The following is a 57,151-nucleotide window of genomic DNA, read 5'->3' as shown; positions in this document are numbered from 1 at the left end:
ATGCCGATCGTGCGAGAGGTAAAAAGCAACTTCGTAATACAAACACACAAAGCCGGCGCACCCATGCCCCTCGATCACCTGGATTGAAGTGTCTTGGTCGCTCACGATAATTGGCTGAGGCTTTGCCCCTTTCGGCTTTTCTCTTAACCGCGAATGCCACAAGGCAACGGAGACGACCGCTATTCAGCTTGGATGTTGGCGTCCTTGATGATCTGCTTGTACTTCACCATTTCTTCCTGGATGTATTTCGCGAAGTGATCGGGAGTAGAACCGATCGGCTCAAACCCGAGTGACGCGAACTGCTCCTTGACGTCTGGACGCTCGACGAGCTTGGCGACTTCAGTTTGAATCTTCGTCACGAGTTCGACGGGCAATCCCTTCGGCGCCCATATCCCGTACCAGGACGCAAAATCGAGATCCTTCATGCCGGACTCGGCAACCGTCGGAATTTCGGGCGCGATCGCGATGCGCTTCAAGCTGGTAATGGCGAGCGCTTTGATATTTCCCGCCTTCGCCAGCGGCAACGAAGACACCATGGGGTCCGCAATAAGCTGCACCGTGCCGCTCATGAGATCGGTCAACGCGGGGCCTCCGCCCTTGTAGGCGACGACCAGCGTGTTCACTCCGGCATCGCGCTTGAGCAATTCGATCGCCAGATGACCGGCTGAACCGAAACTCGACGTCGCAAAGGTATATTTTCCTGGATTCTTGCGTACTAGGTCGAAGAATTCTGCCAGCGTGTTGGCCGGCGCCGTCGGTGTCGTGCTGACGAGAAGCGGTCCGGAGGCGACGAGCGTGATCGGCGTAAAATCCGCAACGACATCGTAGGGAATGGTCTTACGCAAAAACGGCGTCACGACGTGGATCGAAGCGGTCAGCATCAGGGTATAACCGTCGGGATTGGCTCTGGCCACGTAGCTCGCACCGACGATGCCGCCGACGCCACCCGCACGATTTTCAACGATGAAACTTTGACCCAGGGCCTCCGTGAGTTTCTGCGCAATAATGCGCGCCACCCCGTCGACCGAACCACCGGCAGGATACGGCACCACAATCGTAACCGCCCGGCTTGGATAGGTGTCGGACATGACGGGCGCCGATCCAGATCCGAAAAGGACGACAGCCATCACCGCCAGGACACGCAAATATCTCATTGAAGGATCCTCTCAGCTCTCGCGTTAGAAGGTCCCCGGATAGCTTCCCCCGTCGATTAAGATATTTTGGCCGGTGATCAAACCGGCATGCGCGGAACAGAGAAACGGGAAATAGGCCCCGAGTTCTGCCGGGCGACCAAAGCGTTTAGCCGGATTGGCGGCCGCGCGTTCGCGCCATATCTGATCGAAGGACTTGCCGCCCGGCTCACGCATGCCCTTGATGTGCCGGACCTGCGCATCGCTGTCAAAAATACTGGGGAGCAGATTGTTGATGGTGACGTTTCGCGCGACCGTCTGCCGTGACAGCCCGGCGACAAAGCCGACCAGGCCGGAGCGAGCGCCGTTCGAAAGGCCGAGTTCGGACTGCGGGATTTTCACGCTGCGCGAGACGATGTTGACAATGCGGCCAAAGCCACGTGCCATCAAGCCGTCGACCGTCGACCGCATCATTTCGATTGGGCTCAGCATCATTGAATCGAGCGCCGCGATCCCGTCCTCCCGCGTCCAGTGTCGGAAGTCGCCGGGAAGCAGACCGTCGGCATTATTGAGCAAAATGTCCGGCTCTGGACAGGCGGCGAGCGCATCAACGCGGCCGTCTACGGTGGTGATGTCGCCCAGCACCGGCGTCACATTGACGCCCGTGGCGGCGCGAATTTCTTCGCAGGTGGTCCGCAAGACATCACGGGTCCGCGCGACGATCGTAACGTCGACACCTTCCCGGGCAAGCGCCATTGCGCATGCCTTGCCTAGACCACGGCTGGCGCCGCTCAGGAGAGCCTTCCGGCCGCGGATTTCGAGGTCCATATCTGGCTTTGAGCGCGTGGTTAAGGCTGGGATGGTCGATGCGATTTGAGCTTTTAGCCGTATCGCTTGTCAAGGCCGCGTTGCTGACGACAGGGACGACGTGGTGATAGCTCTTGAGCCGACTTATCCCAGATTTCGGAACGGCGGCGCGGCCGAAAACTACCGCGGTTCGATCATCTAATCCGTGCAAAGCGTGGGCGGAGTCCATGCAGCGATGGGTGGCAGCGGAGCGTTCCAGCGCTCAATGTCTACCAGCGCGCTGAGGGCGCTTGGGCCTTGGGTCAATCGGGATGTGCCTATATCGAGCGTCAGCACATTCGGATTGCCATGCCGCTCAGGATCGCCTGCAGCCTTTGCCGGGTCATACCAGGCGCCGGTCGCCATCATCACGACGTGTGGCGAGAGTGCGGGATCAACACGGGCCGCCGCAAGGCAGGCTCCGCGATCGTTAAACACGCGAACAACATCGCCGGTTTTGATGTTGCGTTGTTGGGCGTCCTCTGGGTGGATTCGGATCTGCTCACGTCCGTGCACTTTGCGGCCGCGCGACACCGACGCCGGGTCCATCTGGCTATGCAAACGATCGCCCGGCTGGTGCGTGACCAGATGCAGCGGCCAGCGCGCCGCCGAAGCGTCCCCGAGCCACTCCGTCGGAGCAAGCCATGCGGGGTGCGACGGGCAGTCGGCATAGCCGAAACTCGCGATCGTTTCAGAAGCGATCTCAATCCTGCCGGAGGGCGTCCCAAGTCGATGAAGCTGCGGATCGCGCCGAAACTCGTCGAACAATACGAAGTCATCGGCAGGTAACGGCAGGTCGGCAAAGCCTTCCGTCCAGAACGAATCAAAATCCGGAAGCGCTACGTTCTTTTTGATAGCCGCGGAGTGCATGCGTTGATAGATCCAACGGCACCACGCCATCTCGTCGCGGCCTTCGGTGAACGCTTCCTCATAACCGAGCCGGGAAGCGAGATCGCTAAAGATATCGAAGTCGTTGCGGGATAGGCCAACGGGCGCGATCGCGCGATGCATCGCGAATACGAAGGTATCGCGCGACGATCCGCCGACGTCATTACGTTCAAGCGAGGTCGTCGCTGGCAGCACGATATCCGCATGTCGCGCGGTCGGCGTCCACCAGCTGTCGTGGACGATGATTGTTTCCGGTTTCTGCCACGCTCGCCGCAGACGATTGAGATCCTGATGGTGATGGAACGGGTTGCCGCCGGCCCAGTAAACCAACCGAATGTCCGGATAGATCGAGGTGCGACCATTGAATTCATAGGAGCCGCCAGCCTCCAGCAGCATGTCGGCTACGCGGGCAACCGGGATAGAACAGTTTGCCGGATTGGGCGGTGTGGAGATTTCCGGGCCGGGCAAATCCATCCGCGGTACACCGACGCCGTTCAGAGAACCGTGGCCGAACGCAAATCCACCCCCTGGCAAACCGATGCCCCCAAGCATGGCCGAAAGCGCGATCGCCGCCCAATAAGGCTGCTCACCGTGATGTGCGCGCTGCAAAGACCAGCTACAGGTAATCAGACTGCGCGTTTCCGAGGCGCGTCGCGCCAGATCGCGGATTGTGCCGGCATCGATACTGCAAATGGCGGCAGCCCAGTCCGCATCCTTTGCCGTTCCGTCTTCCTGGCCCATAAGATAACGCCGCAGCACGTCAAAGCCGGTGCAATAGCGGTCCAGGAACACAGTATCGTGCCGTCGTTCGACGATAAGCGTATGCGCCATTGCGAGCATCAACGCGGTATCGGTATTCGGACGAATTGAAAGCCACTGGGCGCCGAGAAAGCCGGGTGCGTCGGAACGGGTCGGGCTAATGACGACAAATTCCACTCCCGCCGCCTTCGCCCGACCGAGCCACGCTTCCAGAACGTGTGAACCGGTCCCTCCCGACGTGACCTGGCTGTTTTCAAGGCGCAGCCCACCGAATGCGAGGACCAGGCGAGTATGTTTGACGACCGAGTTCCAATCGGTCACCCGGCCCGTCACTGGCTGAAACGTACCGATGACATGCGGCAGCAAAAACTGCGCTGCACCCCAGCTATAGTTTCCGACCTGATCGACACAGCCGCCGCCGTGAAAAAGAAAACGACGAACCAGCGTTCGGGCGTGATGTAGTCTGCCTGCAGACGACCATCCGTAAGAGCCACCGAAAATGGCCGTATTGCCAAAGGTGCCACGTACCCGCGTCAATTCGCTGGCGACAAGGTCGAGCGCCTCGTCCCAGTCCACTTCATAAAAACGATCCGCGCCGCTGCGCGGCCTCCCCTCCCGCCAGCCTTCGCGGATCGCCGGACGGGCAATCCGCAAGGGCGAGTGCAACATCTCTGGAATCGCGGCAAGCATAGGCGATGGCAAAGCATCCCGCGCGAAAGGTTCGCACCCGATAACGCGGCCGTTCTCCACCAAGGCAGTGAACGCGCCCCAATGTGCCAAGGAAGGAAAGCGGCCGATGGTCATCGGCTGGAGTTCCGCCGAATGCAAAGTCGAAAGACGCCGCAGATCAAAGGTGCCAACTCACGAAAATGCCGCCTTGACCCGTTCGGGCGAGAATGGCACGCGCCGGATACGCACCCCGGTGGCATCGAAGATGGCATTGGCAATCGCCGCTGCTACGGGGCGTATCGACGGTTCGCCGGCGCCGGATGGCGGAATCTCCGGATAGTTAATCAGCACCACGTTGACTTCGCCTGGCGTCTCGGTGATGTCGAGGATCGGATAAGTGATCCAATCGACGCTGGTCACGGCGTTGCGGTCGAAGGTTACTTCCTCCCATAGCGCGCGGCTGACGCCCTGCACGATATTGCCTTCGACGCATTTCACCAGTCCGTCCGGATTGATGATCTGCCCGCAATCGTGCGCCACTGTGAATTTGCGCGCCCGGATCTTGCCGGTACTACGGTCGACATCGACTTCGGCTATCACGGCGACGCGGGTGCCGTTGCGCTGGGCATAAGCAATCCCTCGGCCGGATACTTTGTTGCCTGTCTGGTCACGGCGCGGCGACGGCCGCGTGTCCCAGTTGGCTTTCTCCGCAGCCGCTTTGATAATGGCGATATCGCGGGGCTCCTTGATATGACGAAGGCGGAATTCGATCGGATCAACGTTCACTGCCGCCGCCACCTCATCGATAAAGGACTCGCTGGCGAAGTGGATCTGCGGTCCGACCGGATCGCGCAAATGCGAGGTGCGAAGCGGCGATGCGCGGTCAAGCAGCGGAGGAATGGTCTCCCAGGCCAATCGTTTGTTCGCAATAGCGTAAGATTCAGCCGGCACACCGAACCCGTCACCGGATTTCAGAGCCACACCCAGGGTCTGCCCGGTCAGCGTGTCCTGCGGCTTGCCGCCGTTGGTATCGACGTCCACCCGAGAAAACGCCTTGCTTGTGAACTCGTAGGCGATGACCTCGCCGGCGGCGTTGAGACCAGCCTTCGCGATGTGGATCGAGGCCGGCCCCTTCGGATCCCAGCCGGTACCCTGGTTGCGCATATATTGCAGCCGCACCGGACGTCCCACGGACTTGGCGAGCACAGCAGCGTCCATCGCGCAGTCGTCGGCGTCGTTGCGGCCGTAGGAGCCCGGACCAGGTTTGAAGATGACGTGCACCTTCTCGACGGGCACTTGCAATATGTCAGCCAGTCCATTCTGCACGAAATGGGATTTTTGCGTGCCGCTCCAACACGTGACGTCACCGTCCTTGATCTCAACCAGTGAGCAGGCCGGCCCCATACTGGCATGCGACTGGAATGGCCATTCATATTCGGCTTCGATCACCCTGGCCGCCGATTTGAAAGCCGCGTCGACGTCGCCATTCTGCTGTTCCACCACGCGTTTGCGCACGGGCGCTTTACGAATGTGGTCGTGGAGCGAAGCCTGGTCCGGAAACGGTGGCGTCTGCGCCGACCATTCGACTTTCAGTGCTTCGGCGGCCTGAATTGCATCCCATTCCCTGTCGGCAACCACGCCGAGGAAACCCTGATTCCAGATCACTTTGACACCCGGAATGCTCTTGATCGTGCTGTCGTCGACCTTCACCGGCACCGCGCCGGCCACCGGAGGCCGGATCATCCGGCCGTGAACCATATCCGGGACCTTGATGTCGGTCACGAAGTCTTCCTGACAGAACACCTTCGGCGCGATGTCCTCGCGTTTGATTGGCTGGCCGACGATTTTGTGTTCGCTCGGCTTCTTGGGCTGTGCCTTGCCGGGCGCGTACAGCGCGTTGCCAACCTCCTTGTTCCAGGCGAGCTGAACGTTAAAATACTGTCCGCCGATCAACTGCGCATAGGAAACGCGCTTCGATGGATCGTCGGCAACGCTGACGACGCCGTCGTTGACAACGAGCCGTTCGACCGGTGCCGATAAGGACGCAGCGGCCATCTTGAACAGCACGCGCCGCGCTTCCGCCGCCGCCACGCGCATCTGTTTGCCGCCGAGTTGAATGCCGGTCGAGCCCGAGGCGCCACCTTGGTTCACCGATGTCGCGGTATCGGCCATGTAGACCCTGACGCTCTTGAACGAAACGTCGAGCTCTTCCGCGACGATCTGGCCAATCGCGACATGCAGCCCATGGCCCATATCCATTTTGCCGAAATACGCCGCGATGCGGCCGTCGGCGTTCACGGCGATGTAAGATGAAAGCTGGTCGGGCGTCAGCGGCGGCTTGGCGCCTTGCGCATAGGCCTGACCGATCGACAGCACGGTTTCGAGCGTGACGCCGGCGCCGATCGATACCACCAGCGCGCCGCCACCGAGCAGAACCGAGCGGCGGGCGAGTGAAGAGATTTGTTCGAATTTTGTCATGGCGGCCCCCTTAGCCCATCATCGCAGCGGCACGCTTGACCGCCTTGAGGATGCTGATGTGGGTCCCGCACCGACACTTCAGTCCGGACAGTGCCTCCTGAATCTCGGCCCCGGTCGGTTTCTTCTTGTCACGCAAGAAGGCGGCTGCGGTCATCAGCCAGCCATTGATGCAGTAGCCACATTGCGGCACCTGCTCCTCAACGTAAGCTGTCTGCAGCGGATGCGGCTTCTCCGGCGTGCCCAGGCCGGCGAGAGTCACAACCTTGGCTTCACCGACCGCGGACAACGGTGTCACGCAGGATCGCGTCGGCTGCCCGTCGAGGTGCACGGTACAGGCGCCGCATTGCGCCAGTCCGCAGCCGAAATGGGGATTGTTGAGACCGACATCGTTGCGCAAGGCATAGAGCAACGGCATATCCGGATCGGCATCTATCGTATGAATCTGGCCGTTGACGTTCAGTTTGAAGGGTTGGTTCATAGCGGGCAGCTCCCTTGATCTCGGGGCGGTGGATTACGTCCTACCGTTCCGTCGCGGTATTCCGCGAATGCGTCGTTACCCGACGCTTACGGGCCTGATGCTATCCCTGTAACCGGAATTTGAAAATGGCCCAAAAAGGGAAACGGTCCGAGCAGAATCGTTTTTTCATAACAGGGGTAGCGTCGATATCGTAGCTGCGAGGCATGCCCGATGTAGACGGCCACACTGCAAGCAGCTAGCTTTGCAGTGGGCTACAGGAACGATCGATGGCGATCGGTAACGTTCCTGGCTCAAGGGAGGTTGGCATGACCAAGAACCGCGATATGCGTGGTGAAGGTTTGGAGCCCGCTGCCGGCAACGGCTTGATCAACCGCCGCGCGCTACTCGGGCGCGGCATGATGATCGCGGGAGCAGTGGGGACGGGCCTTGGCGGAGCGTCGGCGTCCGCCGGCGCCGAACCGCTGACGGAAGAACCATGGAGCCTTGAATTCGGGGACCGCACGCCACCTTATCAGGTGCCGTCCAAGTTCGAGGCAAAGGTTATTCGCACGCTGTCGAATCCCAAGCACGAACTGCGCAATTCTCATTCACGCACGCCACATCATCTTCTCGAGGGAATAACCACCCCGAATGGGCTGCATTTCACCATCAATCATGGTGGAATACCCGCAATCGATCCAGACAAACATAAGCTCGTGATTCATGGGCTTGTTAAACGACCACTTGAATTCTCGGTCGAAACACTTTCCCGCTATCCCATGATTTCACGCACGACGTTCGTCGAATGCGGGGGCAACAGTGCCCCGATGTTCTCTCCGGAACCACTCCAGGAAACCGTGCAGGCGCTGCACGGGCTCGCTTCCTGTGCGGAGTGGACCGGCGTCAAGCTATCGACCTTGCTTGAGGAAACCGGCATAGACCCCCGCGCAAAGTGGCTTATCGCCGAGGGCGCGGACTCGCCCCGTCTGAGCCGCAGCGTGCCGATGAAGAAGGCGTTGGATGACGCGATGATCGCGCTTTACCAAAACGGCGAGCGCCTGATGCCCGGCAACGGCTACCCCGTGCGGCTCTTGCTGCCCGGTTACGAGGGCAACATGAACGTCAAGTTCCTGCGCCGCCTCAAGCTGGTCGAGCAACCTGCGTTCAGCATGTACGAGTCGCGGACCTATGCGCCGATCCTGCCTAACGGCAAAGCCTATCGATTTTATTTTCTGCAGGAGGTCAAATCCTTCATCACCTTCCCTTCGCACGGCCATGTATTGAAGGAGCCAGGCCTCTACGAGATTTCCGGCATTGCTTACTCCGGAACCGGCCGGATCGAGAAGGTCATGGTGTCCGCGGACAGCGGCCAAAGCTGGGCTCAGGCTGCCCTTCAGGAGCCGGTGCTGAGCAAGGCCTTTACCCGTTTCCGCCTGCCATGGCGTTGGAACGGAGGCCCGGCCACGTTGCAAAGCAGAGCATGGGATGAATCAGGTGAGGTTCAGCCGACCCGGGGTGAATTCATCGTCGCACGCGGCGAGTTGGCGAAACCACCGCCTGTTCTGGGCTTCAACAATCAGCACTACAACTCGATCACCAGTTGGGGCGTTGGAAGCAACGGCGAGGTCAAGCATGTTTACGTTTAAGCACGTGATCTTCGTTGCCTCAGTATGCATGGTTTCGATGGGGAGTGCCTTGCTGGCCGAAACACCCAATCGTGGCAAGCCAGTCGATGAGGCCACCATCGCTCCGTGGGACATCAGCATTTTGCCCGATGGCACCGGATTGCCGAAAGGCAGCGGCACGCCCGCGCAAGGCGCTCCGATTTTCGCCGAGAAATGCTCAGGCTGCCATGGCGAAAACGGCAAAGGCGGCGAAGCGAACGCGCTGATCAGCGATCGTGAGTTGATCGGCATTAGTGCCGCACAGAAAACCATCAAGAATTTCTGGCCGTATTCGACGACGGTGTTTGACTTCATCCGTCGCGCCATGCCGTTTCAAATGCCGCATTCGCTCACGGACGACGAGGTTTATGCGCTCACGGCCTACATTCTGGCAGGCAACAAGTTGATCGGCCCGGACGATGCGATGGATGCACAAACACTGCCGAAGGTGAAGATGCCCTATCGCGATAACTTCATCTTGCGATTTCCGGACCGCATCTAGGTTCAGGAAAGTCAAAACTCAATCGTGAGCCAATCGTTCGGCATTTGGTCGAACATTGTTGCCCTCAGCCAGGCACGAGGTCACTAGTCGAGAATTGCAGGAGGACATATGGTCCAAAAGCGCGACGTTCCCGGCATCAAACGCTACGACGCCCCGGCGGGCGGATGGGGGGCCCTCAAAGCTACCGCGATCGCCATTCGTGACCAGATGGACGTGGTCGAGGCGCCGCTGACGCTGCTGCACATGAACAAACCTGACGGCTTTGATTGCCCGGGCTGCGCATGGCCAGACAAGGAGCATACCTCCACTTTCCAGTTCTGTGAGAACGGCGCGAAAGCCGTAACCTGGGAAGCGACCAGCAAGCGCGTCACCCCGGAGTTCTTCGCCGGCCACACCGTCACCGAGCTATTGACCTGGAGCGACTTCCACCTGGAGAACGAGGGGCGCCTTACCGATCCCATGGTCTATGACCCAGGGACCGATACTTACCAGCCCATCGAATGGAATGAGGCCTTCGCGCTGATCGGCGAGAAGCTGCGCGGCCTTCCAGACCCCAATATGGCCGAGTTCTATACCTCGGGCCGCGCTTCCAACGAGGCCGCTTTTCTCTTCCAGATCTTCGCGCGCGAGTATGGCAGCAACAATTTCCCCGACTGCTCGAACATGTGCCATGAGGCGACGAGCGTCGGTCTGCCGCACTCCATCGGTATCGGCAAGGGTACGGTGTCACTGGAGGATTTCGACCATGGCGAGTTGATCATCGCCATGGGCCACAATCCGGGCACCAATCATCCGCGTATGATGGGCACTTTGCACGAGGTCTCGCGCCGTGGCGTACCGATCATCGTGTTCAATCCGCTCCGGGAGCGCGCGCTCGAGCGATTCACGGATCCGCAGAACCCGATCGAAATGGGCACCTTCGGCTCAACGCCCATTGCGTCCACCTACTACCAACCAAAGGTCGGTGCTGAAGGGCATCATGAAAGCGCTGATCGCGAAAGATGACGTCGCGGGCGACGTGCTCGATCATGCCTTTATCGCCGAGCACACCAACGGTTTTACTGCGTTCGCGGCCGATCTGCGCGCCACGCCGTGGGAACAGATCGAGGCCATCTCCGGCTTCACCCGCGCGCAGCTTGGCGAGGTCGCCGCCGCCTATGCCCGGTCCAACGCCACCATCATCACCTACGGCATGGGCATCACCCAGCACAGCCGCGGCACCGGCACTGTGCAGCAGATCGCAAACCTGCTGCTACTACGAGGCAACTTCGGCAAGCCTGGCGCCGGCATCTGCCCGTTGCGCGGTCACTCCAATGTGCAGGGTAATCGAACCGTCGGCATCACCGAAAAGCCCAACATTCCGATGTTTGAGGGTATCGAACGCACTTTTGGCTTCAAGCCGCCGCCGCATCACGGCCATGACTCGGTGGCTGCGATGGAGGCGATCGACGATGGCCGATCGAAGGTCTTGATCTGTCTCGGAGGCAATTTTGCCGTGGCGCTGCCCGACCCGCAGCGTTGCCAAGCGGGCATGCGCAAGCTCGATCTCGCCGTGCACCTGGGTACCAAGCTCAACCGCTCGCATCTCCTGATCGGCAAGCAATCGATCATCCTGCCGGTGCTGGGGCGCACCGAGCGCGACGTCCAGGCGAGCGGGCCGCAGGCCATCACGGTGGAAGATTCCATGTCGATGGTGCACGCTTCGCGCGGCAGGCTCAGCCCGGCCTCCGAGCACCTTCGTTCGGAATCCGCCATTGTCGCCGGCATGGCGATAGCGACCTTGCCGGCGAGCAAGGTGCCTTGGGCCGAGCTGATCGCCGATTACGACCGCATCCGCGACGCCATCGAGGGCGTATTTCCCGATTTCAAGGATTACAACCAGCGCATTCGACATCCCGGCGGCTTTCGCCTGCCGCTGCCGCCCACCGAGCGCAAGTGGACGACGGCTTCCGGCAAGGCCGAATTCTTCATCTTTAATGGCCTGGAGGAGGACCCGGCTGTGACCGACAAGACTATCCTCAAGCTCACCACCATCCGCAGCCACGACCAGTACAACACCACGATCTATGGGCTGAACGATCGCGATCGCGGCGTATTCGGGCGGCGTGACGTGCTCTTCATGAATGAGGCGGACCTCGCCGGACTTGGTTTTGCGCACGGTGATCTCGCGGAGATCCGGACCGCCCTGCCCTCGGGTGAACCGCGGCGTCTCAGCCTCACGGCCGTCGCCCATGACATCGCGCGCGGGTCAGTCGCCGCCTATATCCGGAAGCAAACGGGCTCGTACCACTCGACTATTACGACAAGGAAAGCGGCACGCCATCGTACAAATCAGTGCCGGTGCGCATCCACCGAGCCGCCTAAGACCGCGCAACTCCTAAATCCAAGGGTTGTAGAGGCGCTGGTCGAGTACGAGGAAGCCGCCAACTAGCGCCGTCGGAAATGACGGAACCAGAAACAGAAGATTGCGGGCAGTAAACCTGTCTGTACTAAACCGAGGACCCCGCGTGTTGGTCACGCCGTGCCGATCGCGGGCTGCAGGCGTTGCCGCTTGTCCTTCACGGCACGGGATTCTTGCTGTTGAAGAAAGCGTCCGATTGCAAGCATCCGTTCCTCAGCCGAGTCATCGCGACGTATGATTGCGATCACTCCGTCCAAAAACTCTATGGCGGTGGCACTGTCGCCTCCTGCCCGGTAGATCTCAAGGAGATGAAATTCCGTCTTCTCGAGCGCAAGCATGGCGAGGTGGTGGTGCTTCTCGCAATGCGCCCGAACGTTGACGTTTGAAATTGGGTCTATTTCCGGTAAATGGTCAGGCCACTCGAAGGGCGTGCGAAGCTCGTCGAAGAAGCCATTGATTTCATCAAGCATCGAAATGTTCGCCGCCGAGCATGGAGTCAGGGACACACGACATGCAACCATGCCTTCACATGGTTAACGCTTGGTTATTCCGGTCTGAACGAAAACTGCAGCCGCTGCCGGTTACGCGTCCGTTGTGATCGGCGCCGGCAATTGATCGTAGGTTTCGCCATCTGGCGATAAGGGCGGTCCAACTCAACGCTTAGCAATTCGGCTATTTCTTGCGCACCAACAAGCGATCCGGACGCAACAACTCGGAGAGGCGTTCCAACTCGAAGGGCCGGCATCAATTACCTCGTGCGGTAGTCCCCCTTTGTGGTTCGCCCGTACTGTCGGTTGCGGCAAGTTAACGTTCGGCAAGTTCGGAAACATCTGGAAGAAAACGCGGGCCGAAACCGACAAGGGCTCCCCAGCCTAGAAGTCCCCACGAAACAACCGCGAAACCTTTTTAAATTGGCCAGAAACAAATCATGGCCATGGTCGCCGTTGTGAGCCATCTCACATCTGCTCGGCATCACGCCTGCTAGAACTGCCGAGTGCGATCGAAGGGGAGTTACCACGCTAGTACCGAAGCGACGCCTCCGGCGGTCAGCAGAATATCGCAGAAGTTTTTGGAAATTGGCTATTTTACCGCGATTACGGTCGCGACCGTTGGATGGGTATCCGCGTTCGGTCGGATTACGGTCAGGGTATTGGAGTGGCTGTTACGATAGAAACCCTAAGCATGTAACCTCCCGTCGAGACGGTTGAACTTGACAGACCGGGTCGATGAAGCCGCAATGACGAACATCGTTGCATCGAAGCTGCGATCAAGGGCGGTATTGTGACGAGCATCCATCTATCGAGCCGGCAATCCGCTCGAAATTCGATTGCATCCTTGTTCAGAACACTGCAGACACACGCAGCAACACTCGGCAGACATCGCCTCATTTTCGTGTTTTTTGACGGCGATCCGATATGACCAGAAGCGGTGGTCGCCTGGAACACGGACACGATTGGAAATGTTCATCACGGCGCCTCGCTGCACGATCCTGCTGGCGTCGTTGCTAAGCGCATGCTCCAGCGTTCACACGACAGAGCAAGCCTACGTACCACCGTCTCCGCCGAGGGAAAAGGCGATCGGCGCTGCCGTTGCGGAACTGGCCAAAGAAGCCAAGCTCGTCACTCCTCTGGAACTTTCTGCGCTTCGTCCAAGCGACCATGGGCCTGGCAGCTTTTTCGTTTGCGTCAGAGAAGTAAATCCGCCTCCGGATAAGACCCGCCGCACCTACTCGGCTTTCCTCGATAACGATGCCTATAAAGGCTCGCGATTATCCGTCATCATCGAGCAATGTGAATTGCAGACCTACAGTCCCGCGCCTGTCGCTGCGCCCGCGCCGCCACCCCAGACGCCAGCTGCCACGCCTGCCAAGCACAAGCGCCACTCCAAGCCGACTTAGCCGCAGTTGGCAAAACCTCTCGAGAGGCAGCCCACACTTGGCCGCTATTCCTGGATGCGGCTGGTTAACGATTCACTTCCTGCGTTTGAGAAATATGTCGGCATTGACTTTACGCACGCTTCACTACGCAGCAAGGGACATCGTCCGGCTTAATCCCTTGCACATTGGCGATAGCTCACGGTCTGGTAAGACGGAGACGGGATATGCCAGATCAAAGCCCTTGCACCTGCAGCGACGTGCACACTCGCGCCATTTGCGACGAGGTTGGTGACCGTCTTCGATTCCTGCTTGACCGGTCACAGACGCCACCGGCGCCGAGAATACTCGCGTTGCTATTGCAACTTCAGCTCAGCGAACTCAAGGCGCCAGCCGCAGAACCCGGCAGCGATCTGGCAATTGCCAGTTAACGTCCACGATGTGCGGTAGTTCGTCTGCTCCGGTGCTCGACCGGCAAAGGTTGGTCCTGCCGATTCGGTGAACCGGTCTACTGCCCAACCCACCCATGGATGCTCCTTCGCTTGATTTGCCGGTTTGACAATTTCCCCGCGATGGAGAAATCCTTGTCTATTGGACAGACGCCGAAGGCACGATTGTGATGAGAATACTGTTCGCTCTGGCTGTTATCACCGCCTTGGCATGCCCCGCTTACGGTCAACAAAAGCAGACGCCCCAGCCGGCGCCGGGTCCACCGCCCAAGACCCAAAAGCAAATTGAAGAGGATAAGGCCGCCGATCGCGCCTATCAGAAGTCGCTGCAAAATATCCCCGATCAGCCAGCGGCAGATCCCTGGGGTAATGCCCGCAGCACAGACGCTCCCAAGACGCCAGCCAAGACGAAGTCGTCAAAAGCGCCCGCAAATTAGACCGCCGGAGAAATCGTCCCCGTTGGTCAAATCTATCATTCACAATGTCGCAGAGCTTGCGCACGCCGGAACTCCGGCGGCGCGGCTTTCGGCGCAAGTCGCTCTGTTATGCCGCGAGGATCGCTATCCCCCAGCCGACGACGGCAAGTGCGATAATGATACAGGTGGCAGTCAAGGCGTTTTCCAAGGCAGATGAAGCCATCGCAATGCTCTCATTTGCCTACCCCGGCGAAATGTCTATGTGATTCACCGGGGTCGGGCAACGCCACGAATCTAGATGTAAACAACTTGCACGTAGACGCGCTCGCAAAAGAGCCGATTTATGGCGCGAAGTTCCACTATTCCGCGGAACAGTGGACCTATGGAATAGCAATCTTACGGCCGGTGAAACACCAGCGTACGCAGCTCGATGCTCTCGCGCGGCGGCGCATCCTCCGGCGTCGTGGGATCGGCGAAGGCGGTGTGCGGGGCAAACCGGGCGCGGCCGTCGGTCTCGGAGTCATAACATTTCAAAAGCAGGGCTTCGTCCGCCGTCATCTCCGGGAAATAGAACCAGCGATGGTCCGGATTGAATTTCACCGAATAGGTTTCGCCGTTGCGGTTTGGATAGATCAGGTCGGAGGCTATAAGATCGCCCGCAGCCACGCTGGCTGCATCGCAAACCGCCAGTGGCGTGTCGAGCAAGGGCCCGCGAATAGGACGCCACAGGTTGATCACCTGCACGCGGCCTTTCAGGAGCTCATCCGCTTCGGCAGGCAGATGTTCGCGCACGCGGTTGGCACCGGACGTATGGGTTTGATCGACATGGACCCGTGTCGCCGGCTGCCGGGGCCCGCCGCCGCGGATATCGGCCGCACCTTCCACCCGCCGGCGCACCGTATGATCGAAGATCACGACGCGATCGGCGCGCAGTGTCGCCTTGATGAAGGCTTCCGCCGCGGGATAATAGACCTGCCGTATCTCCTTATCGTCATAGAAATCCCGCACCGAGGTCGGATGCCGGACAAGCGCAAAACCTTCTCGATCGAGCGAAAAACTGTTCGAGACCGGGCGGCCGTCGAACACGGGCACCTGATGCGGCTCGGGCAACGCCGTTGATTTGGGCTCGCCGACCGGTGGATCGAGTGCGTAGGTCCGCGGCTTTCCGTCTGTTGGTGCGAGGTAATTCAGTTCTGCGAGGACGAAAGGCAGCGATTCGATTTTTCTCTCGATCAGGCTCATACGGATCTCCCGGGATTTGCATCTCGAGGTAAATCTGGTCCGAGCCTGACGATGGAACAAGCGCGCCTTCGAAATAGCAATGTATCCACTCTTAACGGGACGGCGAAGAGTAAATCTTTTTGCAAGACCGCTTGCCGATAGGCTTGTTCTGCAAGGATCACGACGTTGTTACGCGAAACGGTCTCGGGATTAGCAGTCCCGAGACCGTTGGCGTTTGAAGAACCATGACGACGTTAGCTGGGAGGGTTCAGCGACGGTGACTCTCCACCCACCCGTGACGGGTCTCGCCCGGTAAAACCGAAGTTCTGGAGGTTGCGATATTCGTTATTGTTCTGCGGGGGCAGAAAATCCGAATTCATCTGGTTGTAAGATCGATAGAAGGTTTGGGAATGACGCGCCGGGCCAGCGTACGGGGCTGCACCATATGTACCGGCATCCTGAGCCAGGACTGGCGTCGCAACGGTCGCCGAAAGAATAACCGCAGCGCCGATCATTTTCATCTTGTTCATTTGATTTCTCCTTGTCTGCGCCGGACCAATCCCGGGTCCGCGAGGACGTTCCGGAATCTCAACCCATCGTGATGCGAGGTTCCGTGGGGCGGACTGCCGCACTTTTATGCAACGCAGCTTCGTTACCTCAGGTTCGGAGCTGCCGCACTTGTATCGTTAATATTTTGAGAACGCGGCGTTGATAGCCTTGCGTGCCAGGAGAATCACCATGGCCGCCATCAGCAGTTCAACGACGCCGACCACGCTGCCGCAGGCATTGGCGAAGCTAGCCGCCGACGAAGCCGCCAAGGCTTCCGCTAAGGCACGACCGACCAGAGCGACGTAACCCAGCTCGAGAAATCCCAGACCTCGTCCCAGAGCACGTCCACTCAAAGCACGGGCGTCAACGTCGTCGCCTAAGGGGACGCGGCATCGAAATGCCGCACCCCACCCGGCCGGGTTTCAGCTAACCGCCAAATCCGTAAGCTACGCGCTCTGTACTTTGGATGCGGCCATCCGAGGCATCGGACTTGGAACGGCCGCATAGGGACCATCGCCGAGCAGCACCTGCAAGACCAGCATAAGCCCCCACGTGAGCGACATCTCCGCGCCGCCGATCGTGAAGTAGAATCCTTTTCGGACAGCCCAGTACTGAGCGGCGCCCAGGATCAACGGCAGCGCGTACAAGGCGACCCAGCGGGTCCAGATACCGGGGATCAACAATAGCGCGCCGGCGAATTCCGCTGAAATGCAATACCAGGGCGTGATCGACGGATACCCGTTGGCGGCAAAATTGGCCCACCATTTGTCCAGGCCGCCGTCGAGGATCACAAACTTCCAGTAGAGATGCGCAATGAAAAGCAGGCCAAGGCTTACACGAAGCAGCAGGGTCGCCCACGGCGCCAAGCGTTGATCGATCATCTTTCCCCTCCCAAGATTGTTTTTTCCAAGACTATTTTTTGAAAAACCCGGATCGGGCCGAAGCCACCCAGCCCGACCAACCATTGTTCCGCAGAAACCGATCCGGAAATCAACACGGAAATAAGCGGCGAGCAAAAATCTCGACGCGCTTGGCGGCTACCGGATTTTGGATCCTTTGCCACATGGTGAAACCAGCCTATGGTGCCACCATAAAAAGAAACGCTAGGAGGCTGATGTGACGAGGCATTGGGTGGTGGCGGCTGCTCTTCTGATAACAGCCGGAATGAACGGCGCTCAGGCCGAGGATTATCCCACCCGAACGATTACCATGATCATTCCATTCGCCGTGGGTGGGCCGGCCGATATTACCGGGCGAATTGTTGCCGACGTTTTGGCGCGGCATCTCGGCCGAAGCGTTATAGTGGAAAACATCAACGGCGCTGGCGGCACGATTGGCGCGCTTCGCGCCGCCCGCGCCACGCCGGACGGCTACACGATCCTGTTCGGCCACATGTCCACGAATGCGCTGGCGCCGGCCTTTTATCCTAATTTGGGCTACGATCCGATGAAGGACTTTGAACCGATCGGGCTCGCCGCCGAATATCCCGAACTGCTCGTGGTTCGCAAAGATTTCCCGGCCAACAACCTCGGTGAGTTTGTTACCTACGCCAAGACCCATGCAAACAAGCTCAATGTCGGGCACGCAGGCGTCGGTTCGATCTCTTACATCGGATGCCTCCTGATTGATGCGGCGATCGGCATCAAGCCTGCCCTGATCCCGTTCACGGGGACGGCGCCGGTCCTGAATGCCATGCTCGGCGGCGAAATCGACTACGAATGCGATCCCGTGCTGGGAACGCTGGCCCAGGTGCGCGAGGGCACGGTCAGAGCGCTCGCCATCGCCGCGAAACAGCGCAGCCCGATGTTACCGGATGTGCCGACCTCTTACGAACAGGGGCTGCCAGAGTTCGATTGCGCCGTCATGTACGCTTTATTCGCAGTCGCCGGAACGCCCAAGCCAGTCATTGCGAAGCTTGCGGCAGGCTTGGACAAAGGCCTCGACGAAGAACAGGTCAGGAAAAGATTAGCCGATCTTGGCGCCAATATCGCCGAGCCGGGCCGTCGCGGACCGAAGCCGTTGGCCGATCTGGTGCGAAGCGAATCCGCGCGGCTGCTTCCGATCCTGAATGCTGTGGCCCTGACCGACAAATAGCCGAGACGTTTAGTCCGTGCGCATCACCTGCGCCGGGTCGGCACGCGGATCGCGCGGCGCCCACCGGCCCGCCTCAACCTGCGCGATGAACTCCGCGACGTGGCGATTGAACAGTTCCGGCTCCTCGAGATTGAGGGTGTGGCCGGTTTTCGGAAACACCGCGAGGCCCGACCTTGAAATCGTGCGCTTGAGAAACAGGCCGGGCTGAAGACAGTGGTCGTCCTCGTCGCCGACCATCACCAGAACCGGCGGCTGCATGGCGCGAAACTCGGTTTCGAGATCGTAGAGCGAGGGCCGTTGCATCTGCACGCCACGCATGGTGTTGGCGGCGCCTCGCGCATCGTGCTGGGCCAGCCGATCGGCAAACAGGCGCCAGCCCCGCGGGTCTTTTTCCTGAAACTGCACGCGTGAAGCGCCTTCTGCATAGACCGGTGCGAATTCTTTCGCGCCGCGCTTCTCGAAATTCTCCGCAACCTGCGCCGAAACACCCTTGAAATAGTTTTCGTGGACTTTCTCCGCGCCATAGCCAGCCCCGGCCGCGACCACCGACAACACCCGCTTGGGATGACGAAGCGCGACATGAAGGCTGGCGAAGCCTCCCATGGAGAGGCCGACAACGTGCGCCTTGTCGATTTCAGCCGCATCGAGCACGTCGACGATATCGTCGGCCGCGCGCGCCTGCGAATAGGCCTCGACGGATTCCGGGATATCCGACGGCGGATATCCGCGCGCGGCGAAGGTGATGCAGCTATGCCGGCGCGCGAAGAAATTGAGCTGCGGCTCCCAGCTCCAATGGCTGCCGCCGAACTCATGGACGAAAATAATCGGCGTGCCTGAGCCCGCGCTTTCGTAAAACAGATTGATCCCGTCGCTGGTCCTGGCAAAACTCATCTCGGACTCCTCAAATCACGGAGCGGCGGGACGCAATGCCGCCATCGACGGTGAAGATTGTGCCCGAGGTGTAGCCGGAGCGATAGGACGCGAGAAACACGATGAGGTCGGTGACCTCGTGAACATGCGCAGGCCGCTTGAGCGGGTAGCGGTCCTGCAATTCCTTGTAACGGTCCTCGGTGCCGAACCATTCCTTTGAGCGCTTCTTCAGCATGTTGTAGATGCGGTCGGTATCGACGGGACCGGGATTGACCCCGACCACACGGATATTGTCATCCAGCGAATGGCCGCCCATCGCGCGCGTAAAGGCCATCAAGCTGGCATTGCCCGTCGTCCCGGCCACATAGTTCGGGTCGAACACTTCGCCGCCGTTGCCGATATTGTTGATGATCACCCCGCCGCCGCGGGCCTTTAGTTTTGGATAGATGGCGCGGGTGAAGTTGATATAGCCGAACACCTTCAGCTCCCAGCCCGCCCGCCATTTGGCCTCATCAACGTCCCAAAGGCTTCCACTCGGGATCACACCAGCATTGTTGACGAGAATGTCGATATCGCCGACGGCCTCGACCAGCGGATCGATCACGCCGGGAACCGTCAGGTCGAGGGCATGCACCACCACCCTCACCCCGTGCGACTTCTCGATTTCCGCCTTGATGGCTTTCAGACGGTCGGCAGACCGGGCGACGAGATGGAGATGGCAGCCTTCGGCAGCGAAGGCGCGCGCGACCCCTTCGCCGATTCCTTGCGACGCGCCGGTCACCAGAACCGTTTTGCCTTTTAGCCCCAAATCCATGGTCTTCGTCTCCGTTCTTCGTTCTTCCGAGACCGGGGCAAGAGAAATGCCGCCGGTTCTGCCAAATTGGCATACAATATCAGTCGCAGTCTGGCCAAATAATATGCAAGATTTGATTTTTGGCATAATCAAGCTTGCCTGAAGCTGATTTCAAGATGATGCTGCCGAAGATGCGCAAGCACTGCGCGGCGATCGCCAGAGCTTGTTAGGAGACACTTGTTGGGAGAGGGTTGATGATCTCACGTCGGGGTGTGTTGAAGGGCATGGGTGTCGCGGGCCTTGGCGCCGCCGGTCTTTCGTTGGCCGCGCCTGCCATTTCGCAAGGCGCCACGAAAGTCACGTTCACCACGTCGTGGATCCCGGAAGGCCCCAACCTCTTTGCCTATGTCGCGCGCGACAAGGGTTTCTGGAAAAAGGCCGGGCTCGACGTCAGCGTGGCGCGCGGATCGGGCTCGGGCGCCGCCGCACAAGCCGTCAGCGCCGGCACTTTCCATTTCGGCATGGCCGCAACGCCGACCGTCATCGTCCAGGCCACCAAGAAATTGCCGATCACCGGCATCGGCCAGATCAATTACGACGCGCTGATGGGTATCGGCCTGTTGGCGGATTCACCGATCAGGAAGCCAAAGGACCTCGAAGGCAAGAAACTCGGCGCCAGCGTAACCTCGGGCGAATACCCGTTCCTGCCGCTCTATGCGGAGAAAGCCGGTTTCGACCTGGCCAGGGTGCAGATGGTGCAGCTCGACGGCAAGGTTCGCGAGCGCTCGCTGATGGAAAAGCAGGTCGACGCCGCATCCGCCTTTGCCACCAGCACGATCCCCTCGCTGGCTCCGCTCGGCACCGACGTTCGCTTCATGCTCTTTCGTGACGCTGGGATCGAATTTTACGGTCAGTCACTTACTACGCAGCCGCAACGGCTGGAAAAGGATCCCAATCTCTGCGCCGCCCTCGTTGAAGGTGCCATGGAAGCCATTCGCTTCACCATGACTGACTTCGATGAGGCGATCGACATCTTTCTGAAAGCCAACAGCGAAGTTGCGATATCGTCGACCGGCAAGGAGTACGCGCGGATCGGCCTCGGCCTGACCAACCTGACTAACCTCGTGCCGGAGGTGAAGGAGAGCGGATTCGGTTACGCCGATCCGAAGAAGGTCGCGACGATGGCCGATCTCGTGGTCAAATATGCGGTCGGCGATGGTGCCACGCGTCCCGACGTCGAAACTTTGTTCACGAACAGATTCGTCGGCAAGGTCAAGCTGAGCGCCAGTGAACTTGCTTCCGCAGAAAAGAACGCCGCGGCTTTTCGCAAATACGTCAGCTGAAATTGTCTGACCCAATCGGATCGGAATCGATGCTCGCCGCCAAAACTTCGCCTGAGGTTACGGCAGCGGCCAAGCCGCTGGTATCCATAACCAATGTGCAAAAGACCTACTTCACGCGGCAGGCGCCGGTGCAGGCTGTGGCGTCGACGTCCGTCGACGTGGCGCGCGGAGAGTTTGTCTCTCTCCTGGGCCCCAGCGGTTGCGGCAAGAGCACGCTATTGATGATGATCGCAGGGTTGGAGCAGCCGACCGGCGGATCGATATCGCTTGCCGGTTCGGAGGTCAGGGAGCCGCGCCGCGACATCGGCATCATTTTCCAGGACGCGACGTTGTTGCCGTGGAAGAGCGCGCTCGACAATGTACTGTTTCCGGTTCGCATTCTCAGGCTGCCGATCGAACCCTATCGCCGGCGCGCCAGAGAGTTGTTGGCGATGGTCGGGTTGTCCGACTTTGAAAACAAGAAACCTTCGCAACTGTCAGGAGGCATGCGGCAACGCGTGGCGATCTGCCGGGCACTGATCCACGATCCGGACATCCTGTTGATGGACGAACCCTTCAGCGCGCTCGATGCGATCACCCGCGACCAGATGAACGTCGCGTTGTCGGAAATCCTCGAGACCCACAAGAAGACCGTCATCTTCGTCACCCATTCGATTCGCGAAGCTGCGTTCCTGTCCGACCGGGTCGTCGTGATGGGCGGCCGGCCCTCGACGATCATGCTCGACATGAAGATGCCATTTGAGCGGCCGCGACGTTTCGAGATCGAAGAGACGCCGGAATTCGTCGCCGTCTGCCGAAAACTCCGGTTGACGATCGAGCAAGCCCATACCGGCGTGCCGTCGCAAATTCCTGCCGCGAAACAGCGCGGCGTGGTCGAGTGAGCAGGAACATGGCCAGCTTTGCATCAACGGGTATGGGTACGGAAACGGGCGCGATCATCGCGGGTCCGGCAGTTCCCAGGGATGCAGGCCTCACCAGGCTGAGAAGTGTAGGCTTGCCGCTCGGACTGGCGGCGATCGTGCTGGCGGGTTGGCAACTCGCCGTCACGCTCGGACATATTCCGCCGGTCATTCTGCCGTCGCCGCTCTCGATCGGAAAGTACATCTACGAGCGCTACGATATTCTGCTGATGCATGCGGTTCCGACCACGCTGGAATCGGCCGCGGGATTTGCGATCGCAACCCTGCTTGGAATTGGACTCGCCATCCTCATCACCTATTCGGATATCGCCCGCGAGGCGCTTTATCCGAATCTGGTGTTCTTCCAGCTGATCCCGAAGATCGCGCTCGCGCCGCTCTTCATAATTTGGCTCGGAATCGGCTCTCAGTCCCGCATCGCCTTTGCGGTTTTCATCGCGTTCTTTCCGGTCGTGATCTCCACGGCCGCTGGCTTTGCCAGCGTCGACAAGAGCATGATCCGGCTGTGCCGCGCGCTGACCGCCAATGAGTGGCAGATATTTTCCAGCGTCCGGTTTCCGGCAGCGCTGCCTTATATCTTCAGCGGCATGAAGATCGCGATTACACTTGCGATCATTGGCGTTATTATCGGCGAATTCATCACCGCCCAGGCCGGCCTCGGCTATCTGATCATTTTTGCCACTGCGCGCGCGGATACCGAGATATCGATGGCCGCCATCGTGGTTCTCTGCATTTGCGGCCTGTTGCTTTATGGCCTGGTGGCCCTCGGTGAAGCCATCGCCAACCGGTTTTACTCGGCGGAAAACCCATGAAAGTCATGCCGGACACATCGCCGCCGGTGGAAACAGCTATTTTGCCAGGCCAGCCGGAATCGCTTTCGGCCAGCGTCGTTCATCGCCTCGAACTCGAAATCCTCAAAGGCCAGCGCAAGCCGGGCGACCGTCTCGACGAGCGGCAGCTCGCCGATCATTTCAGTGTTTCCCGCACGCCTGTCCGCGAAGCGCTGCAACGGCTGGCGGCGAGCGGATTGGTGGTCTCGCGCGGACGCCAGGGCTTGCAGGTCGCTCAGCTGTCGCTGGCCGATCTTCTCGACGCGTTCAGCGTTGCGGCGGAGATGGAGGCGCTGGCGTCGGCCCAGGCCGCGCGCCGCATTCGGCCCGATCAGCAAAACCGCCTCGAGACAGCGCATCAGGCCTGCTCAGTGGCCGCTACTGTTCGCGACGTCGACGGCTTCTATGAAGCGAATCTCGAGTTTCACGAAACGATCGCGGCCGCCAGCCACAACCGGATCCTGCGCGAGGAGTTGCGACGGCTCACCGTGAAGATTTCGCCTTACCGCAGAACGATCACGTTCCAGCCGGGCCGAATGGAATCGTCCATTCCCGAGCACGAGCAGATCATGCAGGCGATCTTCCGGGGCGATGCGGCACAGGCAAGTCTGGTGATGCGCTCGCATGTGACGCTGTTGGGCGATGGCCTGTCCGACCTGCTGCACTTCCTGCGGCTCTATGGCGACCAGAAACTGCTGACCGAGCTCGCTTGAACGCCAAGACTTAAGTGCCAAGACTTAACTGCCAAGACTTGAGCGCCAAGATCAATCAGATCTGCCGCGGGGTCATGACGCGCCCGTTTTTGGCGAGCAGTTCGCGCAAGTCCCGGATCGGAGGAAAGACTTCCTGATTCCAGTCGGACCCCTGGGCGTCATAGGCGGCCTGCTCCATCTCCACGATTTCGCGGTCTTCCTCGAACACGCGATTGGTGAACCAGGTCAACACGGGCCACGCCAGGTCCAGCACGCCGGGGATTTTCGGCCGGCGGACCGAAAGGTGAATGAAGGACCTGTTTTTTCGTTGCTCGGCATCGACCGGCGTGTAGCCAAGCCAGACGCTCAAGACAGGCTCCTCGCCTGCCGTCCAGAAACGCAGCGTCTGGTGCGGATATTCCGTGCGGATGGTCATGCGGTCGCGCGGCTTGGAGGTATCGAGCCGGAAGCTTCCCATGATCAGGGATTCGCCGAGCGGCGGCTTGGAATCCGGCCGCGCAAACGTATAGTCGAGCTCCATCCAGCCCTCGCCCGCTCGCTTGCCGAGATAGCGCGGCGTGACCTTTCCGGTGGTTCGGCGATGAAGAAACTGATGGTTCATATCCATCAGGTTTTCATGCATGAACGTGTAGTGGCAGTTGACGACCCGGCCGAAGCTTCGCGTCTTGTAAGCCTTGTCGCCGGCGGCGCCGAGGCTAGCGGGCGGCGGCGCGGCCGGCAGACTGCCCGGCCAGATGAAGACGATGCCGTCGCATTCGCAAGCCGGATATGTACGCACGCCGTTGGGCTGCTTGCCCTTGCCGAGATAGGGAACATCGCACTTTCCCGACGCGTCATAACTCCAGCCGTGATAGCAGCAATGCACCCTGCAATCCTTCACGTTGCCCTTGGACAAAGGCACTTGGCGATGGGCGCAGCGATCTTCCAGCGCGTATAGTTCGCCCTGTTCAGGCCGAACAAGAGCGATCGGCTCGCCGGCAAAGGAGGATGCAACGACCTGCCCTCGTTTGACCTCATGCGACCACGCGACCGGATACCAGTGATCCGGATGCGCGCCGACCTGACGCAAATCGGCCGGCACTTTTGCAACGCTTGCTTCTGCAGATACCAATCCCGGATTCAAGACCTCAACTCCCCTGCCGCGTCCCCAAGTGGATCGCCAGAATGTCCTCCGGAGTCTCGCTCACGTCAATCGTCTGAGCGTTGCTGCCGACGAACTCCAGGACCGTCTTTTCGCCGTCACGTCTCAACCCGCCGACGAGCGAGATGTTCACGTAATAGGCTTCCCCCGTGCCAAAGCGGGTGCATTTGATCCAGAATCGCATCGGCATGCTCCGCAGAAGACCATGTGCCGGGAAAACGACGATCCTATGTCAGGACGAGGCTCGCAATTCACGCGCGGCGGCAACCATATTGACCAGCGCAGGCCGCACCTCCTCCCACTTTCGTGTTTTCAGACCGCAATCGGGATTGATCCAGATCTGGGAATCCGAAAGCCGTTTCCGGGCCAGCACAATCAAATTTTTCATCTCCGCTATCTCCGGCACGCGCGGCGAGTGAATATCATAAACGCCGGGGCCGATATTGTTGAGATATTTGTAACCCTTGAAAGCCTCCAGCAATTCCATTTTTGACCGGGATGTCTCGATAGAAATAACGTCGGCGTCCATCGCCGCAATCGCGGCGATGATGTCGTTGAATTCAGAATAGCACATATGCGTATGGATCTGCGTTTCGTCGGCCACCCCCGACGCGGAAACGCGGAAACTATCCACCGCCCAGTCGAGATAGGTCGTCCATTCGGATTTTCGCAGCGGGAGGCCCTCCCGAAGCGCGGCTTCGTCGATCTGGATCATGGTCGCGCCGGCCTTTTCAAGGTCGATCACCTCGTCCCGGATCGCGAGTGCGATCTGACGACACGCTTGGCTCCGTGGAATGTCGTCACGAACAAATGACCAGTTCAGGATGGTTACTGGCCCCGTCAGCATCGCCTTCATCGGCTTTGTGGTCAGCGACTGCGAATAGCGCCACCAGCCGACCGTCATCGGTTCAGGCCGGGAGACATCGCCAAACAAGATTGGTGGCCGGACGTAACGAGAACCGTAGGATTGCACCCAGCCATGTTTGGTGAAAACGAAGCCGGAGAGCTGCTCGCCAAAATACTGCACCATGTCGTTGCGTTCGAATTCGCCGTGGACAAGCACGTCAAGGCCGATCTCTTCCTGCCAGCGGACCGCGCGCGCCGTTTCTTCCTTCAGAAATATTTCATACTGCGCCTCGCTCATCGCCCCCCGCATATGGGCGGCGCGGGCGTTGCGGACAGCTGCCGTCTGCGGGAATGATCCGATCGTTGTCGTGGGATATTTTGGAAGCGCAAAGCGGGCACGTTGAATCTCGGCGCGCTGCGCGAAAGAGTGGTTGCGGCGGCGCATGGCTTCGTTGACGGCGGCCATCTGCCGGGCAACAATCGTATTGTGAATCTTGGGCGACGCCTTGCGGCTGGCAGCAGCTTGTTCGGAGGCCGCAAGTGCTTCCGAAGCGCCCGCGCGACCGGCAGCCAGCACCTGGCCGAGTGTTGCCAGTCTTTCATCTTCTGGATCGAGAACGCGAGCCAGCTTTTTACTTCAGGATCGAGGTCGGTCTCAAGCTCAAGGTCGATCGGGACGTGATGCATGGAGCACGAAGCCGCAATCTGCACGCGATTCTTGCCGAGCTTCGCGACAGCCGGCTCAAACCGGTCGATCAGAGCTGAGAGGTTGGAGCGCCAGACATTGCGGCCGTCGACGATGCCGAGAGACACAATCAGGTCTTTTCGTGCACCAGCCACGATCCGGTTCAATTGGTCATGCGCGCGGACGAGGTCGACGTGAAGTCCGGCAACCGGGAGCGCTAGCGCCGTTTCCAGATTATCGCCGACGGCTCCGAAATAGCTGGCGACCATAATCTTGAGCCGCGGCACTTCCAGGGCGATGCGCGCATAGGCCTGGCGCAACGCGCTGCGGGACGCCTCGTCGAGATCAAGCACCAAACACGGCTCGTCGACCTGCACCCAATCGGCACCGCGTACGGCCAATTCCCGGAGAACCAACAATCGGTCAAGCAAAGACAGCGGATCAAAATCCGGATCGGCGCTCTTGCCGAGCTTGAGAAAAGTAATTGGACCAAGCAAGACCGGGCGCGTCCGATACCCCAAGCCCTTTGCCTCTTCGTATTCCTCGATCGGCTTGCGAGAGGAGAGCTTGAACGTCTGGTCTTTGTGAAATTCGGGCACCATGTAGTGGTAGTTGGTGTCAAACCACTTGGTCATCTCCTGCGCCGCCGCACCGTGCCCGTGATGGGCATCACCGCAATCCGCACCGTGGGTCTCGCCCTGCGCGCCGCGCGCCATCGCGAAGTAGGTCTTGAGCGCGACGGGGCCGTCTTTCCAGCCGTAAGCCTCGGGAATAGCGCCCACCATGACGCTCGTGTCGAGCACATGATCGGAAAGCGAGAAGTCGTTTGACGGAATCACTGTCACGCCAAGCGATTTCTGTCGCGCCCAATTGGCGGCGCGCAGTCCGGCCGCCGCTTCGAGCAGCTGAGCTTCGCTGGATCTTCCGGCCCAGTAGCTTTCAAGCGCAAGCTTCAATTCACGGCGCGGACCGATGCGAGGCGCGCCGAGCGTTGCGACGGGAAGTTTGAGAACAAACATAGCTTCAACCCCTTGATTGGGGGCAAAGGCCATGGCGGATGCGTGCAGGAGAAGTCGCGCGAGCGACAGCTGCTTGGCGCACCACCGGGACACCCCGCACGTGGACGATTATGTTGTCGGGGCAGGTCTCCTGGCTCACGGGTCATAGCTGCTGTCCGGCCTTCCCGAAGCTTTTTGGGCTTCAGTGACGTGTGTTGGACAGCGGCTCGCCGCTTACAGTTGCGGGGGCAGCGCCGGCATCACACCGGCTTCCCTCTTAGCTCCGGATCAAGCAGGACCCGAAGAACCTCGATAGCTGCTGATATCTGTAAGGCGACTGCTTCGTCAACCTCTTGAATTATCTCTGCGGCATCCCCTCCGGAATAATCGTCTGCACAATTGACGCGTCCAGCGCCTCGTAGGCGTGCAAGCCGATCGTTGCGTAAAGCTCCGTACGGGTCTGCATTTGGTCGACGACCTTGTGCGTTCCGCCATCACGTGCGATCGCGGCATAAAGTTGTTGCTGCGCTTTATTCGCGACGCGCAAAGACGATACCGGCCAGATCACCATCGAATAGTCCATTGCCTCGAACTCGGAAGCCGTGAAGAAGGGCGTCTTGCCGAATTCCGTCATGTTCGCGAGCAACGGCACACCCGGCAGACGCTTAGCAAACGCGCGAAACATCTCCTCGGTGTTGAGAGCTTCCGGAAAGATCGCGTCGGCGCCAGCTTGCATATAAAGCTTTGCGCGGGCGACGGCGCCGTCCAGCCCCTCACTTGCGGCGGCATCGGTTCGCGCAGATCACGAGGTCGCGGCGAGCCTTCGCGGCGGCAGCAACCTTTGCCGCCATATCGTGAGCATCGGCGAGTTTCTTGTCGTTGAGGTGACCGCATTTTTTTGGCAGCAGCTGATCCTCAAGTTGCACGGCACCAGCGCCGGCCTCCTCGAAGACACGGACCATGTGCATGACGTTGAGCGCCTCGCCGTAACCGGTGTCGCCATCAACCAGCAACGGCCGAGGCGCGCGCGATCTGCCGGATGAAGAATGCGACTTCGTCGACGGTGATGATGCCAAGATCCGGCAGGCCCATCGACGCGGTCATCGCCGCGCCCGAGAGATAAAGCCCCTCGAAACCGGCCGCCTTGGCCTGAAGCGCGGCCATGCCGTCATGCGCGCCGGGGAGCTTGAGAATACCCGGCCGCCTTAAAAGACCGCGGAAACGCCGTCCGGCGGATTCGGATGGCAGATCGGACGCAACGAGATAAGGCATCTGCGTTCCCTAGGCTGCGCGTACCGACGAAGGCGGCGCGCCCCGTTTGTTGAGCGGTACGAATTCGAGATTCTCCGGACCGATGTAGTTGGCCGCGGGCCGGATAATCTTGTTGTCGATGCGCTGCTCGATGATATGAGCCGCCCAGCCGGAGGTGCGGGAAATCACAAACAGCGGCGTGAACATCGCCGTGGGGACGGCCATCATGTGATAGGACACCGCGCTGAACCAATCGAGATTGGCGAACATCTTTTTGGTTTCGGCCATGACGGCCTCGATTCGATCCGCAATCTCGAACATTTTCATCGATCCGGCTTCGCGGGACAGCCGCCGTGCCACTTCCTTGATCACCTTGTTGCGGGGGTCGTCGATTGTATAGACCGGATGTCCGAACCCGATCACGACCTCCTTTGCCGCGACCCGATGGCGGATATCGGCATCGGCTTCATCGGCGCCGCCATAGCGCTTCTGGATTTCGAAGGCGACCTCGTTGGCGCCGCCATGTTTCGGGCCACGCAGCGCACCGATCGCGCCCGTAATCGCCGAATACATATCAGCGCCGGTGCCGGCGATGGCGCGCGCAGTGAATGTCGAGGCGTTGAATTCATGCTCAGCGTAGAGATTCAGCGAGGTGTGCATGGCACGCACATGCGACTCGGATGGTTTGCGCCCGTGCAGCAGATGCAAGAAATGGCCGCCGATCGTCTCGTCGTCGGTCTCAACGTCGATCCGGCGGCCGTTCTGCGCGAAGTGATGCCAATACAGCAGCATCGAGCCGAGAGAAGCCATCAGACGGTCGGCGATATCCCGCGCGCCGGGATGATTGTGATCGTGCGCCTCGGGCAGCACGCAGCCGAGTGTTGAAACGCCGCAGCGCATGACGTCCATGGGATGAGCGGCTGCGGGCAGCGCTTCGAGCGACGTGCGCACCGCTGTGGGCAATCCACGCAGGCCCTTCAGCTTGCCTTTGTAGGCGGCTAGTTCCGCCGGCGTCGGCAGGCTGCCGTGAACCAGCAGGTAGGCGATCTCCTCGAACTCGCAGGTCTCGGCGACGTCGAGGATGTCGTAGCCGCGATAATGCAGGTCGTTGCCGGTGCGGCCGACCGTGCAGAGGGCCGTGTTACCAGCAACGATGCCGGACAACGCGACCGATTTTTTCGGCGCCGGGTGGGCTTGAGCGTTCTCGACCAATCGATCCTCCTTCAATACTTTTGTATTTCTACTTCGACCACCAGTCGAAAATGCCACGCGCATTATTGTCGCCTGTCCTTTCCGGATCGGCCATGAAGCTAAGCGCCACGAGATCTTGATCCGACAAGTCCGGTAGCCGCTCCACCAGCGCGAGGAAGCGCTTTTGCTCGTCGGGATGTATGACGCCTTCCGCAAGCTGCCGAAATTTGGCGACGTATTGCGGTCGCGCGAATGGACGTGCGCCAAGCGGGTGAGCATCGGCCACGGCCATCTCGTCGCTGATCTTCCTGCCGTCCTTGAGGGTGACGACCACCCTGGCCCCGAACGCTTTTTCCTTGGGATCGCGGCTGTGATAACGCTCGGTCCAGCGGCTATCTTCGACGGTGAATATCTTGTGCCAGAGGGCGACTGTCTCCGGCCGTGCGGCACGCTCGGGCGCATAGGATTTCTGATGGTGCCAGCCGCCATCCTCCAGCCCGACCGCGAAAATATACATGATCGAGTGGTCGAGCGTTTCGCGGCTGGCCTTCGGGTCCATCTTCTGCGGATCGTTGGCGCCGGTGCCGATCACGTAGTGCGTGTGATGACTGGTATGGATGACGATGCTCTCGATCTGGGAGAGATCGTCGATCTTCGGTCCCATCCGGCGCGCAAGATCGATCAGCGCCTGGCTTTGATATTCGGCCGAATGCTCCTTGGTGTAGGTATCGAGAATAGCCTTCTTCGGCTCGCCCTTCTCAGGCAACGGGACGACGTATTCCGCCTTCGGACCTGACAACAGATACGCAATGAAGCCGTCTTCACCTTCCCAGGCGGGAGACGGCGCGCCCTCCCCGCGCATCACGCGATCGACGGCCTCAATCGCCATCTTCCCCGCGAAGGCCGGCGCATATGCTTTCCAGCTCGATATCTCGCCCTTGCGCGACTGCCGCGTTGTAGTCGTGACATGCAGCGCCTGCTGCACCGCCTGATAGATCGTCTCCGTCGGCAGGTTGAGAAGTGTGCCGATGCCTGCTGCCGCCGAGGGCCCGAGATGGGCGATATGGTCGATCTTGTGCTCGTGCAGGCAGATGCCCTTCACGAGGTCAACCTGAACTTCATAACCCGTCGCAAGACCACGAATGAGTGCGGCACCGTCGAGGCCGCAGTGCTGAGCGACCGCCAGGATCGGCGGAATATTGTCGCCGGGATGGGAATAGTCCGCCGCCAGAAACGTGTCGTGGAAATCGAGCTCGCGCACCGCAACGCCATTGGCCCAAGCCGCCCATTCCGGCGAGATGCGCTGCGACTGCGGCAGGCCGAATACCGTGGACCCCCGCTTGAAGGGATGCGCCATCGCCTGCGCCCGCGCGCTGGCTACGGGACGCCGTGCGACTGAAGCCGCCGCCACGGCCGCATTGTCGACGATGCGGTTGCCGATCATCTCGATCACGGCCGGCTCGACAGCGACCGGATCGGACGCCACCTCTGCGATCTTCCAGGCAAGCTGATCCACGCGCGGCAGGTTCTCGGAGGATTTATGCGTTCGGACGGTGTGCGATTTCACTATTTGATTCCCTTTAGCCTTCATCCAGAGGAAGCGATGCGACGGGCGTCGGCCTGCCGTGCTCGTCGACCGCCACCATTTCAAAAGAGCCGCGCATCGCGGTCCGACGCAGTCCCGTCACCAGGGTCTCTGTGATCACCTCGACCGCGACGGTCATGGACGAGCGGCCGACCCGCTCCACCCGTGCGGTCAGTTCGACAAGCTCGCCGAGGCGGACGGGCTCGTGAAATTGCACCTTGTCCCAGTTGGCCATCACGACGGCCCGGCGCGCGCGACGCGTGGCCGCCACGAACGCCGCCTTCGCCATCAGGCTCAGCGCGGCTCCGCCGAACAGCGTGCCGTAGTGGTTGGCCTGATCGGGAAAAACCAGCTCGACAAAGCGAGTCGGTTCGACAGCGTTAACAACCGATTGGAGGGTGGCCTGCATCGAAGGTGTCCACTCGCCCTTGCAACTTCGCTGGAAGTTCGCAATATCTGCAACAGCGGCGCGCTAGAATAGTACTGAAATCATAGATATTGGCGAAGCCTGGACGGCAAACTTGCAAAGTTTGCGAAGTCAAAACGGAGGGTCCGGTGAAGAAACCTCTCATGGGCGTTCGCCTGAAGCGTTTGCGGGAAGAGCGCCGGCTCACGCAACAGGCGCTGGCCTCCGCTATTGGAATCTCGCCGAGCTATCTCAACCAGCTCGAGAATAACCAGCGTCCGCTGACGCTTCCCGTCGTGCTCAAGCTCAACGCCGCGTTCGGCGTGGACATCCAGCTCTTTTCGGAGGACGAAGAAGCGCGTCTGGTCGCCGATCTCAGAGAGACGCTATCCGATCCCCAGCTCGGCGAGACGATATCCACTGCAGAGTTGCGCGAACTCGCTATCAACATGCCGGCGGTCGGTCGTGCGCTGGTCGGGCTCAATCGCCGATATCGTCAGGCCATCGAACAGAGCGCGGCGCTTGCCGCTCGCCTCGGAGAAGATCGCCAGGCCGAAACCGCGATCCTAACCTCTACGTCCTATGAGGAGGTCCGCGACTTCTTCTATCTCAGGCACAACTATATCGCGGAGCTGGATGAGGCGGCCGAACGACTGGCCGAAGAGTTGACGCCATCAAAGACCATCACTTCAGCCGTCCTTGCTGAATTTTTGCGAACCAAATTCGGCGTCAGGGTCGTTGCCGACAACGCCTCGTCAAGCGCGCATCGCCGGTTCGATCCCGAGAGCATAACGCTCCATCTCTCCCGCAAGCTGGAGCCTGGCCAGCAGGCATTCCAACTGGCGACGCAAGTTGCGATGCTCGGGTTCGAGAAGGATCTGACGGTGCTGGTCGACAGTGCTCGCTTTGCGAACACGGAAACCCGCAGCCTTGCCCGCATAGGCCTCGCAAACTACTTCGCCGGCGCGCTCCTGATGCCCTACCGGAAGTTTCTCAGCGCAGCCAAGGAGCTTCACTATGACATTGACTTGCTGGGTCAGGAGTTCGGTGTCGGATTCGAAACGATCTGTCATCGCCTGAGCACGTTGCAGCGGCAGGCCGCGCGCGGCGTCCCCTTCTTTTTCATTCGCGTCGATCGTGCTGGAAATATTTCAAAACGCCAGTCCGCAACGGACTTCCATTTTTCCCGGATCGGCGGCACCTGTCCGTTACGGAACGTTTACGAAGCATTTTCGAGTCCTGGACGTATCCTGACCCAGTTGGCCCGAATGCCGGACGAGCGGACTTATCTCTGGATTGCGCGGACGGTCTCGCACAAGAGCGGAGGTTATGAATCGCTGAGCAAGACGTTCGCCGTGGCGCTCGGCTGCGACATCGCGCACGCGGATCAACTCGTCTATTCACGCGGGCTGAACGCTCGCAATCCAGCCTCCGCCACTCCCATCGGCATCGGCTGCAAGGTGTGCGAGCGCATGGATTGTCCGCAGCGCGCCTTTCCGCCGGTTGGCCGTCCGCTCATGGTCGACGAGAAGCAATCCTTCTTTGCCCCCTATGCCGCCTCGGCGCGGTGAGCACGACTAAAGGCCCCACCCTTGTGGACGATCGCTCGCGGCCTGCCTTGTGCTTTCCGGGGAAACAATCCAATCGGCCCTTTCTTGTATTCTCCTGACGCGATTCGTCTGTTAGTGGCGAAGCCGGCTCAAATCGCTGGCCATGCCATCGCGGCGTCCGAACCCCCGCATTCCACAGCCAAACAGAGCCGGCCTGTTAAACAATCATTGACAGTTAGCCGCGAATATCACCATATGTGGGTGTCACGGTTCCAATGCTTCGCAAGATGTAGTGGCTAAGAGGGAAGTCGGTGAATCGCGTCGGTGACGCGAAAATCCGGCACTGCCCCCGCAACTGTAAGCAGTGAGTTGCTCCCGATCCACGCGTCACTGTGCGGCTTCCGCATTGGGAAGACGTCGGAGCAACAGCGACCTGCAAGTCAGGAGACCTGCCGCGACGCACAAAAAACGTCCACGGACGGGGTGTCCGGCGGTCGCTTGCATGCGCTGTCCGGTGAATGGCTGCCGGACATTTCTGCAGCGTCCCCTCGCGCCCCGTCCAACCTGCAACATGCGCATCACGGGGCCATCCAATGTCTTTGAACCTACAACAGGCGGAGCCTGCTTCCGCTCCCATCATTCGATTGCGTCCGGAATCTCTCGCCGGCGTTCCGAGCGAACCCGCCATGCAGATTATCCGCCGCAACGGCAAGGTTTCCCCGTTCGATTCCGGGAAGATCGCGGTCGCCATGACGAAGGCGTTTCTCGCCGTGGAAGGAAACACCGCGGGTGCATCGCGACGCGTGCATGAGATCGTCGAGCAGTTGGCCTCCGAGGTGGTGGCAGCGCTGTCTCGTCGCGCCGGCGAGGGCCGCACGTTCCATATCGAGGATGTCCAGGACCAGGTCGAACTCGCGCTGATGCGCAGCGAGAACCACAAAGTCGCCCGCGCCTACGTGCTTTATCGCGAGGACCGCGCCCGCAAACGTGCGGAAGAAACCGCGGCGCAAACGACGACGGCAACCCATCCGACGCTTCATGTCGCTTTGGCCGATGGATCGCGGATCAGGCTGGACAACAAGCGGCTCGAACTGATCGTCAACGAAGCCTGTGCCGGCCTGGATGGCGTGTCCCCTACGACCGTGCTGACCGAGACGAGCCGCAACCTTTACGACGGCATCAGCCAGGATGAGTTGGCGCTGGCCTTGATCATGGCGGCACGAACGCTGGTGGAACAGGAGCCGAACTACGCCTATGTCAGCGCGCGGCTTTTGCTCGACAAGCTTCGCGGCGAGGTTCTGTCCTACGTGCGTAGCACCCCGACAAACGCCTCGCAGGCCGACATGGCGAAAAGATACGCCGAATATTTTCCGGAATATGTCAAAACGGGAATCGCCGCTGAGTTGCTCGATCCCGAACTCGCCCGCTTCGATCTGGGCAAGATCGCCGCTGCGCTAAAGCCGGAACGCGATCTGAAATTCCAGTTCCTTGGTCTGCAAACGCTTTACGATCGTTATTTCCTGCATGTCCGCGGCAAGCGGATCGAACTGCCGCAAGCCTTCTTCATGCGCGTTGCGATGGGCCTGGCCATGCGCGAGATCGACCGCGAGGCCAAGGCGATCGAATTCTACGATCTCTTGTCGTCATTCGACTTCATGGCTTCGACGCCCACATTGTTCAATGCCGGCACGCTGCGCCCGCAGCTTTCGTCGTGTTTCCTCACGACGGTCTCGGACGATCTCGACGGCATTTTCAAATCGGTCAAGGACAACGCCCTGCTCGCCAAATATTCCGGCGGCCTCGGCAATGACTGGACGCCGGTGCGCGGGCTCGGCGCGCACATCAAGGGCACCAACGGCGAAAGCCAGGGCATCATTCCCTTCCTGAAAGTCGCCAACGACACCGCGATTGCGGTGAATCAGGGCGGCAAACGCAAGGGCGCGGTCTGCGCCTATCTCGAGACCTGGCATGTCGACATCGAGGAATTCCTCGACCTTCGCAAGAACACCGGCGACGATCGCCGGCGTACCCACGACATGAACACGGCCAATTGGGTGCCTGATCTGTTCATGCAGCGGGTCGCGCAGGATGGCGACTGGACCCTGTTCTCACCGGACGAGACGGCCGACTTGCACGATCGCTACGGCGCGGATTTCAGGGCCGCCTATGAGGCCTATGAAGCCAAAGCCAAAGCCGGCGGACTGCGTGTCTTCAAGACGGTGCGCGCGGCCGATCTCTGGCGCCGCATGCTGACCATGCTGTTCGAGACCGGTCATCCCTGGATCACCTTCAAGGATCCCTGCAATCTGCGATCGCCGCAGCGCCATGTCGGCGTGGTTCATTCGTCAAACCTTTGCACCGAGATCACCCTCAATACGTCCGGCGATGAAGTCGCCGTCTGCAATCTGGGCTCGGTCAACCTGCTCAACCATGTCGGAGCGGAAGGCGTCGATCACGCCAAGCTGAAGCGCACGGTCAAGACCGCGGTGCGGATGCTCGACAATGTCATCGACATCAACTTCTACACGATCCCGGAGGCCCGACGCTCCAACCTGCGACATCGCCCGGTCGGGTTGGGCCTGATGGGTTTTCAGGAAGCGCTGCAACTCCAGCGCATTCCGATTGCCTCCGATGCTGCGGTCAGCTTCGCCGACCGCAGCATGGAAGCGATTTCGTTCCATGCGATCGAGGCGTCCTGCGATCTGGCCGCGGAGCGCGGACAATATCCGAGCTTCGAGGGGTCGCTGTGGTCAACGGGAATTCTACCGATCGACTCGGTTGAGCTTCTTGCCGATGCCCGCGGCGGGCTGGACCTCGATCGCTCATCGACGCTCGATTGGGGTAGCTTGCGTGGAAAGGTCCAATCGACCGGCATGCGGAATTCGAATGTGATGGCGATCGCGCCGACGGCTACGATCTCCAATATCTGCGGCGTGTCGCAATCGATCGAGCCGAATTATCAGAACCTGTTCGTCAAATCGAACATGTCGGGCGATTTCACGGTGGTGAACGAATTTCTGGTCCGCGACCTCAAGGCCCGCGGGCTCTGGGACGAGGTCATGGTATCCGACCTGAAATATTTCGACGGCAGCGTCGGACAGATCGACCGCATCCCGGACGATCTCAAGGCGCTCTATGCCACCGCGTTCGAGATCGACAGCGCCTGGCTGATCGAGGCAGCGGCACGCCGGCAGAAATGGATCGACCAGTCGCAGTCGCTCAACCTCTATATCGCCAATCCGTCCGGCAAGAAGCTCGATGCGCTCTATCGTCTCGCCTGGAATCGCGGCCTCAAGACCACCTACTATCTGCGGTCGCGATCAGCCACCCATGTCGAAAAATCGACGCTGAAAGGCACCGACGGCAAACTCAATGCGGTCACGATGACTACGGCGATATCGCATGCGCCGATCGTCGTGCCGGCAGCGCCAGATCTCGAGGGCGTCCAAGCCTGCCGGATCGACGATCCCGATTGCGAAGCCTGCCAGTAAGGAAAACAAAAATGCTCGACTGGTCAGATACTGAACCTACCGCGGCGGCCCAAATCCCCGTCATCAATGCCTTGCGATCGGCTGTGCAAATTAAGCCGCAAACGTCCGATCACGCCATTCCAGGCGTGATCGACCGCAGCGGAGGCCGCGTTTCGGTCGACGAGAAGCGGATGATCAATTGCCGTGCCGACGTCAACCAGCTGCTTCCTCTCAAATACAAATGGGCGTGGGAGAAGTATCTCGCCGGCTGCAACAATCACTGGATGCCGACCGAGGTCTCGATGCAAGCCGACATCGCGCTCTGGAAGTCGCGCGATGGTCTGACCGAAGACGAACGGCGCGCTATCAAGCGCAACCTCGGTTTCTTCGCTGCCTCGGAATCGCTGGTCGGCAACAACATCGTGCTGGCGATCTATCGCCACCTCACCAACCCCGAATGCCGGCAATACCTGCTTCGCCAGGCTTTCGAGGAAGCCGTCCACACGCATACCTTTCAGTACATTGTCGAGAGCCTCGGCCTGAATGAAGGCGAACTGTTCAACATGTACCGCGAAGTGCCCTCGATCACCGACAAGGCTGCATGGGCGCTCAAACAGACGCAGCACCTTGAGGATCCATCGTTCTCGACCGGAACTCCGGATACGGACCGGGCCTTCCTGCGCGATTTGATCACTTTCTACGTCGTGTTCGAGGGCATGTGGTTCTACACCGGTTTTGCGCAAATCCTGTCGCTCGGCCGGCGTAACAAGATGGTCGGGATCGCCGAGCAGTATCAGTACATCTTGCGCGACGAGAGCATCCACCTGAACTTCGGTATCGATGTGATCAACCAGATCAAGATCGAGAACCCGCATTTGTGGACGCCGTCCTTTCAGGACGAGGTGCGCGACATGATCCGCGAAGCGGCCGAACTCGAGGCGGCCTACGGACGGGACACGATGCCGCGCGGCTTCCTGGGGCTGAACGCCAGCCTTTGCGAGCAGTACATGCACTTCATCGCCAACCGCCGTTGCGCGCAGATCGGTCTCGCGCCGGTTTTCGCGGAGGCCGAAAATCCTTTCCCGTGGATGTCGGAAGCGATGGACCTGAAGAAGGAAAAGAACTTCTTCGAAACGCGCGTCATCGAATATCAGAACGGTGGAGCGCTCACCTGGGACTGAGCCTGCAGCCGGCACTCTTCCCGACGATCACGGCCAAAGCCCCGGGACATTCCGGGGTTTTTCGTTGTGGTCGCTCAAACGCGGCGCGGCAGCTTCGCGTCAGACGCGACACCCTAAATCTTTAATTACTTTGATTCGGCGGGGCTTAAGCGCTTCGTGGGCAGCACCATCGACACCGTCCGCTTCCCCATCGTATCCAATTACAATTTTGTGAATCGCCTCCCGGACGGAATGAAACCTTTATCGGGGGTGTCTAATTCAGTAAGAGAGACACGAGAGGAGACCCCTATGAAAACGACAATTCTTCTGGCGGCAGTGACGATGGCGATGACCGCCGGATCTGCGATGGCGAGGCCCGCGGGCCCCGTCAATTACGGCCAAAGCGTCTATTGTGCGACCCGGGAAGCCGGAAATCCCCACAGCAGGTTGTGCGACTATATGGCCTGGAGCGGCTGGCGGCGGCGCGGCGGCTGGGATGCCTCGCTGGATAACGCCTGCCTGATGAACCCGCGTTTCGTGCCAAACGAATGTAACGGTCGCCTCTAAGCCTTACTTTCCCGCGGGGGGGGTGGCCAATCGGGCACATGGCGCGATCGCCGGCGCCTTGATATCTAGCCCGTATGCAACCCAACTACGCGGCCCTGGCCATCGTCCTCATTTATATGGGCGGCCTCGGATTTCTGACGAGCATCGTCCAGAAGTCGGTGAGGACCGCGGCGACCTTCACGTCGGGCACCACTGGCTCCGGGGTACCTGCTGTCCTCGTCGGGCTGATGCTGATGTCCGAATTCATCGGCACGTCGGCGAGCGTCGGGACCGCGCAGGAAGCCTACGTCTCCGGAATTTCAGCGGCGTGGAACATCATCGCGCTCGGCGCGGGCTTTCTGTTCTACGCGTATTTCCTCGCCGGAAAATACAAGGCGTCCGGTCACAACACGATCTCGGGCGTGTTTGCCGAGGTCTATGGTCCATCGACCAAGATCGCGACGTCCCTTGTCATGATCTTTGCGCTTCAGATCGTGGCGGTAGCGCTTTATGCCGGCGGCGGCGCGATCCTCAGCGTGCTGCTCGCCGTGGACCGGACGCTGGCGACCGTTATTTGCGGGGTCGTCGCTGTGCTCTATGTTTTCGTCGGCGGCATGAGGTCGGTGGTCTACACCAACGTCATCCATTCGGTGATGAAATATGCCGGTGTCGGTATTGCGCTGTATTTCGGATTGAGCAAAGTCGGCGGTCTTGCAGAATTGCAGGCCCGCCTGCCGGCCGAGATGTTTTCTTGGACGAATGTGGGCGTCAGCCAGATCCTTGCCTGGTTCATCGCCGGTATCGGTGCGACCTTCTCGACCCAATATGTCATTCAGGCCATCAACACCGTCGAGACACAACAAAAGGCCCGGGTCGCTAGCCTCAGCGCCGCGCTGTTGCTGGTGCCCTTCGGCATCGCGACCGCGCTGATCGGAATGTGCTCGCTGGTCCTGTTCCCCGGCATCAAATCCATCAACGCCTTCTCGGCCCTGATCGCCGACATGAATGGCCCGATGGCGGGTATCGTCGCGGCCGGATTGGCCGCCTCGTTGTTTGGCACCATCGCTGCCATCAGCGTTTCGACCGCTACCCTGCTCTACAAGGATTTTTACTTGAGGTTCATCGGCACCGAAGGCGACGACGGCAGCTCGCTCAACTTCGTTCGTATCGCGACGGTGATCGTCGGCCTGCTCCCGATTGCGCTGGCGATCTACACTCCGAACATTCTGCAAATCACGTTCCTGGCCAAGGCGATCCGGGCTTCACTGGCCATTCTGGTGCTGCTCGTCTTCTACGCGCCATGGTTCGGCACCAGCCGCGGCGCGCTGTTCAGTATCCTCGGCTCGATGATCGTCACCGTCGCCTGGTTTCTGTTCGGCAACCCCTTTGGCATCGACAACGCCTATGTCGCATTGGTGCTGCCGCTGGTCGTGATGGGTGCAAGTTCGTTGGTGAGCAGGATCGGGACCGGCGCGTCGGACCTGAAACGGGAACTGCCCTAGCTAGGGCGTTGCTTGCCGGCCCAGGGAGGGGCGGACGAGAACAAAGTTCCCGGTATCCTGGTCATCTAAGCGTTACGCAAACCGGCCACCCTGACGAAGTAGCCGAGCGCTATCGCTCTCTGGGGTAGGTGAAAAGGGCGGCGCCCGGCTACTCGGCCGCGCGGCGGTGCGGCCTTTTGATAACATCATCAATGATTTAAAATTTCGTCTTCATTCGCCATAACAAGACGCGAATGGAGCCGGCGATACCGATCACCCAAACGCCGTCGATATTGCCTTGAGCTTGCAAAACAAAACCGCCGCGGACCGATCGGGTCCGCGGCGGTTTGGATTATACCAACCTGTTCCGCTTAGAGCTTGATGCGGAAACCGGTCACGACAGCGGCCGTGCTGATGTCGTGACCAGGTGCAGGTCCGGAAAAGGTGATGCCCTGGAGTACCTTGGTGCCGGGGTTGCCCGGAAAAGCTGCAGCCAAACCACCGCGCACCTGGGCCCAGGTTGCGCCGGCATAGACGTCGAGATGCTTGTTCAGAGCGTAGTCAGCCAGGAACGAGACCTGGTCATAGCCACCGGCGCACGTGATCGCACTCGCGCCACCAGTCGCCGGACAAGCTGCGTTGTCGGCGACGTAGGAGTTCTGGTTGACGTGGTAGTACGCACCGGTGAGGCTCAAGCCCCACGCGAAGTCATACTTCACGCCTGTCCAGTAGAAGTCGAAAACCCGCGCAGTCGTAAATGCGTTGTTGTCCAACAATGTGAGCTGATATCCGCCGGCAGAGTTACCCTGGGTGATCGGCGTATTCGGATTGGCGTTGCGGACGTTGGAGTAACCCGCGAAGATCGTGAACTTGTCGACCGGCAGCGGCTCGGCCTTGGCGGCTTTGGTGTACATGGGCGCAGACGACGAGGACGATCCGAGCTGCCACGTATATTTGCCCATCACCGACACCTCGGTATCGTCGGACATGTTGGCAAAAAGCGTCGTGCCGTTAAGCGGAAGGTTGGCTGCCGACTGCAGGTTCACGGCGCCGTGTTCCCTGGTGTAGGTAGCCTCTGCTGAGAAGCCGCCTACATGCCCGCCGAACATGAAGGCGTAAGCATCGCCGAAGAAGCCAGTGGCGTTGCCGCCATTCGAATACATCGCGCCAGCAGTGATCGGGCCGTAGTCATAGACGTACTTGGCCGAATTGTCCCAGCGCGCCGCTTCCGTGCTGCCGGCACCGCCGTTGGTGCCGGAGTAGCCGAGCAACGACAGGGCGTAGGACAGCGCCATCGGGTCGTAAGTGGCGATGCCGTCGAGCTGGAAGGAGTTGGTCCGGCCGATGGTCAGCGTGCCGTACTGCTTGTTGCTGATACCGCCCCAGAGCTGGCCGTTGAAGGCCTGGCCGCAGCGGCCACTGTCGGCGTTCGAAGTCTGCTGGTTGTAAGCCACACCCGCGTTCTGGATGAACGAGCTACAGCCGTCGGAAAGAGTACCTTTCAGCGGATCGATCCCGGTATCAAGGCGAGCAATCGCTTTCCAGTCGCCACCCAATGGTTCTTCGACCTTGACGCCGATGAAGGACTGCTGGAGAGCACTGTGTTGAATCGTCGAGATCGACTGTCCAGTATAGTTGCGGGTTGTCGTGAACGGCGAGTATTCAAGGCCCGAAACGACGCTGCCGAGTGGGCGTCCGTTGGTCTGGTAGGCGTAACCGAGATCGAGCGCGCCGATCGGCGTGATGCCATACCAGGTCAGGTTGTCGGGAATCGGATCCGGTACTTTCGGCGGCGTCCAGTCCGCGGCATAGGCAGTGCCCGCCAAGCCTGTCATTGCGAGCGCGATCGCAAGCGCTTTCTTCTTCATTTTAATACCCCCAAAAATCGGCCACCCCTGCGGACGTTCGTCCGTTCTTCGCTATGCCTGGCCAAACATAACGATCGATATATCTGACGGAACATAACGGGGGTGAATTCGGCCACAAGTGCAGCCGCGCAACAGTTGGAAACTAAGACGATTGGTTGCGCTTATTGCCGGATTTGTGATTGTAAAAGTCAGGTGCGGCGGGGTTGCGCGTCTGCGTCAGGCAGCGGGCGACGGTAAATTTGGTGGTTGGAAGCGAAGAGAGAATCGAGAAAGCGCACAGGAATTAGCTCAGCCCTTCCGGCCGACCGCGATATCCGCGCGCAGCGCCTGAAGCTCCTTGCGCGCCGCGCTCTCGGCCGAGCGCTCGATTTTCCGATAACGGGCTACCAGCGACAGGCCAAACGGCGTCAGCATCGCGCCGCCGCCATTCTTGCCGCCGGTTTGCCGCTCGACCGCGGCTTGCTGGCAGATGCGGTTGATTTCATCGACCAGATCCCATGCCCGCTTGTAGGACATGTTCATCGCCCGCCCGGCCGCCGAAATCGAGCCGCAGCTGTTGATATTCTCAAGCAAGAGGATTTTGCCCGGACCGATCTTGCCCTCGGAATCGAGATCGATCCGAACGCTGAGAGATGGCAACGATGTCGGCGATGACTTGCGCATGGTCTGCTTGTTCATCTTCAAAAACCAACCGGCGAGTCTGGACTCGCCGGTATCTTCTTTGGTCGAGCTGGCTTCAATAGCAGCTACGTGGATCGACCTGAACGTATTGTCCAGATGGATACTTATAGTAGCAATTGCCCTGCGCCAGATAGTAGCCCGGGCGTGCGGCCGCTTGAGCTCCCGCGATCGCGCCAATCGTGCCACCGGTGATAGCGCCCACGGCAGCACCGACCGGCCGGCCGGTGATCAGGCCGCCCAGAACGCCGCCAACGATCGCGCCACCGACGGCGCCCGCGGCAGGATCGGGTGGCGGCGGCGGGGGTGGTGGTGCATAGGCGGCCACGGGAGGCGGTGGATAACCTGGGCCCGGGCCATCCGGCATCCCATCGTCCGGACCGGCAACATCGTCCATCACCTCAACGTCGGAAACATAGGTCGGCGGGCCATCCATCGGCTCTGGATAGAAGTACCAGACACCGCCGACGTCCCACCACCAACCCATGCGGCCGTTGTGCATTTCGTGGCGCCACCGTCCGCCCCCCCAGGCCAGACGGCCGTGATAGGGGTGACCGCCGAAGTTTCGCTGCGGAAAATTCCCGCGTACGACGCGAGCGCCTTGCGGACCCTGCGGTCCGCGCACCTGCCCGGTGCGGGGTACTTGCCCGGCACCGGGGCCTACCGGGCGCGCCGCCGGCGCAGCTGGACGCGCTGCCGGAGCGGCTGGCCTGCCCTGCCCTTGCGGCGGTGGCTTGTGTTGTTGCTCCTGCGCCTGCGCCGAGAACGCAAAAGCAGCCACGATCGATATCAACGGAACGGCGATCCGCGAGCGTTTGAGGGCACGCATGGTCTTGTTTCTCCACTGCCACGAGAGCCGGTATTATGGATCAGCCGCACATCGAAATCTACGTTGCCCGCTCGTTTGACATGAACACAAACGTAATGCCGCTGTCCCGCCATAAACATCGGGCGGACGCCGGCTTCGCGGGTGGCCAATTTGCACCGCACCGTCATTTCTTCGTGTTGCAAGGCGCTGTGTTCGCCTTATAGACCTGTGTCGCGGATCAAATCGGACATTCGTCGCCCGCTCGCCGCCAGCCGTTTTCGGATTGCACGTCCGAATTGGGCCACCAGGGGGTTCGAGGCCAAAGAGGACAGGACATGAAGAAATTGCTTGCGCTGCTCGTCGTACTCTTCGCAACCGCTGCGCTGGCGCAGCAAGACGACGCGCCGCCGACTGCGCCCTCGGGAAAGCCCGCCGCGCATGCCAAGTCGAAAGCGCCGAAGGCTGGTCCTCCGAAGTCGCTCGCCGAGAAGCTGTTGGCCTGCCTCGACATCGATGACGAAACCAAGGAGCGGCTCGACTGCTATGACGCGGCGATCCCGCCCAAGCCGAAGCCGAAAGCGTCGCCGGCGAACGGGGTCATGGATTGCCGCTACCTCAAGGAAGAAGACGAGCGACTGAAGTGTTTTAACGGCTTTGCGGAGAAAATCCCGAAATTCTCGTCGCGCTAGTGTCTCGATTCCGAAATTCGTGGCATTTTATTACGGAGCCACGTTTCGAACTTCGGAATCGAAAGGACACTAGCAAACCCATTGATCTAGTGTGGCTTTGGTTCAGAAGTCCGCATAGCGAACTCGCGGCAACAATGATTTGGACTTCTGAACCGCCATACTAGCCCTCAACGCGTCAAAGAGGCCGCAATGCCCCCGGGGCGAGGCGCCGATTGGCCAGTTTCCGCCGGTCCCGTCTGTTGATAAGCCTGTCCTCGCCGCTTTCGGCTCGATGGGCCGGGACCCGGCGTGTTATCGACATTGAACGCTTACATAGGACGGAAGAAAATACCATGCGGATCACCCTTGTCGGCTCGCGTCATTTCGGCGTGACGACCCTGCAAATGCTGCGTCAGCATGAGGTCGATGTGATCCGGGTGGTCGTCGCCGATGCCGACGACCGGCTCGCGGCGACGGCCCGTGACGCCGGTATCGAGGTGGTCGTGCAGGCCAATCCGAAACTGGTGGCTGCCTCCGAAATCGGCAAAGCGACCGACCTGATCGTCACCGCGCACAGCCATGCCCGAGTGAGCAAGGAAGCGCTGGCCGCCTCCCGCCTCGGCGGCATCGGCTATCATCCCTCCCTGTTGCCCCGGCATCGCGGGATTGCCGCCGTCGAATGGACCATCCGCGCGAAAGATCCGATTGCCGGCGGCACCGTGTACCATTTGGCTGATCGCATGGATGCCGGCGCGATCGCCGCCCAGGATTGGTGCTTTGTCAGAAAAGATGAAACCGCCCGACAATTATGGGAGCGCGCTTTGGCGCCGATGGGACAGAAATTACTTGCCGAAGTCATCGACTACGCCAAGGTACATAACGCTCTGCCGTCAAAGCCGCAGGACGAGCAATTCGCGACCAGCGCGCCGGCACTGGCGGATTAGCCCCGCCGCGCGCTATTTGATTTTCGGGACTCGATTTTGAATGTAATTCGTTGTTTCGGTGAAATTTTTCGCCCCAGAGGCGGCATATCAAAGTTTGACCATATTGTGCCCCGACCTCGACGATCATCAGGTCGAGAATGCGTATTTTGGTTTGCTGGTCGCAACATGGCGGCGCTTGATTTTCACCCTGCCGTCGCCCAGTTACTTTAACACGGAGTTTCGGCGCAGACCTCGCAGCCACGGTGAGCCGCGAGGGACTTGTGCCGATGTCGATCAATGGTGCATATGCGAACGGCCAGCTTTGTGGCAGTGCCGGATGGGGGAAGTGGAATGGATAAGAAATCTCTCAGCAGCTTCACGCGCCGCGCGGTGTTTGCGTTCGCGACCGTGCTTGCGGCCTCCTCCTGGAGCAGCGCCGGCCAAGCGCAATCCGGCGGGGCTTTTGCGGGCATGCAGGGGGTCTGGAGCGGCGGAGGCACGGTGACGCTGGACGATGGCTCGACCGAACGCATCCGTTGCCGCGCCACTTACGCCGTCGGCGAAGGCGGCAATGGCCTGCAGCAGACGCTGACCTGCGCCAGCGATAGCTACAAGTTCAACCTGACGAGCAATGTCGAGGCTAGAGGTTCTGCGATTTCAGGAACCTGGAGCGAAACCAGCCGCAACATCAATGGCGGTATCGAGGGGCGTTCGGGCCCCGGCGTGGTTCAGGTCGTCGCCACCGCGCCCGGATTTACCGCAAACATTTCCCTGACCACGCGCGGCAATAAGCAGTCGGTGGTCATCAGGGCAGAGAGCCAGTTCAAGGGCGCTTCGATTTCGCTGACCCGCGGCTGATTTCTGATCAAGACAACAGCTCGCCGGCGGTTCGCCATCTCGGCGCCGCCGGCTTTTTTATGCGGATCTATCCACCAGGCACGAAGGCCGTCACTTCGAGCTCGACCTTGGCTCTGACGTCGACCAGCCCATCGATATAAAGCAAGGTCGATGGCGGAAAATTCTTGCCCAGCGTTTCGCGCCAGGCCGCGCCAACCTCCCTGCCCGCGGCTTCGTATTCGCTCCGGCTCGTCAGATACCAGGTCAGGCGGACGATGTGCTCCGAGCCGGCGCCAGCCTCCGCGAGCAGGCGCACGATGCGTCGCAGCGCTGCGCCGACCTGGCTTGCCATATCGGGCGGATATTCGCCCTTGTCGTCGCCGCCGGTTTGGCCGGCCAGTACGATCCAGCGGCCGGGCGCATCGACCTCCACGCCATGGGAGAAACCTCGCGGTTTTGACCAGTCAGCCGGCTGCAAGATGCGCATGAAAATCCTCCCATGTGTCGCTACGAGTTCACCTCGCCACGCATTATAGCATCGGCAACTTTGCTCGTTGCAAACAAACGCCTGTTCGAAGATACCCGGCGTGCTCTGCCGACGCCACCTCGCCCTAGGCCGGATGAATTGTCCTGATGAATCGAACGCCTTCCAAACTGAAAGCCGCGCTGTGGATGGCCGGATTCTTAAGTCTGATGTTGCTGATGGCGATCTCCGGTCGCGAGGCCGCACGCGAGCTCAAGGTCTTTCAGATCATGGAGCTCCGGTCCACCCTCGGCCTGTTGATGCTCTGTCCAGTAATCTACTTCGCCGACGGCTTTACGATGTTGCGGACGTCGCGGCTGCCGATGCATGCGACTCGCGCCCTGCTGCACTATGCCGGCCAGTACGGCTGGTTCGTGGCGCTGACGCTGATCCCGCTGGCGCAGGTGGTGTCGATCGAATTCACCATGCCGATCTGGACCGCGATCCTCGCCGCCAGTTTTCTGGGTGAGCGGGTTACCGTATGGAAGATTGCGGCGATTGCGCTCGGGCTGATCGGCGTCTTCGTCATCGTGCGCCCGTCAACCGGCGAGATCAATCCCGGCCAACTGATCGCATTGGTCGCGGCCGTGACCCTTGGTGCCACGGTCGTGATGATGAAATCGCTGACCCGCACGGAGACAGCGCTTGCCATCGTGTTCTGGATGATGGCGATCCAGGCCCTGGTTGGCGCGCTCCCCACCCTTTACGTCTGGGTCTGGCCATCGCCACACGTCTGGGGCTGGGTGATCGCGGTTGCCTTCGGCGGGACCTTCTCGCATTTCTGTCTGGCCCGCGCGATGCTCTATGCCGATGCGACCACCGTGGTACCGATGGATTTCCTCCGCGTGCCGTTGACCGCCGCCGCCGGCTGGTTGATCTATGGCGAACGGCTGGACCTCTTCACCGTCCTCGGCGCGACGCTCATTCTGGCCGGCAATCTCCTGAACTTGAAGCCGCCGACGCCACGGCCCGCGCCGATCGAAGCTTGAAGCGTCTGCGAGCTATTTCCCTGCCGCTTTTCGCAGGGCTGCGTTGATACGGTCCTGCCAGCCGGCGCCACCTTCTCGAAAGTATTCGAGCACGTCCTGATCGATCCGCAGCGAAACCTGCTCCTTGACGCCGGGAAGCGTGAGCGTCTTCGGCGGCGCTTCCGCCTCCTTCTTGGTTACCTTCTTGAACGCGGCCTCCGCTTCCGAGCGGGCATCGTTGAGGGTTCGCGGTCGCCGCGGTTGATCCGACACGATTAGATTCCTTCGAATAGAACGGTTGAGAGGTAGCGCTCCGAGAACGAGGGCACAATCGCCAGGATGGTCTTGCCCGCGTTTTCCGGACGTTGCCCCAGCTTGATCGCGGCCGCAATCGCGGCGCCTGAGGAAATACCGCCGGCAATGCCCTCATTGCGCGCGATGGCGCGTGAGGTCTCGATGGCTTCCGCGCTGCTGATCTTGACGATTTCGTCGATGACGGAACGATCAAGGATCTCGGGAACGAAACCGGCGCCAATGCCCTGGATCTTGTGCGGCGAATGCTGACCGCCCGAGAGCACCGGACTTTCCTCCGGCTCGACGGCCACGATCCGCACCGAGGGTTTGCGGCTCTTGAGAACCTGCCCTACCCCCGTAATGGTGCCGCCGGTGCCGACGCCTGCGACAAAGATGTCGATGTTGCCGCCGGTATCGTTCCAGATTTCCTCCGCCGTGGTGCGGCGATGAATCTCCGGATTGGCGAGGTTCTTGAACTGCTGCGGCATCACGGCTTTCGGCGTGGTTCGCACCAGTTCTTCGGCGGTGGCAATCGCGCCCTTCATGCCCTGACCGGCCGGGGTCAGGACAATCTCGGCGCCAAGGAAGGCCAGCATTTTGCGCCGCTCGATCGACATCGACTCCGGCATCACCAGCTTCAACCGGTATCCACGCGACGCGGCTGCGAAGGCGAGCGCAATGCCGGTATTTCCTGACGTCGGTTCGATCAGAACGGTGTCGGCATCGATGAGACCGGCTTTCTCCATCGCCACGATCATGGCGACGCCGATGCGGTCCTTCACGCTCGCGGCAGGATTGAGATATTCGAGCTTGGCGAGAATGGTCGCTTTTGACCCGCGCTGTTGCGGCAGTCGCAGCAATCGCACAATCGGCGTGTCGCCGATCGCGTCCACGATGCTATCGAAAATCCGTCCTCGACCGTGATGCTGCACGGCACGCGTCGTTAACGATTCGTCCATCGCATGTCTCCGGTACAACCGCGTGAATGTTGAAAGTTGTTTTAGTAAAATTCAATGTGGCATTGCGCGCCTGGGCTGAAGCACTCAAGGGCCACAATTCGCTGCAGCGCAAAAATGATGGCGGCATCAAATATCGTAAAACCAACGTATTTGTGTTGCGACATGGTCAAACAAACTGTTGTATGTTGCAGTCAGGTTCAGATCGCAAAGGGAGGTCACGATGTCAGCCGTTGCTGAAGTCCTGTCCACCGTATCGCATAACGCGCATCCCCGTGGGAGTGATCTGCCGACCTGCCCGGTTTGTGCGGATTCGATGGTGGCGGCGGAAGCGTCAGCCTATTTGGCCGACAACATCGTGAGCTATCTCTGGACCTGCGACACTTGCGGCTATGGTTTTGTAACCAAGCATTCGCTCAAGCGTTTGGTCTGCAACTAAGTTCCGTTTATTCGCATTTTGGTCGTCGCGGAACCTCAGCGCGGCGCGATGTCGCCTTTTGCCCAGTCGCTTCGCGTCTGCTCGCGAAAACTCGCAAACGTGCCTTGCGAGATCGCCTGTCTGATCTCGCTCATCAGAAGCTGGTAGTAAGCGATGTTGATTTCAGACAGCAGCATCGCGCCCAGGGTCTCGCCCGACCTGACGAGATGATGCAGATAGGCGCGCGAAGTGTCGCGCGTGGCGGGCCACGAACTCGTTTCATCGAGCGGCCGCGAGTCGTCGACGTGGCGGGCATTGCGCAAATTGATCTGGCCGTAGCGCGTGAACGCCATGCCGTGGCGGCCGTTGCGCGTCGGCATCACACAATCGAACATGTCGACGCCGCGCGCTACCGCCTCGATCATGTCGTCCGGCGTCCCCACTCCCATCAGGTATCGCGGACGGTCGGCGGGCAGCAGTGGCGCGACCTCCTCGATCATCGACAGCATCACCGCTTGCGGCTCGCCGACCGCGAGTCCGCCGATGGCATAGCCGTGAAAACCGATATCGACGAGACCGCGCGCGCTCACGTGGCGCAATTGCGGGATATCGCCGCCCTGCACAATCCCAAACAGCATGTAGCCGGCAGGCGCGGTCTCGAACGCGCGCTTGGAGCGCTCGGCCCAGCGCAACGATAGCTGCATGGCGCGATCGATATCGCTTCGCTCCGCCGGCAGCCTGACGCACTCATCCATCTGCATCGCGATGTCGGAACCTAGCAGCCGCTGCACCTCGATCGACCGCTCCGGCGACAACTCCACCATCGCGCCGTCGATATGCGAGCGAAAGGTGACGGCCTGTTCCCTCACCTTTCGAAGTTCGGACAGCGACATTACCTGAAAGCCGCCGGAGTCGGTCAGCATCGGACCGTTCCAGCCGGTGAAATGCTGCAAGCCGCCGAGCGCCGCAATCCGCTCCGCACCGGGCCGCAGCATCAGATGATAGGTATTGCCGAGCACGATGTCGGCTCCGGCATCCCGCACCTCGCGCCAGTGCATGCCCTTGATGGCGCCGGCCGTGCCGACGGGCATGAAGGCCGGCGTCCGCACCACGCCATGGGGTGTCGTCAGCCGGCCGGTTCTCGCAGGGCCATCGGTTGCAAGCAGTGCAAAGTGATTGGGTACGCTCATGGGAGCGGCTTATCGCGTCCAATGACGCTCTATTCAACCTGGGTTTAAGGAATTTGGGGCAAAATCGGTTGACGATATGCTGATCCTTGCCCATAAGTCCGGTCCCATGACCAACGCGACCGCCAAAACCACGACCAAAACCAAGCCCTCCGGGGGCTCGGGAGGTGTGCGCGCGTAGTCAAACGACCGCATCATCTGAACCAAAGCCCCGCCCCTGAAAGGTCCGGGGCTTTTTTATTGCCTCAAGCATGCTCAAACGAAATGGAGACCAACGTGCACAGAGACCCTGTAGTTGCCATTGCCGGCGTGACCGGCGCCGTCGGTGGCGAATTCATCGCCACCTTGAACAAGCGCGGATTTCCGGTCCGCAAGCTCAAGGCGCTGGCCGGTGCACGGTCGGCGGGCAAAACGATCGGCTTCCGCGGCGAGACCATCGCAATCGAGGAGCTTCGCGAAGACTCCTTTGACGGCGTCGATATCGCGCTGTTTTCGGCCGGCAGCAGCGTCTCGCGCAAGTTCTCACCGATCGCGGTGAAGGCCGGTGCGGTCGTGATCGACAACTCCTCCGCGTATCGCATGGACCCCAACGTGCCGCTGGCGATCCCCGAGATCAACGGCCGGCGTATCGCCGAGCATAAGGGCATCATTGCCGTCCCCAACTGTTCGGCGATCACGGCGCTGATGCCGCTGTGGCCGATCCACCGGCAGAACCGCATCAAGCGGATGATCATTTCGACCTATCAGGCGGCCTCCGGCGCTGGTGCTGCGGCGATGGATGAGCTAGTGGCTTCGACCCGCGCGAGCCTTGCCGGCGAGCGCTATGTTCCCACCGTGCTGCCGCACCCATATGCCTTCAACGTCTTCAACCACGACACCAAGGTCGATCCCGAGACCGGCTATAACGAAGAAGAGACCAAGGTGATCAAGGAGACGCGGAAGATCTTCGAAGACGACGCAATCGCGATTGGGATCACCTGCGTGCGGGTGCCGGTGCTGCGCGCCCATAGCCAGGCGATCACCTTCGAATGTGAACGGCCGATTTCCGAAGATGAGGTTCGCAAGATCCTGGCGAATGCACCCGGTGTCAAAATCGTCGACGACCGCGTCAGGAATTATTTCCCGATGCCAATCGAGGCATCAGGCCAGGACGACGTCCTGGTCGGGCGTATCAGACGCGACCTCAGCGACGCAACCGGGCATTCGATCTCGCTGTTCGTCGCCGCGGATCAATTGCTGAAGGGCGCGGCGCTGAACGCAGTGCAGATCGCGGAATTACTGCCGGAACGCGTCGCGGCCTAACACCGTGAAGGGTCAATCGTGCCCACGAAACAGGAGGCAGGCATCGCCGTAGGAATAAAACCGGTAGCCGCTCGCGATGGCATGAGCGTAGGCACGCTTCATGGTCTCAAGCCCTGAGAAAGCCGAGACCAGCATGAACAGCGTCGAGCGTGGCAAATGGAAATTGGTCAGGAGAATATCGACCGCGCGAAAGCGATAGCCGGGCGTGATGAAGATCGCGGTGTCGTCGGAAAATGGCTGGATCTCGCCATTCTCGGCGGCCGCGCTCTCTAACAATCGTAGCGACGTGGTGCCGATGGCGACGACGCGGCCACCCTTCGCGCGCGCTGCATTGAGCGTTTCGGCGACCTCTGGCGAGATGGCGCCCCACTCGGAATGCATCTTGTGTTCCGTGGTGTCGTCGACCTTGACCGGCAGGAACGTGCCGGCGCCGACATGAAGAGTAATGCGATTGAGGCCGATGCCGCGCTCACGCAGCGCCGTCTCCAGGTCGGGCGTGAAATGCAGGCCGGCCGTGGGGGCCGCGACCGCGCCGTCATTGGTGGCGAACATGGTCTGGTAGTCGGCCGCGTCGTGCTCGTCGGGTGCGCGTTTGGAGGCGATGTAGGGCGGCAGCGGCGGACTGCCGAGGTCGGCAATCGCAGCATCGAGCGCCGGCCCGTGAAACGAAAACGACAGCGTCACCGCGCCGTCTTCACCTTTTTCTTCCACCTCGGCATCGAGGTGGCCGAGCAGACAGATCCTGCCTTCGCTGCCGAAGCGAACGACGTCGCCGCGCGCGAGCTTTTTGGCCGGCTTGACCAGGGCTTGCCAGCGCGAGCCGTCGAGCCGCTTGATCAGCGTCGTATCGATTTTCGGCTCAGTCTCGCGGCCGATCCGCCGCCCCCTGAGTTGGGCCGAGATCACCTTGGTGTCGTTGACGACAAGCTGATCGCCCGGCTTGAGCCATTGCGGCAGGTCCGACACCGTGCGGTCGTGCAAGCGCGCGCCCGGCTCGACCACCAATAGCCGCGCGGAATCCCGCGGCTGCGCGGGGCGCAGCGCGATCCGCTCAGCGGGCAATTCGAAGTCAAAGAGATCGGTGCGCATCGTGATTTTTTGCGCCCTCGCCCCGTTCCCTCATCCTGAGGAGCGCGTTAGCGCGTCTCGAAGGATGAGGTCAGGGCGTCGAGGCTTCTTGTGGCCTCACGGTTCGAGGCGCCCGCTTTGCGGGCTCCTCACCATGAGAAAAGGTCACGCCTCATCCAGCGCCATATGCGCCTTGACGATCTTGTCGGGATCCTTGACCGGCTCGCCGCGCTTGATCTTGTCGACGTTTTCCATGCCCGAGGTCACCTGGCCCCACACCGTGTACTGCTTGTTGAGGAACGGGGCATCGTCGAAGCAGATGAAGAACTGGCTGTCGCCAGAATCAGGACTTGCGGCGCGCGCCATCGACGTAGTTCCGCGTACATGCGGCTCCGCATTGAACTCGGCCTTGAGCTTGGTGCCGGAACCGCCGGTGCCGGTGCCCTGCGGGCAGCCTGTCTGGGCCATGAAGCCGTCGATCACGCGGTGGAACACGATGCCGTCGTAAAATCCCTCGCGCACGAGTTCCTTGATCCGCGCGACGTGGTTCGGCGCCAGATCGGGCCGCATTTCGATGGTGACGGGGCCCTGCGTGGTTTCGAGGATCAAAGTATTTTCTGTATCAGCCATGCTCGCTTCTCTGTTGGTGAAGGTTTACGGTTGTGAAATCTGATCGCAAAAGGACGGCCAGCCGCGGCGCCAGCCATTGCATCTGTAAATGGCATCGGCGTGCAGCGCTGCAACGCCTCCATGGCCGCAATCCGGTATAGTAAACGATCGTTATCGTCCGCTTGTTCCGATTCATAGGTGACGCGGGGGCGGCCCAGAATTTCCCCCGCCCGGTTAAAGCTGACGATCACGGTAATATCGATATCGGGATGGGCCCACGTTAAGTTCGGCGGACGCCAGCACGTCCTGAGCCTCGCGAAAATATCCGCAATGGTGTTCACCTGCGCCGGTTGCGCCGACAGAGGTGTGAGCCCAACGAGCCAAAACCCCGCGACGCATATCAAGGACAAACGGCGAGGCCGGCTCGTCACCGTCACTTCATGTCGGCGGCGACCTGCACCTTCACCATCTTGTCGGGATCGGTCACCGCACCGCCCGCTGATCCGGGGTCCGCCTTCTTCAGCTTGTCGACGACGTCCATACCCTGCACCACTTCACCGATCACGGTGTACTTGTTGTCGAGCGGCGCACCGTCTCCGAACATGATGAAGAACTGCGAGTTGGCGGAATCGACGCTGTCGCCGCGCCGCGCCATGCCGACGATGCCGCGCTTGAAGTGGACGGTGGAGAATTCCTGCGTCAGGTTCGGATATTTCGATCCGCCGGTCCCGTTGAAATTCTGGCCGTCGCCGGTCTGCGCCATGAATCCGTCCATCACGCGATGAAACGGCACGTTGTTATAATAGCCTTCGCGGGCCAGTTGCTTGAGACGCTCGGCGTGCTTCGGCGCGATGTCCGTGCGCAGCTTGATGATAATGCGTCCCTTGGTCGTGTCGATGACGATGGTGTTTTGCTTGTCGAGATCGGCAGGCAACGGCTGGGCGATGGCGGGCGCAGCGCATAGCAGCGCGACGAAAACGGCGAGAATTCGGATCATGGAAGCTCCAGCGTTAAGAGAAGATATCAACGGCCGAATTTGGCCTTGAGGCGTTTTGCAATGGCCTTGGGCACGAAGTTCGAGACGTCCCCACCCATACCGGCGATCTGTCGCACCAGTGTGGCAGTGATCGGGCGAACGGTCGGTGAGGCCGGCAGGAAAACAGTGCGGACCCCCGGCGCCATGGTCTCGTTCATGCCGGCGATCTGCATTTCGTAGTCGAGGTCGGTGCCGTCCCGCAAACCTCGGATCAGGATGGTGGCTCCGACGCGCTTGGCGGCGGTGACCGTGAGGTCATCGAAGGTAATGCAGTCGAATTCGCATTTGGCGTGGCTGGCAACCGGTTCGAACACCTCGCGGAGCATCGAAAGTCGATCCTCGACTGAAAACAGCGGCGCTTTTCCGGGATGGACGCCGATCGCCACCACCAGGCGGTCGCAGAGGTCGACGGCATGCCGGACTACGTCCAGATGGCCATTGGTAACGGGGTCGAATGAGCCGGGATAAAGCGCAATGCGGGGCATGAAACGTCCTACCCCGCCCCGCTTGGGGCTGCAAGCAGGTCTCAATCAGGCTTGGGACGACCTTGCCGGTTATATTTCGTCGGCCATTGAACCATTTAGGGGCGCGACGCGTCTTCTGGCCAGGGCCGGCTTTGTTTCGTCCCGGATCGGGCGACGAAACAAAAAGACGGCCGGATGAAACCATTTTCGGCCATTGGCCGACTGCGGCGAAGAACTCCGGAAACGCCGGGTTTGTATCAAGACGACAGATAACGAGGGCCACCAAGGCTCGGTGACAGGGGACCGTCATGATCAAGACTCTTTCAGCCTTAGCTTTTGTCGCGTGCCTCGCCGCCGCGCTGGCCGTTCTGCCGGGCTTTGCGCCGCAAGTCGAAGCCAGCGTGCCGCGCGCACTTGCCAAGGCCGACCGCCTCGATATCCACCCGACCGGCCGCAACTGCTCAGAACAGGCCTGGCCGCATTTTGAGGCTTCCTGCCTGCGTACGGTAGGTTCCAAGGTGGCCGTACGCGAGGCCCGTCTGGTTACTGCGGACCGCACGCGATAGTCGCGCTATTGCTTCGCTAACTCTCGTGGTGACGACTTCCGGCTCCCTTTCCGGCTAAGCTTCCAACGGCACGCTCTGGGCGTGCCGAAAAGTGTTATTCGGGTCGAACGCCGCCTTGATCTTCGTCAGCCGGGCGAGGTTGTCGCCCCAATAGGCTTTGGCGTACCCGTCGCCGAGATCGAGATCGCAATAATTCACGTACGACGCGCCGGAGACATACGGCCGCATCGACGCATACAGCGTCCGCATCATCGCGATACTGGTCTCGTTGGCCCCTGGGCTCTCCCACTGCATGAAATACTGGATGAGGTATTTCGTGGCGCCGCGGTGGACGAACGCTGTGGCGTCAGAAGCAACCTTGTTGATGGCGCCGCCGTAGCTGTCGAATAGCACCGCAATCTCGCCGGGCGCCTTCTGCAACCCATCCAGCAGCGTCAAAATCCCCTGCTCGGTCATGGGTTCGGTAACGTAGTCGGACTTTGCCTTCATCAGAACCGATTCATAGGCCGGCCCGCCGCCGTTGAAGATGTTCGCGGCCTTGGCGAACGTCATTGTGGTCGTGACGAGTATCTCGGCTGGGCCTGCGAGTTTTTGCAGGCGTTTCATCTCAGCCGTCAGCTTGCTCTCGGAATCGACCGACAGGCCGGCGATATGCACCTTGATCACTCCGCCCGCTTCTTTGGTCAGGTGAAGCGTGCAGGTGATTGCGGACGGCAGACTATCGAGCCATTCCTGCCAGGCCAGCACGATCTTGGCGGCTTGAGCCGCCGGCTTGCTCCAGGTGATGGCGAACTTGGCGATGAGGTTGACCGCGCTGGTGCGGAAGTTGAATTTGGTCACGATGCCGAAGCTGCCGTTGCCGCCGCCGCGCAACGCCCAGAACAAATCGGGGTTTTCGCTCTCACTCACATTCAAGACATTGCCGGAGGCATCGACGACCTCCATCGACAACACGCTGTCGCACGCCAGTCCAAAAGGGCGTCCCAGCAGGCCGAAGCCGCCGCCCAGCGAATGACCGGCGACGCCGACGGGAAAACAGCTGCCAGCGGGGATCGCAAGATGAGAAGGTTCGAGGGTACCATAGATAACGCCCAACGAGGCGCCGGAGCCGATCGACACCGACTTCTTGTCGGCGGCGAGCTGGGTAGCGGCCATGCCGCGTACATCGATGACGAGATCGGCGTTCTGCGAAAGGCCTTCATACGAGTGTCCGCCGGAGCGGATGGCGAAGCTGACGCCGTTCCCGGTCGCCCAGCGGACGGCTTGGCCCACGGCCTGGGCGCTCGACGCGACGACACGCACTTGCGGCGTGATCTGCTTTCGCTTGCTGTACGAAGCATTATAGTCAAACTTGTTGGGAGCTCCGCTCCCCGAAATCAGAACCAGATCCTTTTTGGGATCGAACTCAGCCTTCAGCGCTGCGATCGGCAGACTGGTCGCCGCTTCCGCCTTGCGGATCTCGAGCAGCGAACTGCCGACGATCAGGTTTGCCGAGAAGGCGCCGGAGGCTTGCAGGAATTCACGGCGCTTCATGCTGTCCCTCGTATCCGGCTAACCGTGGCGCGTAAAAGCGCAAGGCGATGAAGTGAAACGTCGCCTAACAAGTCTGTTTCACCCCGAAGGGCGGACATCCAAGACGCGACGGCGATGTCCGTTAATGGGATGGACCGGCTGCTTCCCCCGCGGGATAGTCTGCAGAGACTACCTCACAGCACCCGGAGAAGCAGCCCATGACCACGCCCTTGGCCTCGATCGGCATCGATATCGGTAAGGAAGTTTTCCATGTCGTCGGCTTTGGCACCGACG

General features: G+C 60.4%; 51 protein-coding genes, 3 pseudogenes and 2 riboswitches (1 of these 56 cut by a window edge). Of the genes and pseudogenes, 22 read left to right on the top strand and 32 right to left on the bottom strand.

What is annotated here, in order from left to right:
- Positions 1-87 carry the final stretch of an Lrp/AsnC family transcriptional regulator gene (locus ABSE61_RS12790; RefSeq protein ID WP_423871541.1) on the top strand. It extends 393 nt beyond the left edge of the window, so only the last 87 of its 480 coding nucleotides appear in the window; its start codon lies off the left edge, out of view; it ends in the stop codon at positions 85-87.
- A 92-nt stretch (positions 88-179) separates the two neighbouring features.
- Here the strand turns inward: ABSE61_RS12790 and ABSE61_RS12785 are convergent, their stop codons facing one another.
- The 5 genes from ABSE61_RS12785 to ABSE61_RS12765 all read right to left on the bottom strand — a co-directional run bounded on the left by ABSE61_RS12785 (position 180) and on the right by ABSE61_RS12765 (position 7,248).
- Positions 180-1,154: a Bug family tripartite tricarboxylate transporter substrate binding protein gene (locus ABSE61_RS12785; RefSeq protein ID WP_423871476.1), complete on the bottom strand. Its 975-nt coding sequence runs from the start codon at positions 1,152-1,154 to the stop codon at positions 180-182.
- 24 nt (positions 1,155-1,178) lie between these two features.
- Entirely contained in the window at positions 1,179-1,958 is a 780-nt protein-coding gene (locus ABSE61_RS12780; RefSeq protein WP_423871475.1) for an SDR family oxidoreductase, read from the bottom strand.
- A gap of 177 nt (positions 1,959-2,135) precedes the next feature.
- A complete protein-coding gene (locus ABSE61_RS12775; RefSeq protein ID WP_423871474.1) occupies positions 2,136-4,427 on the bottom strand; it encodes a molybdopterin guanine dinucleotide-containing S/N-oxide reductase in 2,292 nt (763 codons plus the stop codon).
- Between the two features lie 57 nt (positions 4,428-4,484).
- A complete protein-coding gene (locus ABSE61_RS12770; RefSeq protein ID WP_423871473.1) occupies positions 4,485-6,770 on the bottom strand; it encodes a xanthine dehydrogenase family protein molybdopterin-binding subunit in 2,286 nt (761 codons plus the stop codon).
- A 10-nt stretch (positions 6,771-6,780) separates the two neighbouring features.
- Complete coding sequence (locus tag ABSE61_RS12765; RefSeq protein WP_423871472.1) at positions 6,781-7,248, bottom strand: (2Fe-2S)-binding protein; 468 nt, start codon at positions 7,246-7,248, stop codon at positions 6,781-6,783.
- Positions 7,249-7,553: 305 nt separating this feature from the next.
- Here ABSE61_RS12765 and soxC point away from each other — a divergent pair, with 305 nt between their 5' ends.
- The 3 genes and pseudogenes from soxC (at position 7,554) to ABSE61_RS12750 (ending at position 11,757) form a co-directional block, all read left to right on the top strand.
- Positions 7,554-8,873 (top strand): sulfite dehydrogenase, encoded by a 1,320-nt coding sequence (soxC, locus tag ABSE61_RS12760; protein WP_423871471.1) that lies wholly within the window; start codon positions 7,554-7,556, stop codon positions 8,871-8,873.
- Positions 8,860-9,393: a c-type cytochrome gene (locus ABSE61_RS12755; protein WP_423871470.1), complete on the top strand. Its 534-nt coding sequence runs from the start codon at positions 8,860-8,862 to the stop codon at positions 9,391-9,393. The genes soxC and ABSE61_RS12755 overlap by 14 nt, the downstream gene beginning before the upstream one ends.
- 108 nt (positions 9,394-9,501) lie before the next feature.
- A pseudogene (locus ABSE61_RS12750) lies at positions 9,502-11,757 on the top strand (FdhF/YdeP family oxidoreductase).
- A gap of 150 nt (positions 11,758-11,907) precedes the next feature.
- On the opposite strand, the gene ABSE61_RS12745 reads toward ABSE61_RS12750, so the two are convergent.
- Complete coding sequence (locus ABSE61_RS12745) at positions 11,908-12,264, bottom strand: hypothetical protein (protein ID WP_423871469.1); 357 nt, start codon at positions 12,262-12,264, stop codon at positions 11,908-11,910.
- Positions 12,265-13,253: 989 nt separating this feature from the next.
- Here ABSE61_RS12745 and ABSE61_RS12740 point away from each other — a divergent pair.
- A complete protein-coding gene (locus ABSE61_RS12740; RefSeq protein WP_423871468.1) occupies positions 13,254-13,691 on the top strand; it encodes a hypothetical protein in 438 nt (145 codons plus the stop codon).
- A gap of 1,237 nt (positions 13,692-14,928) precedes the next feature.
- Here the strand turns inward: ABSE61_RS12740 and ABSE61_RS12735 are convergent.
- The 4 genes from ABSE61_RS12735 to ABSE61_RS12720 all read right to left on the bottom strand — a co-directional run bounded on the left by ABSE61_RS12735 (position 14,929) and on the right by ABSE61_RS12720 (position 17,183).
- Positions 14,929-15,774, bottom strand: a complete 846-nt coding sequence (locus ABSE61_RS12735; protein ID WP_423871467.1) for a CmcJ/NvfI family oxidoreductase — start codon at positions 15,772-15,774, stop codon at positions 14,929-14,931.
- A 233-nt stretch (positions 15,775-16,007) separates the two neighbouring features.
- Positions 16,008-16,283 carry a hypothetical protein gene (locus ABSE61_RS12730; RefSeq protein WP_423871466.1) on the bottom strand — a complete coding sequence of 92 codons (276 nt, stop codon included), beginning with the start codon at positions 16,281-16,283 and terminating at the stop codon, positions 16,008-16,010.
- Between the two features lie 156 nt (positions 16,284-16,439).
- Positions 16,440-16,655, bottom strand: coding sequence for a hypothetical protein (locus ABSE61_RS12725; RefSeq protein ID WP_423871465.1), 216 nt, complete (start codon positions 16,653-16,655; stop codon positions 16,440-16,442).
- A 93-nt stretch (positions 16,656-16,748) separates the two neighbouring features.
- Complete coding sequence (locus tag ABSE61_RS12720; protein ID WP_423871464.1) at positions 16,749-17,183, bottom strand: DoxX family protein; 435 nt, start codon at positions 17,181-17,183, stop codon at positions 16,749-16,751.
- A 235-nt stretch (positions 17,184-17,418) separates the two neighbouring features.
- Here ABSE61_RS12720 and ABSE61_RS12715 point away from each other — a divergent pair, with 235 nt between their 5' ends.
- Entirely contained in the window at positions 17,419-18,396 is a 978-nt protein-coding gene (locus tag ABSE61_RS12715) for a Bug family tripartite tricarboxylate transporter substrate binding protein (RefSeq protein ID WP_423871463.1), read from the top strand.
- 9 nt (positions 18,397-18,405) lie between these two features.
- Here ABSE61_RS12715 and ABSE61_RS12710 read toward each other — a convergent pair whose 3' ends face one another.
- On the bottom strand, positions 18,406-19,287 hold the full coding sequence (locus ABSE61_RS12710; protein WP_423871462.1) for an alpha/beta fold hydrolase: 882 nt from the start codon (positions 19,285-19,287) through the stop codon (positions 18,406-18,408).
- A 10-nt stretch (positions 19,288-19,297) separates the two neighbouring features.
- Positions 19,298-20,080, bottom strand: a complete 783-nt coding sequence (locus ABSE61_RS12705; RefSeq protein ID WP_423871461.1) for an SDR family oxidoreductase — start codon at positions 20,078-20,080, stop codon at positions 19,298-19,300.
- A gap of 233 nt (positions 20,081-20,313) precedes the next feature.
- Between ABSE61_RS12705 and ABSE61_RS12700 the strand changes: the two genes are divergently transcribed.
- From ABSE61_RS12700 to ABSE61_RS12685, 4 genes are read left to right on the top strand one after another with little or no spacing between them, the layout of a single operon-like run.
- Positions 20,314-21,402: an ABC transporter substrate-binding protein gene (locus ABSE61_RS12700; RefSeq protein WP_423871460.1), complete on the top strand. Its 1,089-nt coding sequence runs from the start codon at positions 20,314-20,316 to the stop codon at positions 21,400-21,402.
- Positions 21,403-21,431: 29 nt separating this feature from the next.
- On the top strand, positions 21,432-22,283 hold the full coding sequence (locus ABSE61_RS12695) for an ABC transporter ATP-binding protein (RefSeq protein WP_423871459.1): 852 nt from the start codon (positions 21,432-21,434) through the stop codon (positions 22,281-22,283).
- Positions 22,284-22,291: 8 nt separating this feature from the next.
- On the top strand, positions 22,292-23,131 hold the full coding sequence (locus ABSE61_RS12690) for an ABC transporter permease (protein WP_423871458.1): 840 nt from the start codon (positions 22,292-22,294) through the stop codon (positions 23,129-23,131).
- Positions 23,128-23,862 (top strand): GntR family transcriptional regulator, encoded by a 735-nt coding sequence (locus tag ABSE61_RS12685; protein WP_423871457.1) that lies wholly within the window; start codon positions 23,128-23,130, stop codon positions 23,860-23,862. The genes ABSE61_RS12690 and ABSE61_RS12685 overlap by 4 nt, the downstream gene beginning before the upstream one ends.
- Before the next feature lie 55 nt (positions 23,863-23,917).
- On the opposite strand, the gene ABSE61_RS12680 is transcribed toward ABSE61_RS12685, so the two are convergent.
- The 7 genes and pseudogenes from ABSE61_RS12680 to ABSE61_RS12650 all read right to left on the bottom strand — a co-directional run bounded on the left by ABSE61_RS12680 (position 23,918) and on the right by ABSE61_RS12650 (position 31,968).
- Positions 23,918-24,985, bottom strand: a complete 1,068-nt coding sequence (locus ABSE61_RS12680; RefSeq protein ID WP_423871456.1) for a Rieske 2Fe-2S domain-containing protein — start codon at positions 24,983-24,985, stop codon at positions 23,918-23,920.
- Between the two features lie 4 nt (positions 24,986-24,989).
- Positions 24,990-25,187, bottom strand: coding sequence for a hypothetical protein (locus ABSE61_RS12675; protein WP_423871455.1), 198 nt, complete (start codon positions 25,185-25,187; stop codon positions 24,990-24,992).
- A gap of 48 nt (positions 25,188-25,235) precedes the next feature.
- Positions 25,236-27,553, bottom strand: a pseudogene (gene metE / locus ABSE61_RS12670) (5-methyltetrahydropteroyltriglutamate--homocysteine S-methyltransferase).
- 103 nt (positions 27,554-27,656) lie between these two features.
- Positions 27,657-27,859: riboswitch (cobalamin riboswitch) on the bottom strand.
- A gap of 31 nt (positions 27,860-27,890) precedes the next feature.
- Positions 27,891-28,804: pseudogene (gene prpB, locus ABSE61_RS12665) on the bottom strand (methylisocitrate lyase).
- A gap of 9 nt (positions 28,805-28,813) precedes the next feature.
- Entirely contained in the window at positions 28,814-29,995 is a 1,182-nt protein-coding gene (gene prpC / locus ABSE61_RS12660; protein WP_423871454.1) for a bifunctional 2-methylcitrate synthase/citrate synthase, read from the bottom strand.
- 28 nt (positions 29,996-30,023) lie between these two features.
- Positions 30,024-31,541: an MmgE/PrpD family protein gene (locus tag ABSE61_RS12655; RefSeq protein WP_423871453.1), complete on the bottom strand. Its 1,518-nt coding sequence runs from the start codon at positions 31,539-31,541 to the stop codon at positions 30,024-30,026.
- Positions 31,542-31,554: 13 nt separating this feature from the next.
- Positions 31,555-31,968: an acyl-CoA thioesterase gene (locus tag ABSE61_RS12650; protein WP_423871452.1), complete on the bottom strand. Its 414-nt coding sequence runs from the start codon at positions 31,966-31,968 to the stop codon at positions 31,555-31,557.
- A 146-nt stretch (positions 31,969-32,114) separates the two neighbouring features.
- Between ABSE61_RS12650 and ABSE61_RS12645 the strand changes: the two genes are divergently transcribed.
- From ABSE61_RS12645 to ABSE61_RS12625, 5 genes are all read left to right on the top strand, one after another.
- The gene (locus ABSE61_RS12645; RefSeq protein ID WP_423871451.1) at positions 32,115-33,536 is read left to right on the top strand and encodes a short-chain fatty acyl-CoA regulator family protein; all 1,422 of its coding nucleotides are present in this window, start codon (positions 32,115-32,117) and stop codon (positions 33,534-33,536) included.
- A 229-nt stretch (positions 33,537-33,765) separates the two neighbouring features.
- A riboswitch (cobalamin riboswitch) is annotated at positions 33,766-33,986 on the top strand.
- A gap of 122 nt (positions 33,987-34,108) precedes the next feature.
- Entirely contained in the window at positions 34,109-37,006 is a 2,898-nt protein-coding gene (locus ABSE61_RS12640; RefSeq protein WP_423871450.1) for a ribonucleoside-diphosphate reductase subunit alpha, read from the top strand.
- 11 nt (positions 37,007-37,017) lie between these two features.
- Complete coding sequence (locus tag ABSE61_RS12635) at positions 37,018-38,166, top strand: ribonucleotide-diphosphate reductase subunit beta (protein ID WP_423871449.1); 1,149 nt, start codon at positions 37,018-37,020, stop codon at positions 38,164-38,166.
- 288 nt (positions 38,167-38,454) lie between these two features.
- Positions 38,455-38,712: a hypothetical protein gene (locus ABSE61_RS12630; RefSeq protein WP_423871448.1), complete on the top strand. Its 258-nt coding sequence runs from the start codon at positions 38,455-38,457 to the stop codon at positions 38,710-38,712.
- Between the two features lie 74 nt (positions 38,713-38,786).
- Positions 38,787-40,193, top strand: coding sequence for a sodium:solute symporter family protein (locus ABSE61_RS12625; protein WP_423871447.1), 1,407 nt, complete (start codon positions 38,787-38,789; stop codon positions 40,191-40,193).
- 350 nt (positions 40,194-40,543) lie between these two features.
- Here ABSE61_RS12625 and ABSE61_RS12620 read toward each other — a convergent pair whose 3' ends face one another.
- The 3 genes from ABSE61_RS12620 to ABSE61_RS12610 form a co-directional block, all read right to left on the bottom strand.
- Positions 40,544-42,040 (bottom strand): porin, encoded by a 1,497-nt coding sequence (locus ABSE61_RS12620; RefSeq protein WP_423871446.1) that lies wholly within the window; start codon positions 42,038-42,040, stop codon positions 40,544-40,546.
- A 288-nt stretch (positions 42,041-42,328) separates the two neighbouring features.
- Positions 42,329-42,703, bottom strand: a complete 375-nt coding sequence (locus tag ABSE61_RS12615; RefSeq protein ID WP_423871540.1) for a winged helix-turn-helix domain-containing protein — start codon at positions 42,701-42,703, stop codon at positions 42,329-42,331.
- A gap of 73 nt (positions 42,704-42,776) precedes the next feature.
- Positions 42,777-43,547, bottom strand: a complete 771-nt coding sequence (locus ABSE61_RS12610; RefSeq protein ID WP_423871445.1) for a hypothetical protein — start codon at positions 43,545-43,547, stop codon at positions 42,777-42,779.
- Positions 43,548-43,861: 314 nt separating this feature from the next.
- Between ABSE61_RS12610 and ABSE61_RS12605 the strand changes: the two genes are divergently transcribed.
- From ABSE61_RS12605 to ABSE61_RS12595, 3 genes are all read left to right on the top strand, one after another.
- On the top strand, positions 43,862-44,215 hold the full coding sequence (locus ABSE61_RS12605; protein WP_423871444.1) for a hypothetical protein: 354 nt from the start codon (positions 43,862-43,864) through the stop codon (positions 44,213-44,215).
- Between the two features lie 332 nt (positions 44,216-44,547).
- Positions 44,548-45,138, top strand: a complete 591-nt coding sequence (locus tag ABSE61_RS12600) for a formyltransferase family protein (protein WP_423871443.1) — start codon at positions 44,548-44,550, stop codon at positions 45,136-45,138.
- Between the two features lie 330 nt (positions 45,139-45,468).
- The gene (locus tag ABSE61_RS12595; RefSeq protein WP_423871442.1) at positions 45,469-45,975 is read left to right on the top strand and encodes a hypothetical protein; all 507 of its coding nucleotides are present in this window, start codon (positions 45,469-45,471) and stop codon (positions 45,973-45,975) included.
- A 67-nt stretch (positions 45,976-46,042) separates the two neighbouring features.
- Here ABSE61_RS12595 and ABSE61_RS12590 read toward each other — a convergent pair whose 3' ends face one another.
- Positions 46,043-46,441: a RidA family protein gene (locus ABSE61_RS12590; protein WP_423871441.1), complete on the bottom strand. Its 399-nt coding sequence runs from the start codon at positions 46,439-46,441 to the stop codon at positions 46,043-46,045.
- Positions 46,442-46,587: 146 nt separating this feature from the next.
- On the opposite strand from ABSE61_RS12590, the gene ABSE61_RS12585 reads away from it, so the two are divergent.
- Positions 46,588-47,466 (top strand): DMT family transporter, encoded by an 879-nt coding sequence (locus ABSE61_RS12585; RefSeq protein ID WP_423871440.1) that lies wholly within the window; start codon positions 46,588-46,590, stop codon positions 47,464-47,466.
- A 12-nt stretch (positions 47,467-47,478) separates the two neighbouring features.
- Here ABSE61_RS12585 and ABSE61_RS12580 read toward each other — a convergent pair whose 3' ends face one another.
- Entirely contained in the window at positions 47,479-47,718 is a 240-nt protein-coding gene (locus ABSE61_RS12580) for a BrnA antitoxin family protein (RefSeq protein WP_423871439.1), read from the bottom strand.
- A 2-nt stretch (positions 47,719-47,720) separates the two neighbouring features.
- Positions 47,721-48,698 carry a cysteine synthase A gene (gene cysK / locus ABSE61_RS12575; RefSeq protein WP_423871438.1) on the bottom strand — a complete coding sequence of 326 codons (978 nt, stop codon included), beginning with the start codon at positions 48,696-48,698 and terminating at the stop codon, positions 47,721-47,723.
- Positions 48,699-48,918: 220 nt separating this feature from the next.
- Between cysK and ABSE61_RS12570 the strand changes: the two genes are divergently transcribed.
- On the top strand, positions 48,919-49,134 hold the full coding sequence (locus ABSE61_RS12570; RefSeq protein WP_423871437.1) for a hypothetical protein: 216 nt from the start codon (positions 48,919-48,921) through the stop codon (positions 49,132-49,134).
- 35 nt (positions 49,135-49,169) lie between these two features.
- Here the strand turns inward: ABSE61_RS12570 and tgt are convergent, their stop codons facing one another.
- Positions 49,170-50,303 carry a tRNA guanosine(34) transglycosylase Tgt gene (gene tgt, locus ABSE61_RS12565; protein ID WP_423871436.1) on the bottom strand — a complete coding sequence of 378 codons (1,134 nt, stop codon included), beginning with the start codon at positions 50,301-50,303 and terminating at the stop codon, positions 49,170-49,172.
- A gap of 261 nt (positions 50,304-50,564) precedes the next feature.
- Between tgt and ABSE61_RS12560 the strand changes: the two genes are divergently transcribed.
- Positions 50,565-51,602, top strand: a complete 1,038-nt coding sequence (locus ABSE61_RS12560) for an aspartate-semialdehyde dehydrogenase (protein ID WP_423871435.1) — start codon at positions 50,565-50,567, stop codon at positions 51,600-51,602.
- 12 nt (positions 51,603-51,614) lie between these two features.
- Here the strand turns inward: ABSE61_RS12560 and queA are convergent, their stop codons facing one another.
- The 5 genes from queA to coaD form a co-directional block, all read right to left on the bottom strand.
- Complete coding sequence (gene queA / locus ABSE61_RS12555) at positions 51,615-52,691, bottom strand: tRNA preQ1(34) S-adenosylmethionine ribosyltransferase-isomerase QueA (protein ID WP_423871434.1); 1,077 nt, start codon at positions 52,689-52,691, stop codon at positions 51,615-51,617.
- Between the two features lie 144 nt (positions 52,692-52,835).
- A complete protein-coding gene (locus ABSE61_RS12550; RefSeq protein ID WP_423871433.1) occupies positions 52,836-53,300 on the bottom strand; it encodes a peptidylprolyl isomerase in 465 nt (154 codons plus the stop codon).
- Positions 53,276-53,683, bottom strand: a complete 408-nt coding sequence (locus ABSE61_RS12545) for a UCP034077 family protein (protein ID WP_423871539.1) — start codon at positions 53,681-53,683, stop codon at positions 53,276-53,278. The genes ABSE61_RS12550 and ABSE61_RS12545 overlap by 25 nt, the downstream gene beginning before the upstream one ends.
- Before the next feature lie 29 nt (positions 53,684-53,712).
- On the bottom strand, positions 53,713-54,276 hold the full coding sequence (locus ABSE61_RS12540; protein WP_423871432.1) for a peptidylprolyl isomerase: 564 nt from the start codon (positions 54,274-54,276) through the stop codon (positions 53,713-53,715).
- A 26-nt stretch (positions 54,277-54,302) separates the two neighbouring features.
- Positions 54,303-54,800 (bottom strand): pantetheine-phosphate adenylyltransferase, encoded by a 498-nt coding sequence (gene coaD, locus ABSE61_RS12535; protein ID WP_423871431.1) that lies wholly within the window; start codon positions 54,798-54,800, stop codon positions 54,303-54,305.
- Between the two features lie 287 nt (positions 54,801-55,087).
- Here coaD and ABSE61_RS12530 point away from each other — a divergent pair, with 287 nt between their 5' ends.
- Positions 55,088-55,345 (top strand): hypothetical protein, encoded by a 258-nt coding sequence (locus tag ABSE61_RS12530; RefSeq protein ID WP_423871430.1) that lies wholly within the window; start codon positions 55,088-55,090, stop codon positions 55,343-55,345.
- 54 nt (positions 55,346-55,399) lie between these two features.
- Here ABSE61_RS12530 and ABSE61_RS12525 read toward each other — a convergent pair whose 3' ends face one another.
- Positions 55,400-56,878: an FAD-binding oxidoreductase gene (locus ABSE61_RS12525; protein WP_423871429.1), complete on the bottom strand. Its 1,479-nt coding sequence runs from the start codon at positions 56,876-56,878 to the stop codon at positions 55,400-55,402.
- Between the last annotated feature and the right edge of the window lie 273 nt (positions 56,879-57,151).

Origin of the sequence: Bradyrhizobium sp. (assembly GCF_049519115.1) — a bacterium.
GTDB lineage: Bacteria > Pseudomonadota > Alphaproteobacteria > Rhizobiales > Xanthobacteraceae > Bradyrhizobium.
Note: the sequence above shows the minus strand (reverse complement) of the source record. Positions and strands in the feature narration are given on the sequence as shown.

Coding starts and splice junctions, on each gene's coding strand:
- ABSE61_RS12770 (WP_423871473.1), bottom strand. CDS start 6,770: ATGACAAAATTCGAACAAATCTCTTCACTCGCCCGCCGCTCGGTTCTG.
- ABSE61_RS12685 (WP_423871457.1), top strand. CDS start 23,128: ATGAAAGTCATGCCGGACACATCGCCGCCGGTGGAAACAGCTATTTTG.
- ABSE61_RS12710 (WP_423871462.1), bottom strand. CDS start 19,287: ATGAGTTTTGCCAGGACCAGCGACGGGATCAATCTGTTTTACGAAAGC.
- tgt (WP_423871436.1), bottom strand. CDS start 50,303: ATGAGCGTACCCAATCACTTTGCACTGCTTGCAACCGATGGCCCTGCG.
- coaD (WP_423871431.1), bottom strand. CDS start 54,800: ATGCCCCGCATTGCGCTTTATCCCGGCTCATTCGACCCCGTTACCAAT.
- ABSE61_RS12550 (WP_423871433.1), bottom strand. CDS start 53,300: ATGGCTGATACAGAAAATACTTTGATCCTCGAAACCACGCAGGGCCCC.
- ABSE61_RS12740 (WP_423871468.1), top strand. CDS start 13,254: ATGTTCATCACGGCGCCTCGCTGCACGATCCTGCTGGCGTCGTTGCTA.
- ABSE61_RS12675 (WP_423871455.1), bottom strand. CDS start 25,187: ATGCGATTCTGGATCAAATGCACCCGCTTTGGCACGGGGGAAGCCTAT.
- ABSE61_RS12570 (WP_423871437.1), top strand. CDS start 48,919: ATGTCAGCCGTTGCTGAAGTCCTGTCCACCGTATCGCATAACGCGCAT.
- queA (WP_423871434.1), bottom strand. CDS start 52,691: ATGCGCACCGATCTCTTTGACTTCGAATTGCCCGCTGAGCGGATCGCG.
- ABSE61_RS12765 (WP_423871472.1), bottom strand. CDS start 7,248: ATGAACCAACCCTTCAAACTGAACGTCAACGGCCAGATTCATACGATA.
- ABSE61_RS12625 (WP_423871447.1), top strand. CDS start 38,787: ATGCAACCCAACTACGCGGCCCTGGCCATCGTCCTCATTTATATGGGC.
- ABSE61_RS12780 (WP_423871475.1), bottom strand. CDS start 1,958: ATGGACCTCGAAATCCGCGGCCGGAAGGCTCTCCTGAGCGGCGCCAGC.
- ABSE61_RS12530 (WP_423871430.1), top strand. CDS start 55,088: ATGATCAAGACTCTTTCAGCCTTAGCTTTTGTCGCGTGCCTCGCCGCC.
- ABSE61_RS12560 (WP_423871435.1), top strand. CDS start 50,565: ATGGAGACCAACGTGCACAGAGACCCTGTAGTTGCCATTGCCGGCGTG.
- ABSE61_RS12640 (WP_423871450.1), top strand. CDS start 34,109: ATGTCTTTGAACCTACAACAGGCGGAGCCTGCTTCCGCTCCCATCATT.
- ABSE61_RS12615 (WP_423871540.1), bottom strand. CDS start 42,703: ATGCGCAAGTCATCGCCGACATCGTTGCCATCTCTCAGCGTTCGGATC.
- ABSE61_RS12735 (WP_423871467.1), bottom strand. CDS start 15,774: ATGAGCCTGATCGAGAGAAAAATCGAATCGCTGCCTTTCGTCCTCGCA.
- ABSE61_RS12650 (WP_423871452.1), bottom strand. CDS start 31,968: ATGCAGGCCACCCTCCAATCGGTTGTTAACGCTGTCGAACCGACTCGC.
- ABSE61_RS12700 (WP_423871460.1), top strand. CDS start 20,314: ATGATCTCACGTCGGGGTGTGTTGAAGGGCATGGGTGTCGCGGGCCTT.
- soxC (WP_423871471.1), top strand. CDS start 7,554: ATGACCAAGAACCGCGATATGCGTGGTGAAGGTTTGGAGCCCGCTGCC.
- ABSE61_RS12620 (WP_423871446.1), bottom strand. CDS start 42,040: ATGAAGAAGAAAGCGCTTGCGATCGCGCTCGCAATGACAGGCTTGGCG.
- ABSE61_RS12785 (WP_423871476.1), bottom strand. CDS start 1,154: ATGAGATATTTGCGTGTCCTGGCGGTGATGGCTGTCGTCCTTTTCGGA.
- ABSE61_RS12705 (WP_423871461.1), bottom strand. CDS start 20,080: ATGGATTTGGGGCTAAAAGGCAAAACGGTTCTGGTGACCGGCGCGTCG.
- ABSE61_RS12605 (WP_423871444.1), top strand. CDS start 43,862: ATGAAGAAATTGCTTGCGCTGCTCGTCGTACTCTTCGCAACCGCTGCG.
- ABSE61_RS12630 (WP_423871448.1), top strand. CDS start 38,455: ATGAAAACGACAATTCTTCTGGCGGCAGTGACGATGGCGATGACCGCC.
- ABSE61_RS12690 (WP_423871458.1), top strand. CDS start 22,292: ATGGCCAGCTTTGCATCAACGGGTATGGGTACGGAAACGGGCGCGATC.
- ABSE61_RS12600 (WP_423871443.1), top strand. CDS start 44,548: ATGCGGATCACCCTTGTCGGCTCGCGTCATTTCGGCGTGACGACCCTG.
- ABSE61_RS12775 (WP_423871474.1), bottom strand. CDS start 4,427: ATGACCATCGGCCGCTTTCCTTCCTTGGCACATTGGGGCGCGTTCACT.
- ABSE61_RS12695 (WP_423871459.1), top strand. CDS start 21,432: ATGCTCGCCGCCAAAACTTCGCCTGAGGTTACGGCAGCGGCCAAGCCG.
- ABSE61_RS12540 (WP_423871432.1), bottom strand. CDS start 54,276: ATGATCCGAATTCTCGCCGTTTTCGTCGCGCTGCTATGCGCTGCGCCC.
- ABSE61_RS12720 (WP_423871464.1), bottom strand. CDS start 17,183: ATGATCGATCAACGCTTGGCGCCGTGGGCGACCCTGCTGCTTCGTGTA.
- ABSE61_RS12525 (WP_423871429.1), bottom strand. CDS start 56,878: ATGAAGCGCCGTGAATTCCTGCAAGCCTCCGGCGCCTTCTCGGCAAAC.
- ABSE61_RS12730 (WP_423871466.1), bottom strand. CDS start 16,283: ATGAACAAGATGAAAATGATCGGCGCTGCGGTTATTCTTTCGGCGACC.
- ABSE61_RS12635 (WP_423871449.1), top strand. CDS start 37,018: ATGCTCGACTGGTCAGATACTGAACCTACCGCGGCGGCCCAAATCCCC.
- ABSE61_RS12745 (WP_423871469.1), bottom strand. CDS start 12,264: ATGCTTGATGAAATCAATGGCTTCTTCGACGAGCTTCGCACGCCCTTC.
- ABSE61_RS12755 (WP_423871470.1), top strand. CDS start 8,860: ATGTTTACGTTTAAGCACGTGATCTTCGTTGCCTCAGTATGCATGGTT.
- ABSE61_RS12585 (WP_423871440.1), top strand. CDS start 46,588: ATGAATCGAACGCCTTCCAAACTGAAAGCCGCGCTGTGGATGGCCGGA.
- ABSE61_RS12610 (WP_423871445.1), bottom strand. CDS start 43,547: ATGCGTGCCCTCAAACGCTCGCGGATCGCCGTTCCGTTGATATCGATC.
- cysK (WP_423871438.1), bottom strand. CDS start 48,698: ATGGACGAATCGTTAACGACGCGTGCCGTGCAGCATCACGGTCGAGGA.
- ABSE61_RS12590 (WP_423871441.1), bottom strand. CDS start 46,441: ATGCGCATCTTGCAGCCGGCTGACTGGTCAAAACCGCGAGGTTTCTCC.
- ABSE61_RS12595 (WP_423871442.1), top strand. CDS start 45,469: ATGGATAAGAAATCTCTCAGCAGCTTCACGCGCCGCGCGGTGTTTGCG.